The following is a 55,542-nucleotide window of genomic DNA, read 5'->3' on the forward strand; positions in this document are numbered from 1 at the left end:
GCAGGAAAAGGCCGAAATCAAGGCTATCGATTTGGAAGCGGCGCGCACCGCCGAGGCCAAGGCGCGTTACGAGGCCAAGCTGGCGCGTCTGGAGCGCGAGAAACTGGCGCGCGAAGAGCGGCACAAAAAGGCCGCCGTCAAACTGACCGACGACGATCAGGGGGCGGTACAGGCCGCACTGGCGCGCGTACGCAGCAAGAATGCCGAAGCGGCGGTTACGCCGGTCGACGGCCTGCAGCCGGACAACAGCGAGATGATCGCCGCCCGCGAAGCGCGTAAAGCGCAGGCGCGTGAACGGCGCGCCCAGTTGGCGGCCGAAGCGGAACAAGCCTCGCCGGCAACCTCAGGCGACGACGCGCGTAAGGCCGCCGTGGCCGCGGCGCTGGCCCGCGTGAAGGCGCGCAAAGAGGCACCGGCCGCAGACATCACCGCCCATGCCGCGACAGAGGACGATCCGCGTAAAGCGGCAGTCGCCGCCGCCCTGGCTCGCGTGAAGGCCAAGAAAACGGCGCAGCAGGCGGACGCTCCTGCCGAGACAGAACCGGCTCCGGCTGCCGCCGAAGAAGATCCGCGTAAAGCGGCAGTCGCCGCCGCCCTGGCTCGCGTGAAGGCCAAGAAAGCGGCGCAGCAGGCGGACGCTCCGGCCGAGACAGAACCGGCTCCGGCTACCGCCGAAGAAGATCCGCGCAAGGCGGCGGTCGCGGCGGCTATCGCCCGCGCCAAAGCCAAAAAAGCGGCGCAGCAGGCGGACGCTCCGGCTGAGACAGAACCGGCTCCGGCTGACGCCGAAGAAGATCCGCGCAAGGCGGCGGTCGCGGCGGCTATCGCCCGCGCCAAAGCCAAAAAAGCCGCCAGAGAATCGCTGGCGGCGGAAACGGAAGACAAATGATGACGGCGGCGCCTGGCCTACGCCGGGCGCCGTTTAATCGATAGAGATCAGATAGGTGTAGTCCACTTCAATCTGACGCAGTTTGGACTCCGGGTTCCACTCTTTGGTTTGAATGATCTCCATTTCCATACTGCCGCGCACCTTATCCTTCAGCCCCGGCATCACATGCGACACCAGATAACCGAAAAACTGCAGACACTCCTTCGCCGTGCCCTTATGGTTGATGGAGATAAACTCGCGGCTCGGCAGATGGATGGTGTCTATCTGATGATTGGAAAGAATGTCCTTTTTATGTTCAGGATCGACCGCCATCACCAGCGTGGACGACAGCTCGTCGCCTTTCCCGGCCTGCGGGCAATAAATGCTGTAAATTCGCCGGCAGTCGACGTGCAACCCCTTGAAGAAGTCATTGAAAATCTCGTCCTTCATCGCCATGCAGGACGCGTACTCCAGCTCTTGTTCGGAGGCGAAATCCAGCCGGCGCGAGAAGCCGACCAGCTGCATCTCGGGCAGCGTCAGCCGCTTCACTTCCGGATAATATCCCGCGCCGTAGCTGGCTTCGAAGTTAAAGCGCGGCATCAGGTTTTTCACGTCCCAGTGCTCCATCGAGCGGTAGCGATTGGGCGTGGTGCCGAAGCGCTGCTTGAACATGCGAGTAAAGGTCTGCTGCGAGTCGAAGCCCAGCTCATCGGAGATGTCGATGATGGAGCGACGGGTGATGCGCAGCGCCACCGCGGCGCGCGTCAGGATGCGCGAACGGATATAGGTGGCGAGTTGAATGCCGGTAATACGCTTGAATTTACGCTGCAGATGCCACTTGGAATAGCCCGAAATACGCGCAACTTCATCCAGGTTTGGCCGTTTCTCCAGATGTATCTCCACCCACTCAATTAGCTCTTCAATAAAAAAAATGTCTTCATTTGTCATTATTATGGATTCACTGACTCAATAATGTTCGCGATAGTAACCTACACGTATTATGTGAAAGTTGTTATTTTGTGCGGAAATCTGGACAAAAATGATATTTCATTCATACGGTTACCCCATTTCTCAGGGGCGATGGCGGCACAAGTTCCACAGACAATTCCTCACGTTAGCCCATTTTCCGGCCAAAAAAAAATCAAATCGCGCCACGCCGATCTCAACGGGTGCGAAAAGCCGAATACCCCTATCATTAAGGCGTATTACCCTCGCATCGAATCAGGTAGAATGCTCGGCTATTATTTTTGCCGCGCCCGCAATTCGGCGCATCGAAACTGCCGCAGGCGCGGCGCAGAAGGTATCGTTACTCTATGAAGTTCAGGCCGGTATCACCCACAGCCGCCAAAGGCTTACACATCGCCAGCTCGCCGTTCACCCACAACCAGCAAAGCACCAGCCGCATTATGCTGTGGGTGATGTTGGCCTGCATTCCCGGCATCGCAGCACAGATTTGGTTCTTCGGTTACGGCGTGCTGATTCAGGTGGCGCTGGCGGCGATCGTCGCGCTGGCCGCAGAAGGCGCGATCCTCAGGCTGCGCAAGCTGCCGGTGCGCAGCCGGCTGGCGGACAACTCCGCCCTGCTGACCGCGCTGCTGCTCGGCATCAGCCTGCCGCCGCTGGCCCCGTGGTGGATGATCGTCATCGGCACCTTCTTCGCCATCGTCATCGCCAAACAGCTGTACGGCGGCCTTGGGCAGAACCCGTTCAATCCGGCGATGGTCGGTTACGTGGTGCTGCTGATCTCCTTCCCGGTGCAGATGACCAGCTGGTTGCCGCCGGATGAGCTGCGCGCCACCGCGCTGTCGTTCCACGACACGCTGCTGGCCATTTTCAGCGGCCATACCGCTCAGGGCGCGACGCTGCACGAATTGCAGATGGGCGTTGACGGCATCAGCCAGGCTACACCGCTCGACGGCTTCAAAACCGGTTTGCGCAGCGGCCACAGCGTTGAACAGGTGTTGCAGCAGCCGCTGTTCGGCGGCGCGCTGGCGGGCATCGGCTGGCAGTGGGTCAACCTCGGCTTTCTGGCCGGCGGCCTGTTTATGCTGGCGCGCCGCCTGATCCACTGGCAGATCCCCTTCAGCATGTTGGCCGCTATCGCCTTCTGCTCCGGTCTGGCCTGGTGGCTCGATCCGGCGCATCAGGCTTCGCCGCTGATCCACCTGTTCTCCGGCGCCAGCATGCTGGGCGCGTTCTTTATCGCCACCGACCCGGTCAGCGCCTCCACCACGCCGAAGGGCCGTTTAATCTACGGCGCGCTGATCGGCGTGCTGGTCTGGCTGATCCGCGTTTATGGCGGCTACCCTGACGGCGTGGCCTTTGCCGTGCTGCTCGCCAACATCACCGTCCCGTTAATCGACCACTACACGCAGCCGCGCGTGTACGGCCATCGCTAAGGAGCCGCCATGCTGAATTCCATGAGAAAGCACGGCACCACGCTGGCGGTGTTTGCGGCGGTCACCACCGGCCTCACCGCCGTGGTCTACGCCCTGACGAAAACCACCATCGCGCATCAGGCGGCGCTGCAGCAAAAAGCCCTGCTCGATCAGGTGGTGCCGCCGGAAAATTACGACAACGTCATGCAGAACGAATGCTTCCTGGTCAGCGATCCGGCGCTGGGCGACGGCGCGCCACACCGTTTATACCTGGCGCGCAAAAACGGGCAACCGACCGCCGCCGCGCTGGAAACCACCGCGCCGGACGGTTACTCCGGCGCCATCAAGCTGCTGGTCGGTGCCGATTTCAACGGCACGGTACTCGGCACCCGGGTGATTGAACACCATGAAACCCCGGGGCTGGGCGACAAGATCGAACTGCGCATTTCCGACTGGATTTCCTTCTTCAGCGGCAAGAAAATCGAAGGCCCGGACGACAAACGCTGGGCGGTGAAGAAAGATGGCGGCATGTTCGACCAATTCACCGGCGCCACCATCACCCCGCGTGCGGTGGTCAATGCGGTGCGCCGCACTGCGTTGTATATGGAAACGCTGCCGCCTAAACTTGAAAGCTTACCTGCGTGTGGAGCCAGCGAATGAGTGAAGCCAAAGAATTGATCGTCCAGGGGTTGTGGAAGAACAACTCCGCCCTGGTGCAGCTGCTGGGCATGTGCCCGCTGCTGGCGGTGACCTCCACCGTCACCAACGCGCTGGGCCTGGGGCTGGCCACCACGCTGGTGCTGACGCTCACCAACGCCTCCATCTCCGCGGTGCGTCGCTGGGTGCCAAGCGAAGTGCGTATTCCAATCTACGTCATGATCATCGCCGCGGTGGTGAGCATCGTGCAGATGCTGATCAACGCCTATGCCTTCGGTCTGTATCAGTCGCTCGGCATTTTTATTCCGTTGATCGTGACCAACTGCATCGTCGTGGGCCGCGCCGAAGCGGTGGCCGCCAAGAAACCGGTCGGCCTCTCGGCGCTGGACGGCATGGCCATCGGCCTCGGCGCCACCGGCGTCATGGTGACGCTGGGTTCAATGCGCGAGCTGCTGGGCAACGGCACGCTGTTCGACGGCGCCGATCAACTGCTGGGCGGCTGGGCCAAATCGCTGCGCATCGAAGTGGTGCACTTCGACAGCCCGTTCCTGCTGGCCATGCTGCCGCCAGGCGCCTTTATCGGCCTGGGCCTGCTGTTGGCGGTCAAGTATCTGATCGACGAAAGAATGAAGGCGCGCAAAGCCCGCGCCGTGGCGGCTGAACCGCTGCTGGAACAAGGACGTGCTGAGAAGGCCTGATGAACAAGCAGAAGCGACTGGAAATTCTGACCCGGCTGCGCGACAACAATCCGCATCCGACCACCGAGCTGGTGTACACCACGCCGTTTGAGCTGCTGATCGCGGTATTGCTGTCTGCGCAGGCCACCGACGTGAGCGTTAACAAGGCGACCGCCAAACTCTATCCGGTCGCCAACACCCCCGCCGCCATGCTGGCGCTGGGGGTTGATGGCGTCAAGGAGTACATCAAGACCATCGGTCTGTTCAACAGCAAGGCCGAAAACGTGATCAAGACCTGCCGCATGCTGCTGGACCTGCACGGCGGCGAAGTGCCGGAAGATCGCGCCGCGCTGGAGGCGCTGCCGGGCGTTGGCCGCAAAACCGCCAACGTGGTGCTCAACACCGCCTTCGGCTGGGCGACCATCGCCGTGGACACCCATATCTTCCGGGTGTGCAACCGCACCCACTTTGCGCCGGGCAAGAACGTCGATCAGGTGGAGGAGAAACTGTTGAAGGTGGTGCCCGCCGAATTCAAGGTCGATTGCCATCACTGGTTGATCCTGCACGGACGCTACACCTGCATCGCGCGCAAACCGCGCTGCGGCTCCTGCATCATCGAAGACCTGTGCGAATATAAAGAAAAGGTTTATCCGGAATCCTGAGTCAGTTGGGTGCGGCAAACCGCACCCGCCGCGTCCTCTTCCCTCGCCAACGCCGCTTTTTTATCAAAAATGTGATATCGCGCAGCAGTAACCCCGGCGTTATCACGGTTTTCAGTAAGAAACCCATCGCTGCGTTATTTTCAAGCAAAAAATTAGTCGAAAATTGCGGTGAACGTCACGCTTTCAGGATCACAAGGCGTTCACAAATGCCAGCCCCGTTTTCCTAAATTTCTATAATTTTACAAATCGCGCCATATACACAACATTCCAACGGATTAATAACCTCACGTACACTGATGCGCTAAAAAATAGCAATTCAGCAGAATATATCCCTGTTTAAAATTCGTATAGCTTTTAATCAAAACAAAAAATCGATAAACCACTAAAAGCCGAAAGTTAATACTGCATAACATTTGCAACATCGCGGCATAATCCTGCCGGCGTTAAATGTAACAGAATATGACAAACTGCTTGCCACGTTGACAAAGATAGTGAACATTAACCGCCGTCCCCATCCTATAACAACGCAAAAGGATGCCGTTCCGCATCAACTTTTGTACTTTCCCGTCCCCTAAAGACGGGCTGCGAAAAAACAGAGGTACCCGTGTCAACAGCAAACAACCAACACCAGGAGAGCGTGAGCCTTAACGCGTTCAAACAACCGAAAGCATTCTATCTGATCTTCTCGATCGAACTGTGGGAGCGCTTCGGCTATTACGGCCTGCAAGGCATCATGGCGGTTTATCTGGTCAAGATGCTCGGTCTGAGCGAAGCCGACTCCATCACCCTGTTCTCTTCTTTCAGCGCCCTGGTATACGGCTTCGTCGCCATTGGTGGCTGGCTGGGCGACAAGGTGCTGGGCGCCAAACGCGTGATCGTGCTCGGCGCGCTGGTGCTGGCCGCCGGTTACGCCATGGTGGCCTACTCCGGCCACGACATCTTCTGGGTCTACCTGGGCATGGCGACCATCGCCGTGGGCAGCGGCCTGTTCAAGGCTAACCCGTCCTCCCTGCTCTCCACCTGCTATGAGAAAGACGACCCACGTATCGACGGCGCCTTCACCATGTACTACATGTCGGTGAACATCGGTTCCTTCTTCTCCATGCTGGCTACCCCGTGGCTGGCGGCGAAGTACGGCTGGAGCGTGGCGTTCTCCCTGAGCGTGGTCGGCATGCTGATCACCCTGGTCAACTTTATGATGTGCCACAAGTGGGTGAAGAAAAACGGCTCCAGGCCTGACTTCAAGCCGCTACATCTGCCGAAACTGCTGATGGTGCTGGTCGGCATCGTGGCGCTGGTCGCCGTGTCCAGCTGGCTGCTGCACAACCAGGTGATCGCGCGCTGGGCGCTGGCCTTCATCTCCGCCGGGATCGTGATCGTGTTCGCCAAGGAAGCCTTCGCCCTGCATGGCGCCGCACGCCGTAAAATGATCGTCGCCTTCCTGCTGATGCTGGAAGCGGTGGTGTTCTTCGTGCTGTACAGCCAGATGCCGACGTCGCTGAACTTCTTCGCCATCCACAACGTGGAGCACAGCATCTTCGGCGTCGCCTTCGAGCCGGAGCAGTACCAGGCGCTGAACCCGTTCTGGATCATGCTCGCCAGCCCGATTCTGGCCGCGTTGTATAACAAGATGGGCGATCGCCTGCCGATGCCGCACAAGTTCGCTTTCGGCATGATCCTGTGTTCCTGCGCCTTCCTGGTGCTGCCATGGGGCGCCAGCTTCGCCAACGAACAGGGCATCGTGTCGGTCAACTGGCTGATCCTGAGCTACGCGCTGCAGAGCATCGGCGAGCTGATGATTTCCGGTCTGGGTCTGGCGATGGTGGCGCAACTGGTGCCGCAGCGTCTGATGGGCTTCATCATGGGTTCCTGGTTCCTGACCACCGCCGCCGCGGCACTGATCGCCGGTAAAGTCGCCGGTCTGACCGCCGTCCCCAGCGACATCAACGACGCGCACGCTTCGCTGGCCATCTACAGCCATGTGTTTATGCAAATCGGCATCGCCACCGCCGTCATCGCCATCCTGATGATGCTGACCGCGCCGAAACTGTACCGCATGACGCTGGACACCAGCGAAGACCTGAATCAGAAAGCGCAGGAAGCCACGGCGGCTCACTGATCGCCTGCGGATTGAGCGTAAATAGAAACGCCGGGGTTAACCCCCGGCGTTTTTTTATGCCCGCAAGAAACGTGTTTACGCTGGCTTGCGCTTGCCGCTCAGGTTAGCCCACATGAATTCGCTCACCAGCGCGCTGTGGAACGCCGCCTGTTGCTTGTCGGCGGCGGCACTGTGCCCACCCTCGGTATTTTCGTAGAAGTAAGCCTGCTGATACCCCATCGCCTGCATGCGCGCCGCCATTTTGCGCGCGTGGGCCGGGTTGACCCGATCGTCGCTGGTGGCGGTATAGAACAGCACCGGCGGATAGGCCGTTTTCGCCTGAATATTGTGGTACGGCGAGAAGGTTTTGATATAGGCCCACTGCTCCGGCTTGCTCGGATCGCCATATTCCGCGATCCACGACGCGCCGGCGGAGAGTTGGGTATAGCGCTGCATGTCCAACAGCGGCACTTCGCAGACGATGCAGCCGAACAGCTGCGGATACAGCGTCAGCATATTGCCTACCAGCAGGCCGCCGTTGCTGCCGCCGCGCGCGCCGAGATGCGGCGCGGAAGTCACCTTGCGAGCGAACAGGTCTTCGGCCACGGCGGCGAAATCCTCATAGGCGCGATGACGATTCTGCTTGAGCGCCGCCTGATGCCAGGCCGGACCATATTCACCGCCGCCCCGAATGTTGGCCACCACGTATACCCCGCCGCGCTCCAGCCAGGCCGGCGCCTTGCCGCCCAGATAGCCCGGCAGCAGCGGCACTTCAAACCCGCCGTAGCCGTACAGCAGCGTCGGCGTGCTGCCGTCCAGCTTGAGATCTTTGGCGGCGATCTGGAAATACGGCACGCGGGTGCCGTCCTTGGAGCGCGCGTAATGCTGGCTGACCTGATAGCCGGCGGCGTCAAAGTCCTGCGGCGCCTGTTTCAGCAGCGTCGCTTCCCCGCCGTCGAGGTTGCCCATATACAGCGAGGTCGGCTGCAGGAACCCGCTGACCGTCAGGAAATAGGCGTTGCTCTCGTCGTCGATGCCGCCGGCGGAAAGGGTGCTGATGGCGCCGGGGTTGCCCAGCGGGCGACGTTGCCAGCTGCCGCCCTGCGGCGTCAGCACTTCCAGTCGGTTGACCACGTTATCCATGATGCTGAGGATCAGGTGATCGCGAGTGCCGCTGTAGCCGCTCAGCGCCTGCTCCGCCGTCGGGGTAAACAGCGGCTGCAGCTCGCGCTTGCCCGCCAGATAGTCGTCGAAATTGGCCGCCAACAGCGAGCCGGACGGATAGCGCTTGCCGCCCACGTCCCAATCGCTGCTCGGCTTTATCAGCAGCCATTCTCGATGCGTATCCAGCTCGGCGTCGGCGGGGATGTCGATTTTTTTCTGCCGGCCGTCCTGAGTCAGCAAGAAATAGTCGCGGCGGTAGAAGTCCAGGCTGCGGCCGACGAAATCGCGCTCAAAGCCCGGCGTGCGGTCGTGATAGGCGAAGACCGCCATGTCCTCGGGCTGCGCTTCGTACAGCGTTTCGGCGGCGCTCAGCGGCGTGCCGCGCCGCCAGCGTTTGGCGATGCGCGCGTAGCCGGACTGGGTCATCGAGCCGGGGCCGAAATCGGTGGCGATGAACAGCGTGTCCCGATCGACCCAGGAAACCCGGCTTTTCGCCACCGGTACGTTAAAGCCGTCTTTGACGAAGCGTTTGGCCACCAGATCGAATTCGCGGATTTCGGTGGCGTCACCGCCGTCCGGCGACAGCTGCATCAGGCAATAGCGGTATTCCGGCGCCAGCGGCTGCGAGCCCTGATAGACCCAATCTTTGCCCTCCGCCTTGCCCAGCGCATCGATATCCAGCACCGTCTCCCAGGCCGGTTTGGCCTTGCGGTACTCGTCCAGCGTGGCGCGTCGCAGCAGGCCACGCGGGTTGGCCTGATCCTGCCAGAAGTTGTAATAGTACTCGCCGCGTTTGCTCACCCACGGGATCTGGGTGTCTTTATTGAGGATATCCAGGACTTCGCGCTCAATGCGCTGAAAGTCTTCGCCCTGGCCGAAACGTGCCACGGTGCGCTGATTTTCCTGCTGCACCCATTGCAGCGCTTTTTTACCCTGCAGCTCTTCCAGCCACAGGAATTCATCGCCGGCGGCCGCGCCGCCCTCCGCCGCCATCGCCAGGCGGATACTGTTGGGTAATGAAGTCATCGCGAATACGGCTCCTGCGGTTTGCGCACTGAGTTTAATAAACTGACGTCGATTGGTGACCGGCAAAATCAAGCTCCTTTTGAGTCGGCTGCAACGCCGCCCCGTCATGGGCGACAGCCTGTGAAATAAGAGTCATTTTCAACAAGGTAGGCGTTTGGCGGCGCGGAGTCAAAGCCCGCGGCCGCCGCGTTGAGTCAGGATTGAGGATAGTGGATCAGATCGTGAATGCGCACCGTGTGTGAACCGGCGTTGCGGTAGGCATGCGGCCGATCGGCCTGAAAGCGCATCGCCTCGCCGGCTGCCAGGCTGTGCCACTCGCCGTCTATCGCCAATTCCAACCGGCCGCTGATCACGATCACATGCTCAATCACGCCCGGCTCATGCGGCGACGATTCGCTGAGCGCGCCCGGCGCGAGATCGATGACGAACATGTCGAAACCCAGCTGGCGATCGTAGGGAAACAGCGGCACCACGCGCATATCGGCGTTGTCCTGATCGTACACCGGCAGTTCGCCGTAGCGGTGCAGCGTCGCCTGCTGCTGCGCGGGCGACGCCTCAAGAAAGGCGGAGAACGCCACGTTGAAACCGGTGGCGATCTTCCACAGCGTCGCCACCGTCGGGCTGGATTCGCCGCGCTCAATCTGCCCAAGCATCGCTTTGCTGACGCCGGTGTATTCCGCCGCCTGCGTCAGGCTCCAGCCGCGCTGCGCGCGCAGCGTGCGAAGGGTGTGCGCCAAATGGCCGGCAAGTTCCTGCATCCTGTTCTCCTCTGCATATCGCGCTCGATTATACCCGCTTGTGCGCTATAGCGCACGGTGCTATGCTGATTTCTTACCGTGCGTTATAACGCACACTCACCGATTGGAGCTCCTCATGCGCCCAGCCCTCTCCTTGCGCCATCTGACCCTGCCCGCCGTCATGGCCGGCTTTGTCGCCGTTCTGGTCGGCTACACCAGCTCTGCCGCCATCATTTTCCAGGCCGCCGCCGCCGCAGGCGCCACGCCGGCGCAGATCGGCGGCTGGCTGAGCACGCTTGGGATCGCGATGGGCGTCACCTCGCTGGGGCTTTCGCTGTACTATCGCACCCCGATCCTCACCGCGTGGTCGACGCCAGGAGCGGCGCTGCTGGTCACCAGCCTGCCCGGCACGCCGATCAATGAGGCGATCGGGGTGTTCATCTTCGCGTCGGGCCTGATCCTGCTCTGCGGCGTCACCGGGCTGTTCGCCCGCCTGATGGATTATATTCCGCAGGCGATTTCTGCCGCGATGTTGGCGGGGATCCTGCTGCGTTTCGGGCTGGACGCCTTCGCTTCACTGCAGCTCAATTTCCTCCTCAGCGCCGGTATGGGGCTGGCCTATCTGCTCAGCCGCCGTTACCTGCCGCGCTACGCCATCGTACTGACGCTGGCGATTGGGCTGGCGATCGCCGCGCTACAGGGCGATATCCATCTGGCGCAACAGGCGCCGGCGGTCGCCGTGCCGGAATTTATCGCGCCGCATTTCAGCTGGCCGACGCTGCTCGGCATCGGCGTGCCCTTCTTCGTGGTCACCATGGCTTCACAGAATGCCCCCGGGATCGCTACGCTGCAGGCGGCGGGCTACCGTGTTCCCACCTCACCGCTGATCGCCTGGACGGCGCTGACCGCGCTGCTGCTGGCGCCATTCGGCGGTTTCTCGGTGTGCATCGCCGCCATTACCGCCGCCATTTGCATGGGGCCGGACGTGCATCCCGATCCACAGCGGCGCTATATGGGCGCGGTGGCCGCCGGCGGCTTCTATTTGTTGGCCGGGTTGTTCGGCGGCGCCATCGGCCTGCTGTTCAGCGCGTTGCCGGTCGCCTTGATCCACACCATCGCCGGGCTGGCGCTGCTCGGCACCATCGGCGGCAGCCTGCAACGCGCGCTGCATGATGAAAAACAGCGCGACGCGGCGCTGATCGCCTTCCTCATCACCGCCTCCGGCGTCACGTTGCTCGGCATCGGTTCGGCATTCTGGGGCATTGTCGGCGGCACCATCGCGCATCTGCTGCTGTCGCTGCCGCGGCGAAACACCGTGACGTAACGGGCGGTCTACATTGACAAGCGGCGCCGTGGCGCCTTCACTTTCTCTGTCGTCTGAATGTCAATTCACATAATAAGTGACGCCGTCACCAAGGAAGCTTATGACCGAAAAAGCCGCGTTGTTAGCCCAGCGCTTGATACGCAATGTCGAACAGGTAGAGATGAAGCATGACCGGCGGCCGCCGCTGTATGACAGCGTCGGCGCTCGTCTCGGCACCGGCACCGCCGCCGACAAGCTGGGCGCCTCCTTCGATTGTGTGGCGCCGGGCATGCGTTCCTGCCCCTATCATTTTCACTACGCTCAGGAGGAAATGTTCATCATTCTGGAAGGCAGCGGAACGCTGCGGGTAGCCGGAGAAATGCTGCCGATCGTCAGTGGGGATGTCATTTTCATTCCGCCTGGCCCGGAATACCCGCACCAGATCATCAACACCTCCGATGCGCCGCTGAAGTATCTGTCCGTCAGCACGCGCGAACAGCCGGAAGTGGTGATGTATCCGGACTCAGGTAAATACCAGGCGATGGCGCGCGGCAATGACGGCGAGCAGGTGCGTTATCTGCAGCGTCCTTCAGCCTCGCTCGATTACTGGCAGGATGAACCCTGAATCGCCGTCCGGCAACGTGAGATCCAGCGCGCGCGCCGCCAGTTCAGCGACGCGAAAATCGATGTCCGCCGCCTGCCCATCTTCCATGAACCAGGCGGCGGAAAGCCCCGACCAGGCCAGGATCCATTGCAGCAAACGCCGGCGATCCAGCCCGGCCAACCGGCACACCTGTTCCACGCGGCGATGGAAAATGGCCGGATCGGTGGCGACGCCGTAGTTAGGATTGCAGAAGATGTTGGCGTAATCGAAGCCTCGTTCACCGTACAAACGCTTGGGATCGATCGCCAGCCAACCGCGTGCGCCAAAGTCCAGCACATTGTCATGGTGGATATCCCCGTGCAACACGCTTTCTTCTCGCGGGCTGCTCAACAGCTCCGCCGCCGCCGTGGCGCTGAGACGCAGCATGCCGCCGTGCGCCTGGGCCGCCGGCCACAGCGAGCTGAACCACTCCTGCAACGGGATAAGCTCAGGCAACGGCGCCGCCCGCGGCGCATGCAAGGCGGCGATCGCCCGGCACAGGATCTGCGTGGCTTGTTCATCGTCGCCGTCACGCACCAGCTGCGCCAACGACCCTTCGCCCTGCGCGCGCTCCAGCAAAATGCCGTCGTCGTGCCACGCCAGCACCTGCGCGGCGCCTTCTCCACGCCACCAGCACATCAGCTGCCCGCCGAAGCGCTCCTCCTGCTCGCGGGCGATCTTCAGCATGGCCGCCGCGCCCCGGTAACGCACCGGCATCAATAGACTGCTGTGGGTTTCGAAGGCTTTGCCGTCCTGCTCCAGCCGCCAGCGCTGCAGGTAAGGCGTAAAAAGCGGGTTCATCGTCTCTGCGTCCTTGTTGCCGATCTGCGCCGCACTGTCACATTCGCGTGAGAGACGGCGTATAACATAAAGGGGGATGATTCTCTCAGATATCATCGGCGTGCGGCGCTTTGCCGCGTTTTCTCCAGTATCCTAACCAAGTTTGTCGATTTTATTAACCGGTCTTGCGCGGGGTTTGACCATGACATCATTAAAACGCATTAATTATCCGCAATTGCCTACGCCGGGTGGCCCTTATGTGCACGCCGTGCGCCACGGCGATCGCCTGTACGTATCTGGCTTGACGGCCTTCGCCACCGACGCGCAGGGCTTGAGCGCGCCGCAGCAAACGCAGGAGATCCTTGAGCAGTTGGCGACCATCGCCGCCAGCGAAGGCGTCAATCTCAAGGCATTGATTAAAATCAGCGTGTTCCTGACCGACATCGCCGATCTGGCGAGCGTGCGCCCGGTGCTATTTGACTATTTCGACGGCGCGCTGCCGGCCTGTTCTTTGATGGCGGTCAGCGCGTTGTTCTCACCCGCAGTGTGCGTAGAGATAGAGGCGGTGATGGCGTTGCAATAAGGCGCGGCTAGAGCACAATGCTGATTCAGTTAAGCGTTTTTCTGCAGGCGTTCGTGACATTTTCGGTCGATAAAAGTGAGATGCCCCATGTGGCTCACGCACCTCGACCGAGCCAGGGGCCGAAGGCGCGGCCCCTGGCAACCCGCGCCTTTGCCCTATCAGACGGTTGGCTTTGCCAACGTTACTCAGCCCATCCCTGGGCCTCGCCCCTTCGGGGCCGCTGCAAGCAGCGTTCAAATCTGCTCCAGGCAGATTTGTCCTCTCTCCGCCATAGCACATTGAGGCCGGTTGCGACAGGCGTCCCTGCCTGTCTCACCTGAAACCGCCGTCCATGGCGGTTTCTCCTAATGCGCTATGCCTGCGTTCGGCGTCTTCAAGGGCGTCCAATACCGTGCTCATCTCCGATTTCTCTTCTCTGTCATAACCTCATAAGGGACAGGTTGCCCGGTAGCTGCCAGCTCGGGTGTTGACCTTTAGCGCGCATCACCGGCTGCCGAGCAAGACGGCATTGTCAGGGGCAACCGGCCAGGGAAGGCCGGTTGAGGCGAGACTAACAGGGACGTTTGTCGCAGCCGACCCGCCCGACAATGCAGACGCGGCGAGGGCATCCGCAAAGCGGACAGACGGTGTTAAGCAAGGGCGCGGGTGTAGGAGCCGCGCCATCGGCCCCTACAATTGCCGTTCATGTTGGCCACAAAGAAATGCGGAACATTGACGGCAATTCCCCTGCACAGAACGCCCAGAGGCTGGATAAGAAAAATGCCACTCAGGCTTAAGTGAGCGGCATTGCGGCTAGAGCGCACCTTCGTCCGGCACGCAGGGGCCGATCTTGAACCAGGCTTTGGCGATCCGCCCCTGTTCCACTTCGTAAATGGCGATGACATCCATTTTGCCGCGCCCCTGCGGGAAGTTGCGCGTCACCACCTCCTGATCGACCACCATATTCCCCACCGCCATGCGTTTTATTCGTTCGCCGTACAGGCTCGGCTCGCGAAAGCGCACCAGATGCCGTTCGCGGATCGCCGCCTTGCCGCTGGCCAGCAGCGTGTCGGGGTGTTCGTAATACTGCGCGTCATCCGCCCAACAGGCCATAAAGGCCTCGATATCGCGGGCGTTATAGGCGTCAAGCTGTTGTTGAACCACATCCTCCGGGCGTGCCGTCTTATCGTTCATCATGTTCTCCTGCCGAAGTTAACCGCCGCATGCGTCGAACCCATCACGTTAACCGCCCAGTGCTACGGCTTGATGATACAGCGCTAATTGAATAAAAACACGAAAATATCGAATAAATAACCTATCACACCCGATAAACAATACCAGCGTCCGCGCATAAATTTTCCGCGTACTCCGGGGTACGCTGAAAACCGCCTGACGGCGTGCGTTAATCTTTGCGGCAGTTGGGAGGATTCTGCTAATTTAGCGTGAACAGCCTGATGATAACGAAACGCTATGCAGCAAAAACCGGTGTTGGACGAAGCCAGACAGTTAAAACGACTCAACGCCGCCACGCGGCGCCAATCCCATATGTACAAATGGATCGCGCTGATTGCTGCGCTGGATGCGCTGTTGGTGTTTTGGTATGACCGGGATATGCGCAACGTCACCTTCTCGGGAGCGGTTGCGCTGGTGTGCGGCTATTTGTGGATCCGCGATCGCAACAAGGCTCGGGGTTACCGGCGCGAGTTTGACCGCAAATTCGGCAAGCACAGCGGCGATTAAGGCTGCATCGCTTCCAGCACTTTAGCGCTGTCGACAATCTGCACGAACTTCACGATCTTGCCGGCGCGCACCGTATAAATATGCGCAAAGGAGGCGCTGAAGGCTTTGCCGGTGGTCCGGTAAGTGCCGTGATAAAAACCCTGAGCAATCACGTTGTCGCCGGCGTCGTAAAAGTGATCGACATCGGCGCGGTAACCTTGCCATTCGCTGCCCAAACGCTGATGCACGTTCTTGATGATATTCTCCGGGCCGATATAGGTACCGGCGTAAGGGAAACCGGCGGCTTCGGTCCACTCGGCATCGGGGGCCAGCGCCGCCAGCAGATTACGGCCGTTTTCTTCGGAACTGCCTTCGTAAGTCGCGCGCACTATCTCAAGAGGGGTTGGCATGTCTCTTCTCCCATGGCTGATAAGGATATTCCGACCATCTCCGCGGACACAGGCTCTCACCAGGCGGAGACGGCGGAATGCGGCTATTCTAGGTTGCTTGTTTCGCTGCAAAAACCGCAGTTGTGACAATAGTAGGTTGCACTTTAGTAAACAATAGTCGTCTTCTGTCATTCCCTCGACCTCCGACGCGACTATGCTGATTGCCCGATTTCCCCCAACAGGAGCTGAACGTGTCTTTACCCTCGCTGACGCAAGAGCTGTTACAACCGTTTTCCCCCTACCAGACGCTGGCGCAAACGCTGCTGCCGCTCACCCTCGAATCGGACGATGGTTCGCACGATGTGGCGCACCTACACCGAGTCTGGAAGAACTGCCGCCGCATCAGCAAGCTGGAAGGCGGCGACCGGCGCATTCTCTGCGCGGCGGTGCTGCTGCATGACGCCGTGGCGGTGGAAAAGAATTCGCCGCAGCGTCACCTGGCTTCGCGCATGGCGGCGCAGCAAGCCACGCTGACGCTGACCCGGCTTGAATGGTCGCCGGCGGACATCGCGGCGGTGGCCCACGCTATCGAAGCACACAGTTTTTCCGCCGGCATCCCTCCGCAAACGCTGGAAGCGAAGATCCTGCAGGACGCCGATCGTCTCGACGCCATTGGCCTGATTGGCGTAGCCCGCTGCTTCTATATCGGCGGCCGCATGCGCAGCGCGCTGTATGACGCTGCGGATCCGCGGGCCGAACATCGTCAATACGATGACAAGCGTTTCAGCCTGGATCACTTCGAAACCAAGCTCTTCAAGTTGCAAGACGGCTTCCAGACCGCCGCCGGGCGACAGATGGCCGAGCAGCGCACCGAACGCATGCGGCGCTTTGTCGACGATCTGCTGGAAGAGGTGTAACCTGGGCTTACGGGGCATTTTCGTTATGCCCATAACATTTTCGGTCACATAACGCCGTTAAACTGAAAACCAACTTCACCGAACGGGCGGCAAAGATGAAAAAGTTGACGTTGAAAGAGATGACGGAAAGCGAGCAACGAGAAGTCAAAACCGAGCTGGACAAAGCGCGTAAAAGCCACGGCCGGCCGCTGACCAACGCCGAACAGCACAAGGTCAAAGATGAAGTGGTGGCGCGCATCATGGCCGCCAGAGCGAAGCTCGCCAAGGCAGAGCGCGCGGAACGCAAAGCCAACCGCTACCGGCCAAGCGGCGACACCTTCAGTTGGTCCGCCACCATCGGTACCCGCCCGCCGCGCTGAATCAGCCAAACAATCCCCGCCGCCGCGGGGATTGTCGTTTATTAGCCAAACTCATCTGCCCTCACCCATCATGAATAACAATGTTATCAATCTGTTGTAAATTGACAGCCTGATGAAGAATATTCATTATCACCCCACATCCTCTTTTCACGAGACTGCCATGGCCTATCCGCGCAACGTTAATACACCGATTCTCCCGGCGTTGCCCGTTGGCGGTTTGGCGGCGGTTACATCAAAGAAACAGACGCTCATTTGACCGGGGCGAGCTGTCCCGTCAGATGAGCTGACTGGATGGCCTGCAACGCCCCGCCTTCAATTTTCTCATCTGGCTTCTCTGTCGGTCACACAGAAGGAATATTTTATGGCCTCATTTTCGGGTATTTGGGTGGCGATGGTTACCCCTTTCAATCAAGATGCCGTCGATCTGCCGGCGGTTAAACGCCTGGCGCGGCACCTGCTCGACGCCGGCATCGACGGCCTGGTGGTCTGCGGCTCTACCGGTGAAGCCGCCGCGCTGAGCAAGGAAGAACAGCTGGCGGTGCTCGACGCCGTTCTGGAGGTGGCGCCCGCCCATCAGGTGGTGATGGGCCTTTCCGGCAATAACATGGCCGCCACGCTGCAGATGCAGCAAGCCATTCAACTGCGCGACATCGCCGGCGTGCTGATCCCGGCGCCTTACTACATCCGCCCTTCGCAATGCGGCCTGATAGACTATTTCACCCAGTTGGCCGACGCCTCCACCGTGCCGGTGATCCTGTACAACATTCCGCAGCGCACCGGCATCGCCATGGAGCTGGCCACGCTGCGTCGGCTCGCACGTCACCCGCGCATCACCGCCATCAAGGATTGCGGCGGCAACCCTGACGCCACCATGGCGCTGATCGCCGACGGCGAAATCGATGTGATGACCGGGGAAGACAATCTGATCCTCACCACGCTGTGCCTCGGCGGCACCGGCGCCATCTCCGCCGCCGCGCATGTTCACCCTGAACGTTTCGTCCAGCTGGTGCAGCAAGTCGCCGCCGGTGATCTGGCCGCGGCGCGCAGCAACTTCTATGAGCTTTTGCCGATGATCCACCAGATGTTCAGCTTCCCGAATCCGGCGCCGGTCAAGACCGTGCTGGCCCAACAGGGGCTGATCGCCAACGAACTGCGCTCGCCGATGCAGGTGGCGCCGCAGGCGCTGCAGCAGCAGATCGCCGCGACGCTGGCGCAGCTGCAGCCCGCCGAGGCGATCGTCGGTTAAATTTGTTAGCTAAGCCGCTGTAATTTTGGCGCTATGGGACTACGATGAGAGGTTAAGCATGCCCGTCATTCGTCATCAACAAGGAGCTTCCGATGAAACTGTTCTATAAAGCCGGCGCCTGTTCGCTGTCCCCGCATATCGTGCTGCGTGAGGCAGGGCTGGATTTTACGGCGGAGAAGGTCGATCTGGCGCAGAAGAAAACCGAGAGCGGCGCCGATTACCTCGCCATCAACCCCAAGGGACAGGTACCGGCGCTGCTGCTGGATGACGGCAGCCTGCTGACCGAAGGCGTGGCGATCGTGCAATACCTGGCGGACCGCGTGCCGGACCGTAACCTGATCCCGGCGGCGGGCACCCTGTCGCGCTACCACGCGATCGAATGGCTGAACTACATCGCCACCGAGCTGCACAAAGGGTTCAGCCCGCTGTTCAACCCGAAGACGCCCGAGGAATATAAAGCCATCGCGCGCGCCAGGCTGGAGCAGCAGTTCAGCTATCTGGATTCGGTACTGGCGAAGCAGCACTTCCTGTTGGGAAGCCGTTTCAGCGTGGCCGACGCCTACCTGTTCACCGTGCTGCGCTGGGCATTCGCCCTGCAGTTCGATGTGCGCAAGCATGCCCATCTGGCGGCCTGGTTCGATCGCGTTGCGGCGCGCCCGGCGGTAGATGCGGCGCTGAACGCCGAAGGATTGAAGTAAGGTTCAGCCCCGGCGGCTCTCGCCGGGGCCCGATGCCGCTTACAGTTTTACCGCTCTGAACTCGCTGCGCGGCTGCACGATCCGATCCTGCGCCGCCACCACCTGCAATTCATACTCGCCCATCGCCTGCGTGGTCAGCATCACCTCATACACGGCGGCGGTCACGTGCTCCAGCGCTTTATCCAGCGCCTCGCCCTTCAGCAGATCCACCAGCAGCAGACCACTGGTCAAATCGCCGACGCCGACCGGCTGACGCGCCCCGAAGTCCACCAGCGGCCGGCTGATGTGCCAGGCTTCGTCCGCCGTCACCAGCAGCATTTCGAAACAGTCGGTGTGATAGCCGGCACGGGCCAGGTGCTTGACCAGCACCAATCGCGGCCCCTTGGCGATCAGCGATCGAGCGGCCTGCACCGCATCGTCCACGTTGGCGACGGCCATCTGGCTCAGCATTTCCAGCTCCAGCAGGTTCGGCGCCACCATGTCGCTGCACGGCAAAGCCTGACGGCAGTGAAACTCGGCCACCCCCGGCGCCACGATGCAGCCCTTTTCAGGATGTCCCATCACCGGATCGCAGAAATACCAGGCGTTCGGATTCGCCTGCTTAACCTGACGCACGATCGCCAGAATATGGTCACCCTGCTCCGGCGAACCGATATAACCGCTCAGCACCGCATCACAGCGTTTCAGCTGATCGATATTGGCGATGCCCTGCGCGATCTCGCTCAGGTGGCTGGCCGGCATGACGCAGCCGGTCCACTGACCGTATTGCGTATGGTTGGAGAACTGCACCGTGTTCAGCGGCCAGACGTTGACGCCCATGCGGCGCATCGGAAACTCCGCCGCACTGTTGCCGGCGTGACCAAACACCACGTGCGACTGGATAGAAAGAATGTTTTTCATCGACAGAACTCGTTGGGAATGCGGCAGCCAGCCTGGCGGCTGCCCAAAAAGAAAGGGGCCGCCTGGGCCCCTTACCATCATTATACGCTTACTGCCAGTCCACCAGGCAGTAGTGTTTCTTGCCGCGGCGCAGCAGCGTGTAACGGCCAAACAGACGGTCTACATCGCTGAAGCGGTATTCGGCATCCGACTGTTTCTCGCCGTTGATGGTCACCGCGTTGGAACCGATCATGGTGCGCGCCTGGCCACGTGACGGCACCAGTTCAGCATTCACCAGCGCCTGCTGCAGATCGGCGTCGCGCTCAAGTTTGATGGTCGGCATGCCGTCCTGCGCCAGCTGGGCGAAGTCCGCTTCGGTCATGTCATGCAGCGCGCCGGAGAACAGGCTCTGGGTGATGCGCTTGGCAGCCGCCAGGCCTTCCGCACCGTGCACCATGCCGGTCACTTCTTCCGCCAGCACGTACTGGGCGCGCGGCGCCTTGCCGCTGTTCTTGTCTTCTTCTTCCAGCGCGTTGATCTCTTCCAGGCTCATGAAGGTGAAGAACTTCAGGAAGCGGTAAACGTCGGCATCGGCGGTGTTGATCCAGAACTGGTAGAACTTGTACGGGCTGGTTTTTTCCGGCGCCAGCCAGACCGCGCCGCCTTCGGTTTTACCGAACTTGGTGCCGTCTGCCTTGGTGATCAATGGCACGGTCAGGCCGAACACCTGCTTCTGATGCTGACGACGCGTCAGATCGATGCCCGAGGTGATGTTGCCCCACTGATCGGAACCGCCGATCTGCAGCTCCACCTGGTGGCGGTTGTACAGCTCGGAGAAATCGAAGCCCTGCAGCAGGTTGTAGGAGAACTCGGTGAAGGAGATGCCGGAGTCGTCGCGATTCAGGCGCTGCTTGACCGCTTCCTTGTTGATCATCTGGTTGACGGAGAAGTGCTTGCCGATATCACGCAGGAAGGTCAGCACGTTCATGCCGCCGAACCAATCGTAGTTGTTGGCCGCGATAGCGCTGTTGCTGCCGCAGTCGAAATCGAGGAACGGGGAAACCTGTTTGCGGATCTTCTCAACCCACTCGTTCACCGTATCGGTGGTGTTCAGCTTGCGCTCCGCCGCTTTGAAGCTCGGATCGCCGATGAGGCCAGTGGCGCCGCCCACCAGCGCTACCGGTTTGTGGCCGGCCAGCTGGAAGCGCTTCAGGCACAACAGAGGAACCAGATGGCCCAAATGCAAGCTGTCAGCGGTCGGATCGAAACCGCAATACAGTGCAATTGGCCCTTGCGCCAGTCGCTCCGCTAACGCTTCCTCATCCGTAACCTGGGCAACGAGGCCCCGCTCTTGCAGTTGTTTAATCAAGTTGCTGCTTGCCATCAATGACTCCATGTATAAACGAATGCACCTTTGCCGGTACACGGCCTTTCGCCCAGTGGCGAAATAAAAATTCAGGGTAGCGCATAGAATAAAGCGCCGGCGGCGTCAGCACCAGCGCTTAGAGGGGGATTTTACGTCTTCAAGGTGCCAGTCGGTCAATTTTCCAGTCATTCCCGTCCCGCTGATACAGGAAACGGTCATGCAGGCGGTGGGCGCCGCCCTGCCAGAACTCGACGGAGTCAAATTTCACGCGGAATCCGCCCCAGAAACTCGGCAACGGCACCTCGCCCTGCTGGAACTTCTGCTTCAGCTCGAGGAATTTGCTTTCCAGCACGCCGCGCGCGGAAATGCGTGACGACTGCTGCGACACCCAGGCGCCGATTTGGCTGTCCTTCGGCCGGCTATGGAAATACTTCAGCACTTCGAGGGTCGACAGGCGCTCCGCCTGACCGAGGAAAATCACCTGACGATCGAGCATGTGCCAGGGGAACAGCAGGCTGATATGCGGGTTTTGCGCCAGCTGCTGCGCCTTGCGGCTGCCGAGGTTGGTGTAGAACACCAACCCCTGCTCATCGAAATGCTTGAGCAGCACGATGCGCTGATACGGCTGGCCGCGTTCGTCGACGGTAGCGACGCACATGGCGGTCGGATCGGCCAGGCGCGCGTCGCAGGCCTGTTTCAGCCAACGCTCGAACAGCTCGAGCGGATTGGCGGTCAGATCGTTGCGGCGCAGGCCGCCTCGGGTATATTCACGGCGCAGGTCCGCAACATCAAACTCATTCTTTTCAATCATCTGGGTTATCGACCAACTGAAAAATCCGTCGTTACATTCTGCGCCTGCGGCGCCAGGAACTCAATCGCTCCGACGCCACCGCTGACCGTCACTCCGTCAACACGCAGTCGCTCATGACTACCTTGCCGTTGCGCTCAAGATAGGCATTGCGGTCTTTCGACCAAAAAGTGTATTTGCCGTCGCTGTATTTAGCGCCGGTCAACGCCAGCACCTGCTTGAGATGCAGCTGTTCGCCATCCATCAGCAGGCTGACTTCGCTCGCCTTGCCGTCGAGCGCCACCGTCAACGGCGTGGTGCCGCACTGGTAGTGCATCGTCTGGCTGCTCTGCGGCAGGATGTAGCTGCAGCCGGACAGCGCCAGCGCGCCGGCGACGAAAATGACTTTTTTCATGCTGTTGCTCCTTAGAAAAATCCTTCACAGGCTATCCTAACAGAGCTAGCGCCCCCCGAATGGCAAAACCGGATAAATCCCACCCAGCACCGTTTCACGGCTGGCGCCGGTCACCGAAGGCAGGTTGCCGGCCTGGCCGGACAGCGTGCGAAACGCCAGCCAGGCAAAGGCCAAGGCCTCCATATCGTCGCCGCTGACGCCGAAATCGTCGGTCAGCCCAACTTCCGTCCCCGGCAGCAGCGCCGACAGGCGCGCCATCAGCAGCGTGTTGCGCGCCCCGCCGCCGCAGACCAGCAGGCGCTCACACCCGCCGGCCAACTGCACCTGTTCGCTGATGCTGACGGCGGTCAGCTCCGTCAGCGTGGCCTGCACGTCGACCGGCGCAATCGCCGGTAATCCGGCCAGCTGACGCTCCAGCCAGGCGATGTTGAAATACTCGCGGCCGGTGCTTTTCGGCGCAGGCAGCGCGAAGTAAGGGTCCGCCAGCATCTGCTGCAACAGCGGCAAACAGACGCGCCCCTGCATAGCCCAGCCGCCGTCCTGATCGTAAGGTTGCGCGCGGTGGCGCCAGATCCAGGCGTCCATCAGCATGTTGCCTGGCCCGGTGTCAAAACCGCGCACCGGCGCACCGGGCAACAGCAGAGAGAGGTTGGCGATGCCGCCGATGTTCAGCACCATACGCCGCTCGACGGGATGCCCCAGCAGCGCCTGATGAAACGCCGGCACCAGCGGCGCGCCCTGCCCGCCGTAAGCCATGTCGCGCCGGCGGAAATCGCCGACGGTGGTGATATTGGTCAGTGCGGCGATGCGGTTGTTGTCGCCGAGCTGCATGGAGAAACGCGCGTCGCCTTCCGGTTCGTGCCATACCGTCTGGCCGTGGCAGCCGATGGCGGTGATATGATCCGCGTCGATACCGGTTTGCTTCAGCAGGCCGAGCACCGCCTCGCCAAACAGCGTGCCCAGCTGTGCGTCCAACCGGCCGACCGCGGCCAGCGTGGTTTGCTGCCCCTGGCACATCCCCAGGATCTCTTTTTTCAGCGCGATCGGCATCGGATGGCTATAGCTGGCCTGCTGCGCCACCATGCGATCGTCAATCGCGGCCAATACCACATCGATTCCGTCCAGACTGGTGCCGGACATGACGCCTATATAGCGGCCTGACTTCATAGCAACATCCTCTAACCCGCACGGTAAGCAAATTTTATCCTGACAAATAAACCAGAATTGACGAATTAACGCCATGAATTATGATGCTTTTTTTACGCGCCGTGAGCCAGGTGCGTCGCTGTGGCACATTTTATGTGTTAAACCGTGCGTTAACCGGCAACGGAATGTCGGTGAGGCTGTCATAAAGGTAAACCGCGGTTTATTATTGGTTGAACAGAGAAAAGTTAAGCTGCGTGCAGCGATGAGGCATGGCGCTGTATCAACTTTCAGCCATACTTTGTCTATCATTTTCACTGAATCTTGCCTGGTGAGCATTGCCAGGTTATGGACTACTACCATCAGGAGTTTTATATGATCAAGCGTCTTCTCGTCGTTGCCGTCGCCGCCGTTACGTTGGCTGGGTGTGCCAATGAATCCATGTCCGGCGATGTCTACTCGTCCTCGCAGGCCAAGCAGGTGCAGAACGTCACTTACGGGACGCTGGTTTCCGTGCGTCCGGTTAAAATTCAGGGCGGCGAAGGCTCCAACGCCTTGGGGATGATCGGCGGCGCGGTAATTGGTGGGCTGTTGGGCAACACCGTTGGCGGCGGCACCGGCCGTACGCTGGCTACCGCGGCGGGCGCTATCGCCGGCGGCGCGGCGGGCAACAGCATCGGTGAAGTGGCCGGTCGTACCTCAGGCTACGAGCTGGAAATCAAAACCGACCAGAAAGAGAACATCGTCGTGGTGCAGAAAGCAGGCGACACCAAGTTCAGCCCGGGTCAGCGCGTGCGCATGGCGCGCATGGGCGACACCATCACCGTCTCTCCGCTGTAAGTCAGCAGGCGGCACACGGCAAACCGGAGGCAATCGCCTCCGGTTTTATTTCTGATGCTGTGAAACTGTAATCGTAGAAAAATAAGAATATTATTATTTGTTCTGCAGTTCGGTGATATTTTGTTCTAACTTGCCAATCAGCCCTACCAACAGATGCACTTCGTCGGCGGTAATGCCGCTTAAAATCTCACTGCGCGTAGACGTGATCACACTGTCGACTTCCCTGATGATCGGATCGGCCGCTTCGGTCAGCTTGATGCGCTTCGCGCGGCGATCGTTGGCACAGGTGTGACGCGTGATAAGCCCCTTCTCCTCCAGTTGGTCCAGCGTGCGAACCAGTGACGGTTGCTCGATACCGATCGCCTTGGCCAGCTGGATTTGCGACTGCTCCGGCGGCAAGCGATTGATATTGTGCAACGTAACCCAATGCGTTTGGGTCAGCTCCAACGGCTTGAGCCGATGATCGATGAGCGCTCGCCAAACACGAACCAATCGTGCTAAATCTGAACCTAATGTTGACTCCACTTACCCCTCCTTATAATTAGCATGCTAACATTACCTCCCAGAGCTTAGACTATTTTGGGTAACTCACATTAAAAACACAAATGTATATAATGTATATTGTGGAAATAACCACTATTTTTAGCCGCTATTGTTTAATCGTTATGCAAATATTCAACATATTCACCCGTAGGGATTGTTAATGTGAATACATCATGGTTACACGCCTCATCGCCCTTACCCGATTTGGTCCTGGGGGCATCGCTTTATTTTCCACCCATATTTAAAGCTTTTTTGCTAGGACTGGTCTTATGGTTGCTGATTCATCAGCTGCTCAGGGACTGGATGTATTCCGGTGAAATCTGGCACCCCATGTTGATGGACCTGTCCATTTTCGTCCTGACCGTCAGCGGTTCCTTATGGATTTTAGCGAGTTGGTAACCCATGCAGCATAAAACATTAAAATACTTTTCTACGGTGATCGTCTGCGCCATTGCCGTCTGCGCCGGTTGGTGGCTCTGGAATTATTATATGCAATCCCCATGGACCCGTGACGGAAAAGTGCGCGCAGAACTCGTCAATATCACCCCTGAGGTTTCTGGAAGATTAGAGAAAATAAGTGCGAATGACAATCAATTCGTACCTGCGGGAAGTCTGATTTTTACCCTCGACCCGGTGCCTTATCAAATCGCGCTGGACAATGCCGAGGCCGCGGTGGCAAAAGCGCAATCGGATCTGGCCAAGGCGGACCACGAAGCCGCCCGACGCCGCGGGTTGCCGCGCAACGTTATTTCCGCTGAAGATTTGGATGAGTCCAATTTAGCCGCTCAGGCAATGAAGGCCGCCTATAAAGCCGCCCTGGCCAACCTGGAACAGGCCAAATGGAATTTGAGCAAAACTAAAATTTACGCGCCGACCGACGGTTATATCACCAATCTGCAGGCGCGGGTCGGGAACTACGCCAACGCCGGCACGCCTTTGGTCGCACTGGTGGATGTCCATTCGTTTTATGTACTCGGTTATTTCGAAGAAACCAAGCTGAAACATATAAAAGAAGGCAATAAAGCCGATATTGTCTTATATAACGGCAACACCCCGTTGCAGGGGGAAGTAGAGAGTATCGGCCGCGCCATTTACGATCAGAGCGTTGACAGCAACAACGATCTATTAATGGATGTTAAGCCCAATGTTCCCTGGGTGCGTTTGGCTCAGCGCGTGCCGGTGCGGATAAAATTGCTCAACGTGCCCGCCGATTTGACGCTGGTTGCCGGCACCACCTGCACCATTTCGATTCATCAGCGGAACTAAAGTGTGAACCTGCCCTTTCTGGAGTGGAGCCGTACCCCCTGGGGTAAGGCGACCGGCGGCCAATGGCGCTATGCGCTGCGCAACTCGCTGGCGATGTGTCTGGCACTGTGGGTGGCGTTCGTGCTCGAGCTCGACGAACCCTATTGGGCGCTCACCTCCGCTGCGGTGGTCAGCTTCCCCACCATCGGCGGCGTGATCAGCAAAAGCATCGGCCGCATCTTCGGCAGCCTGGTGGGCGCCGCCGCCTCGGTGGCGATCGCCGGCCACTGCCTGAACGATCCCTGGCTGTTCACGCTGTTCATCGCCGCCTGGATCGGGCTATGCACCTATATCTCCAACCATTATCAAAACAACGTTTCCTACGCGTTCGCGCTGGCAGGCTATACCGCCGCCATCATCGCCTTCGGTACGGTCAACGTCACCGATACCCAGCAGATCTTCGATATCGCCCAGGCGCGGGTTTGCGAAGTGATCACCGGCATTCTGTGCGGCGGGCTGATGATGATGATCCTGCCCAGCACCTCCGACGGCGAAGCCTTGCTGACTTCGCTGCGGCGCATGCAGCAGCGGCTGCTGGAGCACGCCGCCATGCTGTGGCAGCCGGAGGTCACCGCGCAGATGCGCACCTCGCACGAAGGGGTCATCGGCCAGATCCTGACCATGAACCTGCTGCGCATTCAGGCGTTTTGGAGCCACTACCGCCTGCGGCGGCAAAATAACCTGCTCAACTATCTGCTGCACCAGCAGCTGCGCATTACCAGCGTCATTTCCAGCCTGCGCCGCATGCTGCTGAACTGGCCGGATCGTCCCGCCAATCTGATGCCGGTGCTGACGCAACTGCTGGATGAATTGCGCGATCCCGCCACCGATAAATATCGCTTGGCGCGCCTGCTCCAGCAGATCGCCCCGCAAGATGCAGCGGACTACCGCCATCGCGCCTTCTGGCTGCGTTTGCGTGATTTCTGCTGGCTTTACCTGCGCTGCAACCGCTGGCTGCAGCGATTGGAAAGCGCCACGGCGGTCAGCGATCTCCAGCCGCCGCGCGTCACCTCGCTGGCGCGCCATACCGACAGCTACGAAGCCGCCTATAACGGCCTGCGCACCTTTTTATGCATCGTGATCGGCTGCGCCTACTGGATCAACACGCAGTGGGACGCCGGCAGCGCGGCGCTAACGCTCACCGCCATCAGCTGCGTGCTCTACTCCTCCACGCCTTCGCCGATCAACAGCGTCAGCACCTTGCTCAAGGCGGTGCTGCTGCTCTCGGTCGCCTGCTTCGTGGTGAAATTCGGTTTGATGATCCAGATTGACGATTTCTGGGTGTTCTGCGCCTTCCTGTTCCCGATCCTGGTGACCATGCAGATGCTCAAGCTGCAGAATCCGCCTTATGCCGCGCTTTGGGGGCAGTTGATCGTCTTTATGGGCTCATTTCTGACCGTCAGCAATCCGCCGAGCTATGACTACCAGTCCTTTATCAATGACAACATCGGTAAAATTGTCGGTGTGCTGCTGGCCGGGCTGGCGTTTCAGATCCTGCGCCCCAGCTCGGACAAGCGAAAGAGCCGCCGTATTATCCGCGCGCTGCGCCGCGACTTTATCGATCAGTTGAGCAAAAAGCCGCAGCAGAGCGAAAGCCAGTTTGAATCGCTGATCTACCATCGCATCAGCCAGCTCAATCAAAGTCAGGATCAGGAGGCGCGCACCTGGTTGCTGCGCTGGGGCGTGGTGCTGCTCAACTGCAGCCATATCGTCTGGCAGCTGCGCGACTGGCAAACCCGCTCAGATCCGCTGTCGGCGGTGCGCAACGTCTGTATCCACTGCCTGCGCGGCATCATGACGGAGAAAGGCGTACAGCACAGTTCGCTGGACGCCACGCTGCAAGAACTGCTGCGCATGAGCAACGCCCTGGCGCACCACCCGGAACAGGCGGCGCGCGATCTGGCCGGCCTGATTTGGCGGCTCTACTGCTCGCTGCAGCAATTGCAACAGGCCATTGGCCAGCCCGCCGCCACAGCGGCCGTCAGCGGCGGATGATCACTTGATCACGCCGCAGGCGAAGCGCTCACCACCCCCGCCGAGCGGCAGCGGATGATCCGAGTGATTATCGCCGCCGGCATGCACCATCAGCGCCTTGCCCTCAATTTCACTGATTTTTTTCAGCCGCGGCGCCAACACCGGATCGTTCGCCATGCCGTCGGCGGTCACATAGATGGCCGGCAAATCGCCCAGATGCCCGTCGGCATACGGCCCGAGGTGTTTCCCGGTTTTTTGCGGATCAAAATGCCCGCCGGCCGCCAGCGCCGCCACCGCCTTGCCGTCCTTCATGCCCGGCTCGCAGCTGCCTTTCTCATGCACATGGAAACCGTGCACCCCGGCCGGCAAGGCTTTCAGGCTCGGCGTGAACAGTAAGCCGTAAGGCGTTTCGCTGATGGCCACTTTGCCGATATCCTGACCGATGCCCTGCCCGGTCACCAAGTTCATCTCAACGTCGACCGTCGCCGCCTGAGCGGCCCCGCAGGCCATCAGGCCAAGCGCCGCATACCAATAACGTTTCATCAATCAGTCTCCTTAATGACTATATCGAGTTATCAGTATAGGAGAGCCAGCGCCAGCACTGTTAACCAACGCACAATCTCGCCAATTTGATTCGCGGGCCTAATATTTAGCACCAATAATAATTCTACCGATGTTGGTCCTCTGACCAGCTGTCGTTCGGCTAACGTTGTTTCCCTGTTTCCACCGCCGACGCGCGAGAGTTCACTTCCCGGCCAGGCGGCATACTTCATAAGGAACTGATATGGGCATCTTTAGCTATAAGGATCTGGACGAAAACGCGTCAAAGGCGCTGTTTTCCGACGCCTTGGCCATCTCTACCTACGCTTACCACAATATCGATAACGGCTTCGATGAAGGCTATCACCAGACCGGTTTCGGCCTCGGTCTGCCGCTGACGCTGATCACGGCGCTCATCGGCAGCACCCAGTCGCAGGGCGGCCTGCCCGGTCTTCCCTGGAACCCCGACTCCGAACAGGCCGCGCAGGACGCGGTGAACAATGCCGGCTGGTCAGTGATCGACGCCGCGCAATTGGGATACGCCGGCAAAACCGATGCGCGCGGCACCTACTACGGCGAAACCGCCGGTTACACCACCGCTCAGGCCGAGGTGCTGGGCAAATATGACAGCGAAGGCAATCTCACCGCCATTGGCATCTCATTTCGCGGTACCAGCGGCCCGCGCGAGTCGCTGATCGGCGATACCATCGGCGATGTGATTAACGATCTGTTGGCCGGGTTCGGGCCGAAAGGCTATGCCGACGGCTATACGCTGAAGGCCTTCGGCAATTTGCTGGGGGACGTGGCGAAATTCGCGCAGGCCCACGGGCTGAGCGGCGAAGACGTGGTGATCAGCGGCCACAGCCTCGGCGGGCTGGCGGTCAACAGCATGGCGGCGCAGAGCGACGCCAACTGGGGCGGCTTCTACGCGCAGTCCAACTATGTCGCCTTCGCCTCGCCGACCCAGTACGAAGCCGGCGGCAAGGTGATCAACATCGGCTATGAGAACGATCCGGTGTTTCGCGCGCTCGACGGCACCTCGCTGACCCTGCCGTCATTGGGCGTTCACGATGCGCCGCATACCTCCGCCACCAACAATATCGTCAACTTCAACGACCACTACGCGTCGGACGCCTGGAATCTGTTGCCGTTCTCCATTCTCAACATTCCGACCTGGCTATCCCACCTGCCGTTCTTCTATCAGGATGGCCTGATGCGGGTGCTGAACTCCGAGTTTTATTCGCTGACCGACAAAGACTCGACCATCATCGTCTCCAACTTGTCGAACGTCACGCGCGGCAGTACCTGGGTGGAAGATCTGAACCGCAACGCGGAAACGCACAGCGGGCCGACGTTTATCATCGGCAGCGACGGCAATGATTTGATCAGGGGCGGCAAAGGCAACGACTATCTCGAGGGCCGCGACGGTGACGATATCTTCCGCGACGCCGGCGGCTATAACCTGATCGCCGGCGGCAAAGGCCACAATATCTTCGATACCCAGCAGGCGTTGAAAAACACCGAGGTCGCCTACGACGGCAATACGCTTTACCTGCGCGACGCCAAGGGCGGCATTACGCTGGCGGACGACATCAGCACCCTGCGCAGCAAAGAAACCTCCTGGCTGATTTTCAGCAAAGAGGTGGATCATCAGGTGACCGCCGCCGGATTGAAATCGGATTCGGGCCTCAAAGCCTATGCGGCCGCCACCACCGGCGGCGACGGCGATGACGTCCTGCAGGCTCGCAGCCACGACGCCTGGCTGTTCGGCAACGCCGGCAACGACACGCTTATCGGCCATGCCGGCGGCAACCTGACCTTCGTCGGCGGCAGCGGCGATGACATCCTGAAGGGGGTCGGCAACGGCAATACCTTCCTGTTCAGCGGCGATTTCGGCCGCGACCAGCTGTATGGCTTCAACGCCACCGACAAACTGGTATTTATCGGCACCGAGGGCGCCAGCGGGAATATCCGCGACTATGCCACGCAGCAAAACGACGATCTGGTGCTGGCCTTCGGCCACAGCCAGGTCACGCTGATCGGCGTCTCGCTCGATCATTTCAACCCCGATCAGGTGGTGTTGGCCTAAAGACCGACGTAAAAAAAGCCGGGCGCTTTCGCCGCCCGGCTTTCCTCTTTCTACCCCGTCTCAGGGCACGTCATACCCCAACGCCGCCTTGCGAATGCGGAACCACTGCTGGCGGTTCAGCGCCAGTTTCTGCGCCTTCAACGCCGAACGCACCCGCTCGATCTTGCCGGAGCCGATAATCGGCAACGGCGAAGACGGCAGGCGCATCACCCAGGCGTAAACCACCTGTTCAATGGTCTCGGCGCCGATCTCTTGCGCCACCCGCAGCAGCTCGTCGCGCAGCGGCTGGAACTCGGCGTCGTTGAACAAGCGGCCGCCACCCAGGCAGGACCAGGCCATCGGTTTGATGCGCAGCTGCTGGCACTGGTCGAGCGTGCCGTCCAGGATCGCCGGTTGGTGAATCGGCGAAATTTCCACCTGATTGGTGACCAGAGAGAACGGCAGACGCGACTGCAGCAGTTGGAACTGCGCGGGCGTAAAGTTAGAGACGCCGAAATGGCGCACCTTGCCGCTTTTGTGCAGCGCGACAAAGGCTTCGGCCACGTCGTCAGCGTCCATCAACGGATCCGGGCGGTGGATCAGCAACAGGTCGAGGTAGTCGGTATGCAGATAGCGCAGCGAGTGTTCCGCGCTCTGTACGATATGATCGCGATCGGTGATGTAGTGGCCGATCGGGTTGCCGGGCTTGGCGGTGGTGGCGATGCCGCACTTGCTCACCAGCTCCAGCGACTGCCGCAACGCGGGCTTCAGGCGCAGCGCGTCGCCGAATGCCTGCTCGCAGGCATAACCACCGTAGATATCTGCGTGATCGACGGTGGTGACGCCCAGTTCGACATGCTGTTCGATAAACGTCAGCAGCTGCTGCGGCGACATGCCCCACTCCATCAACCGCCAGTAACCGCAAATCATGCGGGAAAATTCAGGCCCCTGCGGCGCGAGACGAATGCGTTCTACCATTGCGAAAACCTCATGATATTAGTTGTCAGCCAGCATACACAAGCCGGTGAGGCGCAGGGAAGCGCAAAGGCGCATGAACGTGCGGCAGATCAGGAAAGGGTCAAAACAGCGAAGGCTGTTCCGGCAGCGGCTCGTCGGGGGCTTTGTTGGCGCGCTGCAGGCGCAGGAAACGTTGGCGACACAGACGCAGCACTTCGCGCTTTTGCGCGTCGCTCATGCTCATCCAGCCGAACCGCTCCTCGCGGCTGCGCAGGCAGCCACGGCAGAAACCGCGATCGTCGGCCTGGCAAATGCCGCGACACGGGCTGGGGATGTCGAAAAATTCAAGCTGCTGTGCCACGGGCCCTCCTGCATTCTCCTGCTAATTGAAGACGTCATCGCCGCCGCTGGCAAGTCCCTTTTCGCCATTGCGGCGAAAATAGTCGCGCAAATAGCGCAGCGCCTGGCGGCTTTTCTCCGGCATAGTGCGTTCCAGCGTCAGCGCGTGCAGCCGCAGCGGCGCCGGCCGCCACTCCGGCAACAGCAGCAACAGCTCGCCGCGCTGCAGCTCGTCGCCAATTTCATACAGCGGCTGAACGGAAATGCCCAGGCCGGCGCGGGTAAAGGCGCGCATCACGTTCATGCTCTCGCTGACGATCTGCCCCTCCGCCAGCCGCAGCTTGACCTGCTGGCCGGATTGATGCAGCAAATCCAGATGGGCCCCGCTGTAGCCGCTGGAGATCCAGCGGTGCTGCACCAAATCCTGCGGCTTTTCCGGCACCCCATGCTGGCTGAGGTAACGCGGCGCCGCGCACAGCACCATCGGCCACGCCGTCAGCGGGTGAGCGATCATATTGGCGTCCGCCAGTTGACGATTGGCGCGCAGCGCAATGTCGACCCGCTGTTCTATCATGTCGACGATGCGATCGTCTGCCAGCACCCGCAGCGTCAGCTTGGGATGCGCCTGCAACAGCGGCGCCAGCGCCTCCGCCAACGAGCGGCCGCCGATGCCAACCGGAGTGGCGATGCGCAGCTCGCCCACCAGCGTGTCCCGCAGTTCCGCCAGCCGCTGCTCCGCCTGCTGCGCCTGTTGCAACATCGCCTCGCAGCCGGGATAAAACGCCGCCCCCGCCTCGGTCAACGCCAGACGGCGGGTGGAGCGGTGCAACAGCGGCACCCCGAGCGCCTTCTCCAGCGAGCGCATATGCTGACTGACCGCCGACGGCGTCATGCCCAGCCGCCGCGCCGCACCGGCCAACGATCCCTCCGCCACTACGGTGGCGAACACCGCCATTCGATTGAGTTTATCCACGATTATGAAGTTTTACTTAATCAAGAAAGCATGAATATGGCACTAATCACGGCTATTGTTAAGGACTAGAGTAGATCCCACGCAGCAGGCACATCGGCCTGCCTTACGATACTGACCCATCCCTGAAGGAGCATACAGATGAAAGTAGCCATTATTGGAGCAACCGGTTTTGTTGGCCGCCGTGTGGTGGATGAAGCGCTGGCTCGCGGCATTCAGGTAACGGCGATCGCCCGTCAGAAAAAAGATTTGCCGGACCACGCCAATCTGACCGTCGCGCTGGGCGACGTCGCCGATACCGCCTGGCTGGCGGGGCAATTGCACGGTCAGGATGCGGTGATCAGCGCCTACAATCCCGGCTGGGGCGAAGACAACCTGTATGAGAAGACTACGCGCGGCGCCCAGCAGATCCTTACCGCGGTCGAGCAGGCAGGCGTCAAGCGCCTGTTGGTGGTGGGCGGCGCAGGCAGCCTGGAAGTGGCGCCGGGCGTTGAACTGGTGGATACGCCGCAATTCCCGGAAAATATCCGCCCCGGCGCGCAGGCGGTGCGCGATCTGCGCAATAAACTGCGCAACGAATCAGCGCTCGACTGGACCTATCTCTCTCCGGCCGCCCTGCTGGAACCGGGCAAACGCACCGGCCAGTTCCGCCTCGGCACCACGCAGCTGCTGATGAACGGCGACGCGCCGGCCAGCATTTCGGTGGAAGATCTGGCGGTGGCTATCGTCGATGAGATTGAAAAACCTCAGTTTATTCGCGCCCAATTCACCGCCGCCTACTAATTCCCCTCACCGCCAGGCCACCGGCCTGGCGTTTTCCCGCGTTCGCCGCCGCCAGTATTCTGAATTTCTAAGGTTTTCTTAAGTTTCATCCGGTAGATTTCAAGGCATTATCTACTCTCAGGATCCAGATTTGGCAATGTGGTTACGTCAACGCTTACAGTGCAACAGCCTCGGTTTTATCCTCGCCACCGCCCTGTTCTTCACTCTGTTCCAAAACGCGTTATTCCTGCATCGCGCCTGGTCGTATATCACCTTCGATAGCGTCCACAGCGTGATATTCGCCGCCAGCATGCCGGTGGTGATCTTCTGTGCGCTGAATATTATCTTCAGCGTGTTGACCGTGCCCTACCTGCGCAAACCACTGATCGTCTTTTTCTTGCTCGGCAGCGCCGCAGCCAACTATTTCATGTACAGCTATGGCGTGGTGATCGACGGCAACATGATGCAAAACGCCTTTGAAACCAACACCCACGAAGCGACGGCGTTGCTGACGCCGCGCATGGGGCTGTGGCTGGCGCTGCTCGGCGTCCTGCCGGCGGCGGCGGTTTGCTTCACCCATATTCGCCAGACCCGCCCCTGGTGGTACATGGTTGGGCTGCGCGCCGCCAACGTCATGCTGTCATTGGTGGTGATCCTGATCATCGCCGCGCTGTTCTACAAAGACTACGCTTCGCTGATCCGCAACAATAAAAGCGTGGTGAAGATGTTGACGCCTTCCAACTTCGTCGCCGGCACCATCAAGTTTACCGAGCAGCGCTACTTCACGCGCAATCTGCCGCTGGTGAAGATCGGTGAAGACGCGCGCAAAGGGCCGCTGATCGCCGGACAGGCCAAGAAAACGCTGGTGATCCTGGTGGTGGGCGAAACCGCCCGCGCCGAAAACTTCTCTCTCGGGGGCTACGATCGCGAGACCAACCCGCGCCTCAAGCAGGACAACGTGGTCTATTTCAAGAACGCCAGCTCTTGCGGCACCGAAACGGCGATCTCCGTCCCCTGTATGTTCTCCAACATGCCGCGCAAAGCGTACGACGCAACTCAGGCGACGCACCAGGAAGGCATGCTCGACGTGCTGGCGCATGCCGGCGTCAACGTGCTGTGGCGCGATAACGACGGCGGCTGCAAAGGCGCCTGCGATCGGGTGCCGCACATCGACATGACCAAACTGAAACTGCCGCAGGACTGTGACGGCGAAGTTTGCATGGACAATGTGCTGTTGTACAAACTGAACGACTACATCAATAGCCTGAAAGACGACGGCGTGATCGTGTTGCACCAGATGGGCAGTCACGGCCCGGCTTATTACCGCCGCAGCACGCCGCAGTTCCAGACGTTTTCGCCGACCTGCAACAGCAATCAGATCCAGGATTGCAGCCATGAACAGCTGGTGAACACCTACGACAACTCGATCCTGTATACCGACGCGATGCTCGATGCCACCATCAAGCTGCTGCAGCAGTATGACGACCGGTTCAATACCGCGTTGGTCTACCTGTCCGATCACGGCGAATCGCTGGGAGAAAACGGCATGTATCTGCACGGCACGCCTTATGTCTTCGCGCCGAGCCAGCAAACTCACGTGCCATTCCTGATGTGGATGTCGGCCGACTATCAGCGCAATTTCGGCATCGATCGCCAGTGCCTGAGCGCGCTGGCGGAAAAGGACGACGTGTCGCAGGACAATCTGTTCCACACCCTGCTGGGCATGCTGAATGTGCAGACGCGTGAATATCAATCCCAGTTGGATATTCTGCAACGCTGCCGCAACGCGGCGTAAGCGCTTAACTTCCGCGTGCCGCTGAGGCACAATGCTTGAGACCAACCGGCGTTTTGTGCGCCGGTTTTTTTATTCCCATTGACCTAGACCAATCGGTCTATTATGCTCGGCGCCATGATGACCAAATCAACGCATTGCAACGTGGATACACGTGAACATCTGCTCGCCACCGGCGAAACCCTCAGCCTGCGCCTGGGCTTTACCGGCATGGGGCTGAGCGAACTGCTGGCCACGGCGGGCGTGCCGAAAGGATCGTTCTACCACTATTTCCGCTCGAAGGAAGCCTTCGGCGAAGCGATGCTGCAACGCTATTTCGCGCACTATGATGCGCAAATGCAAAAGCTGTTTGCCGACGAGCATACCGATGCCCGCCACCAGCTCTTGGGGTATTACGCCCAGGCCATCAGTTACCACTGCCGCAGCGAATGTCATAACGCCTGTCTGGCGGTGAAACTCTCCGCCGAGGTGAGCGACCTGTCGGAGCCGATGCGCCATGCGCTGGAAACCGGGACCGCCCGGGTGATCGGCCACCTGCAGGCGGCCATTGAGCGCGGCATCGCCGAGGGATCGCTGTCGGTAGCCATGAGCCCGGCGGCAACCGCAGAGACGCTGTATGCCCTGTGGCTCGGCGCCTCGCTGCGCGCCAAGATCCGGCGATCGTTGGCCCCGTTGACCAGCGCGCTGGAAAGCATCGAGTTGTTGCTGCGCCCGCCGCAGCCGTAACGCCACCGTCTTTTTTCGTGAAAATGCAGTTCGTGTTTTTTATCGCCCATAACTAGACGACCGGTCTATTAAATACAGGATGCACTATGAAGACTGAAAAATTGCTCTCTCCGCTGAAAGTTGGCGCAGTCACCCTGCCCAACCGCGTGTTTATGGCTCCGCTGACGCGTCTGCGCAGCATCGAACCGGGCGACATTCCCACGCCGCTGATGGCGGAGTATTATGCGCAGCGCGCCGGCGCCGGTCTGATCGTGACCGAAGCGACGCAGATTTCCTTCCAGGCGAAAGGCTACGCCGGTGCGCCGGGCCTGCATACCCCGGAGCAGATCGCCGCTTGGAAACACATCACGCAGGCGGTACACGACAAAAACGGCCACATCGCCGTGCAGCTGTGGCACGTAGGCCGCATCTCCCACACCAGCCTCCAGCCGGGCGGACAAGCGCCGGTCGCCCCTTCGGCGATCAACGCAGACACCCGCACCACCGTGCGTGACGAAACCGGCGCCTGGGTGCGCGTACCGACCTCTACGCCGCGCGCGCTGGAAACCAGCGAGATCCCGGGCATCGTCAACGATTTCCGCCAGGCGACCGCCAACGCGCGTGAAGCCGGCTTCGACTTTATCGAGCTGCATGCGGCTCACGGCTATCTGCTGCACCAGTTCATGTCTCCGGCGTCTAACCAGCGTACCGATCAATACGGCGGCAGCATCGAGAATCGCACCCGCCTGACGCTGGAAGTGGTCGACGCCGCCATCGCAGAATGGGGCTCCGAGCACATCGGCATCCGCATCTCGCCGCTGGGGCCGTTCAACGGCCTGGACAACGGTGAAGATCAGGAAGAAGCGGCGCTGTACCTGGTGGAAGAGCTGAACAAACGCAACATCGCCTATCTGCACATCTCCGAACCGGACTGGGCCGGCGGCAAACCGTATTCCGACGCCTTCCGTGACTCGGTGCGCGCCCACTTTAAAGGGGTGATCGTCGGCGCCGGCGCCTACACCGCTGAAAAAGCCGAAGCGTTGATCGAAAAAGGCTTCATCGACGCGGTGGCCTTTGGCCGTAGCTACATCGCCAATCCGGATTTGGTCGAGCGTTTCCGTCAACACGCCCCGCTCAACGAACCTAAGCCGGAAACCTTCTACGGCGGTGGCGCCGAAGGTTATACCGACTATCCGTTTCTGACGAAGTAACCCGTCCTGACCCTAAACGGCCACGCAACCGCCTGGCCGTTTTTTTATGCACGCAAAAAGGCCCGCACAAGGCGGGCCGACGTTCCCTGGTGTTGTTATCTGCTACAGGTCAATTTCTACACGGTTACGCGCGGAATTGATAATTGATTGTGCAGATCAATTACTTCGTATCGATCGGTACACTCGATCAATATTTAAACACCCATGGCGAGGGGGCAAAAAGTGACATCGTCACTAACTCGTCACGTTGAATTCCCTTGCGGGACAAGGCTATACTCGCTTGTGCTTCAATCCACCCGCCGTCTGCCACGGCACAGTCAATTCAGAGGAATTATGCGCTTACTCCATACCATGATCCGCGTCGGTGATCTGCAACGCTCCATCGACTTCTACACCAAGGTATTAGGCATGCGCCTGCTGCGCACCAGCGAAAACCCGGAGTACAAATACTCGCTGGCTTTTGTCGGCTATACGGAAGAGAGCGAAGGCGCGGTTATCGAACTGACCTATAACTGGGGCACCGACAGCTACGACATGGGCACCGCCTTCGGCCACCTGGCGCTGGGCGTGGACGACGTCGCCGCCACCTGCGACAACATCCGCCGCGCCGGCGGCAACGTCACCCGTGAGGCCGGCCCGGTGAAAGGCGGCACCACGGTGATCGCGTTCGTTGAAGATCCGGACGGTTATAAAATCGAGCTGATCGAAAACAAACACGCCGGCCAAGGCCTCGGCCACTAAGCCTCTCTCGGGGCGCGCCTGCGCCCCGCTGATTCTCCGCGCGATAGCGCCTGCAACCGGGCGCAAAATTTGCCATAATGCGCGCTGCATTCGATGAAGATAAGAAACTGATGGCCGAAAAAAGTGATCTTAACGCCCTGAGTGGTCGTTTTCGTGGGTTTTATCCCGTAGTAATAGATGTTGAAACCGCCGGCTTCAACGCCAATACCGATGCGCTGCTGGAAATCGCCGCCGTGACGCTGAAAATGGATGAAGACGGCTGGCTGCAGCGCGACGAAACCCTGCACTTCCACGTGGAGCCTTTCGAGGGCGCCAACCTGCAACCGGAAGCGCTGGCGTTTAACGGCATCGATCCGCACAACCCGCTGCGCGGTGCGGTCAGCGAATACGACGCGCTGCACGCCATTTTCAAAGCGGTGCGCAAAGGGCTCAAGGATCGCGGTTGCAACCGGGCCATTATCGTCGCGCACAACGCCAACTTCGATCACAGCTTCCTGATGGCCGCGGCCGAACGCGCCGGTTTGAAGCGTAATCCGTTCCATCCGTTCGCCACCTTCGACACCGCTGCGCTGAGCGGCCTGGTGCTGGGGCAAACGGTGCTGGCCAAAGCCTGCATCGCCGCCGGCATGCCGTTCGACAGCAGCCAGGCGCACTCCGCGCTGTACGACACCGAACAAACCGCCCTGCTGTTTTGTGAGCTGGTTAACCGCTGGAAGCGTCTCGGCGGCTGGCCGCTGCCCGCCGGCGATCTCGCCGAATAGGCCCAATAAAAAAGGCGGCCCAGTTTGCACTGGCGCCGCCCGTTACGCGATAACCGCAAGTCTGTCGATTAAGACTGCTGGTCTTCCTGCGCTTTATACTTTTCTGCCGTTTCTTTGATCAGCTGCTGCAATTCGCCGCGCTGATACATTTCGATGATGATATCGCAACCGCCGACCAGCTCACCGTCTACCCACAGCTGCGGGAAAGTCGGCCAGTTGGCGTATTTTGGCAACTCGGCGCGGATGTCCGGGTTTTGCAGAATATCCACATAGGCGAAACGCTCACCGCAGGCGGACAGCGCTTGCACAGCCTGCGCGGAGAAGCCGCAGCTCGGCAGCTTTGGCGAACCCTTCATGTACAGCAGAATCGGGTTTTCAGCGATCTGGTGCTGAATTTTTTCAAGTGTCGTCGTCATTTATTGCTTCCTCAAGCCACATTTCATGGCTACAACATGCATCACGCGGGCTATTGTAGCGGCTGGAACAGTCGCAAGAAAACGCCATCTTTTGCAAGGATATTCGCCCGCCGCCGATCGCGTTTCACCGGCCACGTCATTCCGGTCAAAACATACGTTGAGAATAACATTTTTAATCCGACCATTTCACTAATATATTGCGCCGCGATGACGGCGCGGCTTAATTATATCCGCTACCGCCGCCTGGCGCTTTTTTATACATCAACAGGCTGATTTTAAACCAAAAAAAATGTCATTAACGTTTTCTCACAATATGGATTATTATTTATGAGTTCTTCGCTGTTTTATATGGCGAAATTCGGGAATACTGTAACTCTTTCGATATCCGTTTCGGGGCCAAGGTTGGTGACGTCGACATGCGTTTAATTCTTACGCTCTTTGCGCTGCTGTTTACGCAGCTCTTCTTCAATTTGGCGCACGCTGCGCCACAGGCGCGTGTTGCCGCCGAGCAGCGTAAAAGCCATGCCAATGAAGCGCGGCCCGATGACCGCAGAAAAAAGAAAGCGGATAAAGCCGCCAAAAAAGCCAAAGTGACGGCCCCCGAGAAAAAAACCAAGACCGCCAAGGTCAAAAGCGAGAAAAGCGCGAAAAAGATCGTCAGCGCCAAACCCAAGGTCAAAGCGCAGAAAACCGCCAAAATTAAAGTCACCCCGCCGAAAAAGGGCTACAAAAAAGGCTATGGCCGCCACCGCGAAGCCGGTATGGCCACCGCCAAGCTGGCGCGTGATGAAAAACCATTGAAACTCAGCCCAGCGCACAAAAAGCGTTACCAGCACGCCAAGCAGACCGCGATGGCCAAGCTGATGGATCAGATGGGCAAGCCTTACCGCTGGGGCGGCAGCTCGCCGCGCACCGGCTTTGACTGCAGCGGCCTCATCTATTACGCCTATAAAGACGTGGTGAAAATCAAGATGCCGCGCACCGCCAACGAAATGTATCACCTGCGCGACGCGGCGCCGATCAAGAAAAGCGAACTGGAAAGCGGCGATCTGGTGTTCTTCCGCATTAACAACCGCGGCGTGGCGGATCATGTCGGCGTCTACCTCGGCAACGGCAAATTCATCCAGTCGCCGCGCACCGGCGAAGAGATCCGCATCAGCCAGCTTGATAACGACTATTGGCAGAACCACTACATCGGCGCTCGCCGCGTAGTGACGCCGAAAACCATCCGTTAATTCCCTGCTCTGCGCGGTTGCGGCCTCGGTCGCAACCGCCTGTTCAAGCTATCGCCTATCGCACCTCCCCACGCGCATTTCTGGCTTTTCTTCCTGTTTTTTATGATGAAAATTGTTAAGATTGAATGACCACAATAAAAAACGGCCCATATGACTCTCGCCCCGGCGGGAAGCGAATGGCGCTGTAAAGGAGGAAGCAATGTCGTTTGAATTACCTGCATTACCGTATGAGAAAAACGCGCTCGAGCCGCACATCTCCGCCGAGACCCTGGAATACCACTACGGCAAGCACCACAACACCTACGTGGTTAACCTGAACAACCTGGTGAAAGGCAGCGAGTTCGAGGGCAAATCGCTCGAAGAGATCATCAAGACCTCTAACGGCGGCGTGTTCAACAACGCCGCGCAGGTGTGGAACCACACCTTCTACTGGCACTGCCTGTCACCACAGGGCGGCGGTGAACCGCAGGGCGAACTGGCGGCGGCGATCGTCAAATCCTTCGGCTCTTTCGCTGCGTTCAAAGAGCAGTTCACCGATGCCGCCGTGAAAAACTTCGGCGCCGGCTGGACCTGGCTGGTGAAAAAACCGGACGGCGCGCTGGCGATCGTCAACACCTCCAACGCGGCCACCCCGCTGACCGGTGAAGACAAACCGCTGCTGACCGTTGACGTGTGGGAACACGCGTATTACATCGATTACCGCAATGCGCGTCCAAAATACCTGGAAAACTTCTGGGCGTTGGTCAATTGGACCTTCGCAGCGGAAAACCTGGCGTAAGCGCAGGCCTTGCCTAAGTGATGAGGCGCAGCTTGGCTGCGCCTTTTTTAAAACTGGCGGGAAATCAGTTCAACGCGGCGACAAAGCTGAAAGCGATGATCATCGCCAATGCGCAAACGGTGGTGAACAGCGACATCTTCAGATCGGTATCCATGACAACTCCTTTAAAATGGGCTTTCCTAAGGATAAAAGGCGCACAATTAGTACGTCAAATCATTTTCCCACAGTTCGCCGATAAAATCTTGTTATCATTTCCCGGTTTATAATCTCGATTACCTCTTCCACTTTTGTTCAATATGCGACAAAATTCGCAGTTCACAACTGCGTACCGGCATTCATGCCCCTCCTGATTAAGCGCTGACGACTTCAACACTAAAAACTCAGTTTTCGCTTCTCTGGAGAAGGATCTACGTAGGCAAACGATTAACATCACACTTACATGCTGTAAACATGTGAGTTCAGGAGTCATTCCTTACATGGCAACGATTAAAGATGTGGCCAAACGCGCGGGCGTTTCCACCACCACCGTTTCGCACGTCATCAATAAGACTCGTTTCGTCGCCGAAGAGACCAAAGCGGCCGTGTGGGCCGCCATCAAAGAGCTGCACTACTCGCCGAGCGCCGTGGCGCGCAGCCTGAAAGTCAATCACACCAAGTCTATCGGTCTGCTGGCCACCTCGAGCGAAGCGCCCTACTTTGCCGAAGTGATCGAGGCGGTGGAAAACAGCTGCTACAGCAAAGGCTATACCCTGATCCTGTGCAACTCGCACAACAATCTGGACAAACAGCGCGCCTACCTGGCGATGCTGGCGCAAAAGCGCGTCGACGGCCTGCTGGTCATGTGTTCCGAATACCCGGATCAGCTGCTGGGCATGCTGGAAGACTACCGCAACATCCCGATGGTGGTAATGGACTGGGGCGCCGCGCGCGGCGACTTCACCGACACCATCATCGATAACGCGTTCGAGGGCGGCTATCTGGCCGGGCGTTACCTGATCGAGCGCGGCCACCGCGATATCGGTGCTATCCCTGGCCAACTGTCGCGCAACACCGGCGGCGGTCGGCATCAGGGCTTCATGAAGGCGCTGCAGGAAGCGCATATCGATATTCGCGAAGAGTGGATAGTCCAGGGTGACTTCGAGCCGGAGTCCGGTTACAAGGCGATGCATCAAATTCTGTCGCAGAAACAGCGACCGACCGCGGTATTCTGCGGCGGCGACATCATGGCGATGGGCGCCATCTGCGCCGCCGACGAACTGGGGCTGCGGGTGCCGCAAGATATTTCCGTGATCGGCTACGACAACGTGCGCAACGCCCGCTACTTCACCCCGGCGCTGACCACCATTCATCAGCCGAAAGAGCGTCTGGGCGAAATGGCCTTCACCATGCTGCTGGATCGCATCATCAGCAAGCGCGAAGAATCGCAGGTGATCGAAGTGCATCCGAAGCTGGTCGAACGCCGTTCGGTCGCCGACGGTCCGTTCATCGACTACCGCCGCTGATCGTCCTCCCTACCGGAAGCCGGCACGGCTTCCGGTGCCGCCTCACTCAGCCACTCCTGATTCAGCGTCTCGCCATCGCCCAAATACGCCAGCAGCCAGCTCATCGCCGGTGACGGTTTATCCTGTTGCCAGGTCAGGCAGCAGGGGCTGGCGGGAAACGGCTGCTGCAACTGCAACGCCTTCAGCTCACCGCGCTGCACCCGCGGAAGCGCCAGATGCGCCGGCATCATGCCGACGCACAATCCGGCGCACAAACAGTCGAGCGCCGAGGTCCAGTCCGGCACCACCAGCCGCCGCTGGTTATCCAGCGTCCAGGTGACGCGCTTGGGCAGATTGCGCGAGGTGTCTTCCAGACAAAGCGCAGGGTACGGCCTCAACCGATCGTCATTCAACGGCCCTGCCAGCTGCGCCAGCGGATGCTGTGGGCTGACTACGCACAGCCAGTTCATATCCCCCATGTCGCGGAAAGCGAAGCCGCCGCCGACCGGCACCGCGCGGGTGGCGCCGATCGCCATGTCCACCCTGCCGTCCACCAACGCATCCCACACGCCGTTAAACACCTCGGGTTGCAGCATCAACTCGACGTCGGGGAAATGGCGGTAGAAATCCAGCACCAGCTGGCGGCTGCGCTGCGGTTTGACGATGATGTCCACCGCGATATTCAGCTGACCGCGCCAGCCGTTGGCCACCTGTTGACAGTGGCGGCGGGTGTCGAGCATTTTTTTGATAACAGCTCGCGCATCCTTGATAAACAGCGCGCCGGCCGGCGTCAGTTCCACATCTCGGTGACGCCGCTCAAACAGCGGCACCGCCAGCCATTGCTCCAGCTGCCGCACGGTATAACTTACCGCCGACGGCACCCGGTGCAGCTCCTGCGCCGCCGCGCTGAAACTGCCGGTGCGCGCCACCGCATCAACGACCTCGAGAGAATATTCAGACCACATCGCTTTGCCTTCAATTTTTTTAACAGCACTTTGCAAATATTACCGTTTCACAAGCAGAGATCCAGCCGGATACACTGGCCGGCGCTAAAAACCTGCGACACTAAAATATTAACGAGAAATACCATGCGAAATTCCTTTGGTTTTATGTTCTACCTCGCCGGCCTGAGCATGCTGGGTTATCTGGCGACCGATATGTACCTGCCCGCCTTCGGCGCCATGCGGGAGGAACTGCAAATTTCCGCCGGCGCGGTCAGCGCCAGCCTGAGCATCTTTTTGGCCGGCTTCGCCTTCGCGCAGCTGCTGTGGGGGCCGCTCTCCGACCGTCTGGGACGCAAACCGGTATTGTTGATTGGCCTGACTCTGTTCGCGCTCGGCTGCCTGGGCATGCTGTGGGTGGAAAATGCCGCGCAGCTCTGGATACTGCGCTTTATTCAGGCCGTAGGTGTCTGTTCCGCCGCCGCCATCTGGCAAGCGCTGGTGGTCGACCGCTATCGTGAAGGCCAGGCCAACCGCGTATTCGCCACCATCATGCCGCTGGTGGCGCTATCGCCGGCGCTGGCGCCGCTGCTGGGCGCCTGGCTGCTGAACCACGCCAGCTGGCGCGCGATCTTCGCCGTGCTGCTGGCCATCACCGCCTTGTTGCTGTTGCCGACGCTGCTGCTCAAAGAGAACGCCAGGCCAAAACCCGCCGTCGACGCGCCAAAAAGCAGCGTCAGTTTTTGGCAATTATTGAAATCCCCGGTATTCAGTGGCAATGTCGCCATGTACGCCGCCTGTTCGGCCGGTTTCTTCGCCTGGCTGACCGGCTCGCCGTTTATCCTCGGTGATATGGGCTACGGCCCGAGCGACATCGGCCTGAGCTATGTGCCGCAGACGCTGGCCTTCCTGCTGGGCGGTTACGGGTGCCGCGCCGCGCTCAAGCGCATCAATGGCAAAACCCTGCTGCCGTGGCTGCTGGTAGCTTATGCTGTCAGCATGGTGGCCCTGTATCTGGTGGCAACCCTGACCAATCCGACGCTCACCACGCTCCTGATCCCGTTCTGCGTGATGGCGCTGGTCAACGGCGCCGGCTATCCGATCATGGTGGCCAACGCGCTGATGCCGTTCCCGGACAGCAGCGGCAAAGCCGCCGCGCTGCAAAATACGCTGCAGCTGGGGCTGTGTTTCGTGGCGAGCATGCTGGTATCGACGTTTATTGCGCAGCCGCTGTTGGCGACGGTGACGGTGATGGTGTCCACGGTGATACTGGCCGCGCTGGGGTATTTCCTGCAGCGGGGAAAAGCGGCCAAGGCGCCGCAAGAAACGCCGCGCGAACATGCTAACTCAGCGTCATAATTGCCAAGCTAAATAATCACTTAAAGAATATGCGTGCCGAGTGCGATTTACAGTTGAGTCAATGCCTCGGCGCGCCTATACTCAAAAACAACCTTGTAAAGTAACACCTTATAATCTCTATATCTCAATTAGCTGTTGTGTACGCGTCTTGCGTCACACTCTTTTTTTGAAGAGGCGTTTATCCTGCGCCGTTTGCGTCGGGTCGCTTCTTTAAATTTCCTCTGTTCATAGTCGGATATCAGACGCCGCGGGCTTATTTCCCGTCGGTATACGTATGCACCCGCAGAAATTGTCTAAGCTGTTTCCTAACGGGTCATCAGTCAGAAGAAGGTGATGGAGAAGCTATGAGTTCATCGTGTATAGAAGATCTGAGCATCCAGGATAACCAGTGGTACCGTATCGCGCACGAAATGCTCGGTCTGGCCGGTATCGAAATTAACGGATCGCGCCCTTTCGATATTCAGGTTAAAAACCCCGAATTCTTTAAACGCGTTTTGCAGCAAGGCTCCCTGGGTCTCGGCGAGAGCTATATGGATGGTTGGTGGGAGTGCGAACGGCTGGATATATTCTTCCAGCGCGTGGTCAGCGCCGGGCTGGAGAAGAAGCTCCCCCACCACCTGAAAGATACCCTGCGTATCGCCGCGGCGCGCCTGACCAATCTGCAATCGAAAAAGCGCGCCTGGATCGTCGGCAAAGAGCATTACGATCTTGGCAACGATCTGTTTACGCTGATGCTCGATCCTTACATGCAGTACTCCTGCGGCTACTGGAAAGACGCCGCCACGCTGGAGGAAGCGCAAGAAGCGAAACTGCGGATGATCTGCGAAAAACTGCAGCTGCAGCCGGGCATGCGCTTGCTGGACATCGGCTGCGGCTGGGGCGGCCTCTCCGCCTACGCGGCGAAAAATTACGGCGTGTCGGTGGTCGGCGTGACCATTTCCGCCGAGCAGCAGAAGCTGGCTCAGGCACGCTGCGCCGGGCTGGACGTGCAGATCCTGCTGCAGGACTATCGCGATCTGCATCAGCAGTTCGATCGCATCGTCTCGGTCGGCATGTTCGAGCACGTCGGGCCGAAAAACTATCGCACCTATTTCAACGTGGTAGAGCGCAATCTGGCGCCGCACGGCCTGTTCCTGCTGCACACCATCGGTTCCAACAAGACCGACATGAACGTCGATCCGTGGATCAACAAATATATCTTCCCGAACGGCTGCCTGCCCTCGGTGAGGCATATCGCCGAGGCCAGCGAAGGCCATTTCGTGATGGAAGACTGGCACAACATCGGCGCCGACTACGATCGCACGCTGATGGCCTGGTTCGAGCGCTTCAAGCAGGCGTGGCCGCAGCTTGCTCCACGTTATTCCGAGCGCTTCGAGCGGATGTTCAGCTATTACCTGAACGCCTGCGCCGGCGCGTTTCGGGCGCGCGATCTGCAGCTGTGGCAGGTGGTGTTCAGCCCGAAAGGCGTTGAAGGCGGCATCCGCGTCGCACGCTGAACGCTCCCCTAATAAAAAAAGCCCCGGCAACCTCATCGCCGGGGCTTTTTTTGCTCTTTCGAACCAGGCGGCTTAGCCGCAGTAAACGCGGATGATTTTATCGTTGCTATCGCCGAGGAAGTTCAGACGGCGCAGGTTGAAATCCATGGTGACGGCAGAGTTGTACGGAATGGCGCGCACCTTGGATTCGATCCGCACGCCTTCCAGCGACGTCATCGGCTTGCCGACGTAGTTTTGATACTGCGAAGCGCCGCAGGTATCGTCCGCATCGGCCACTTGCGCGCCGCCGCCCTGCTCAGGTGAACTGCTGCAGGCGCTCAGCGCCAGCAACGCGGTTAACAACAACGTTTTCCCATAAAACTTCACGCGTTTCTCCTCTCTGCTTATGATTCGATTCCGGCGGCAACGCCCGAATCGCTGTCAGTCTTTGTGCGCCGGCGCCACCGCCGCCGCCAGCGTCGCTTCCCGATTGGCCAGCACGCGTTCGACGGTGTCCACTACCGCCTGCGTCTGCGGATCGATCTCGATGTTCACCTTATCGCCCAGGCGTTTTTTACCCAGCGTAGTGCGCTCCAGGGTTTCCGGGATCAGATGCACGCAGAAACGGTTATTCACCACTTCGCCGATGGTCAGGCTAATGCCGTCGATGCCGATGAAACCTTTGTGCAGCACATATTTCATCAATTCCGCATTCGGCATGCGCAGCCATACCTGACGGTTATTTTCCGAGGTATAAATTTTGGCCACTTCCGCCGTGCAGATAATATGGCCGGACATCAAATGACCGCCAATTTCATCATTGAATTTCGCCGCGCGCTCGATATTGACGATGTCGCCCAACGCCAGATCACCGAGGTTGGTCAGGCGCAACGTTTCCTTGATCAAATCGAAGCTGACGCGGTTGCCTTCCACCGCGGTGACGGTCAGGCAGCAGCCGTTATGGGCCACCGACGCGCCCAGCTCCAGCCCCGGCAGCAGTTCTGCAGGCATCTCGATCACATGGGTGCGGAAATTGGGTTTCTCATCAATGGCGACCAGCGGCGCGGTGCCTTGTACGATACCGGTGAACATATGTGCCTCTTCTTACTCAATAGATTAAAACGCTTCCGGCAGTTTGCCCCAGTTGGCGCTGAAAACCAAATCCGCGACGGCAAAAAACGCGTGCCTACGCATTTAATAACTATTTATCTGCGGCGTTTGCTTAACGACGCCGAGCAGGTACAATATTTTTGACAAAATTCCGCTATTTTAATTGTTGTCCTCTCGCGGCAGCCCTCCCTCCCACATATATAAAATAGAAAGGTGTATGCGTGCAGAAGTACTTAATTGAAGCGCGTAGTTTATTGGCTCTCGCTATCCCGGTGATCATCGCGCAAATCTCGCAAACCGCCATGGGCGTGGTGGATACCATCATGGCCGGCGCTTACAGCGCCACCGATATGGCGGCGGTTGCGGTCGGCACCTCTATCTGGCTGCCGGCCATCCTGTTCGGTCACGGCCTGCTGCTGGCGCTGACCCCAGTGATCGCCCAGTTAAACGGCGCCGGCCGTCGCGATCGCATCGCCCATCAGGTGCGTCAGGGCTTCTGGCTGGCCTCCGGCGTTTCCGTACTGTTGATCGTCGTGCTGTATAACTGCAAATTCGTCATCGACATGATGCACAACATCGATCCGCAGCTGGCGGATAAAGCCGTCGGTTATCTGCACGCCATCATGTGGGGCGCGCCGGGCTATCTGTTCTTCCAGGTGATGCGCAACCAGTGCGAAGGGCTGTCCAAAACCAAGCCCGGCATGGTGATCGGCTTCCTCGGCCTGCTGGTGAATATCCCGATCAACTACATCTTTATCTACGGCAAGTTCGGCATGCCGGAACTGGGCGGCGTGGGCTGCGGCGTCGCCACCGGCAGCGTCTACTGGATCATGTTCCTGATGATGCGCTGGTACGTGAAGCGCGCGCCGTCGCAGCGCGACATCAAGCGCCAGACAGGCGATCTCGGCGGCCCGGACTGGGCGGCGCTGAAGCGCCTGATCGGCATCGGTATGCCGGTGGCGCTGGCGCTGTTCTTCGAAGTCACCCTGTTCGCCGTGGTGGCGTTGCTGGTGTCGCCGCTCGGGATCGTCGCGGTCGCCGGCCACCAGATCGCGCTTAACTTCAGCGCGCTGATGTTCGTGTTGCCGCTGTCGCTGGGCGTCGGCGCCACCATTCGCGTCGGTTATCGTCTGGGAGAAGGGTCGGTAGAAGGCGCGCGCGTCGCCGCATACTCCGCCATCGGCGTCGGCATCACCATGGCCGTCTGCACTGCGCTGTTTACCGCCACCTTCCGCGAACCGATCGCCCTGCTGTACAACGACAGCCCGGCGGTGGTGGCGATGGCCTCGCAGCTGATGCTGCTGGCGGCGCTGTATCAAATCTCGGATTCAATCCAGGTGATCGGCAGCGGCGTGCTGCGCGGTTATAAAGATACTCGCGCGATCTTCTTCATCACCTTCATCGCTTACTGGGTGTTGGGCCTGCCGAGCGGCTATCTGCTGGCGCTGACCGATGCGGTGGTGCCGGCGATGGGGCCGAGCGGTTTCTGGATCGGCTTTATCATCGGCCTGACCTTCGCCGCCATCATGATGGCGCTGCGCATGCGCTGGCTGCAGAAACAGCCGACCACCGTCATCCTGCAGCGTTCTACCCGCTGAGTCCGTTCCCGGCCGGTTTTCTCCCCGGCCGGGCAGCGGGTTGCGGAAAAAAACGCCTGTCTGCGCACAACCTCAGCAATCGCGTGAAATACCGAATAAAATTGCGTTTTTCCCCTTGCCAGCACGCGGGTAGCTCGTTAATATTCGTCCCCGCTGTCAGCCATGACAGACAGGAAAAGATGCGTCCGTAGCTCAGTTGGTTAGAGCACCACCTTGACATGGTGGGGGTCGGTGGTTCGAGTCCACTCGGACGCACCAAATTCCAGAAGCAGTACAGTGCGTCCGTAGCTCAGTTGGTTAGAGCACCACCTTGACATGGTGGGGGTCGGTGGTTCGAGTCCACTCGGACGCACCAAATTTCAGAAGCAGTGCAGTGCGTCCGTAGCTCAGTTGGTTAGAGCACCACCTTGACATGGTGGGGGTCGGTGGTTCGAGTCCACTCGGACGCACCATATTGCTGATTCACCTCTCCCCCTATCGCGTTATAATTCTCGCTGTTTCGTCTCTGCCCGACCGCTCGATTTTTCATGTCGATTGCGCCGAACTACCGCCATCAGCCATCAGGAACGCCACATGACCACCTTCACCGCCAACACCCCCTTTTTACCGCTCGACAATGGCCTTGCCCGTCGTGAAGGCGTGATGAGCGACGGTTCGCCGGCAGCGGAAGTGCGTTTCGAGACCGGGGCCTTCGGCCAGCTGCAAAAGCCCGCGCACGCGCTGCAAACCCGGGTGATATCGGGTGAATTCGAGTTCACCCTCGGCGGCGACACGCGGATAGTGCGGACCGGCGAGAGCCTGACCCTGCCGGCCAACGTCGCCAGCGGCTGCTTCTGCCTGAGCGCCGGTGTGCTGCTGGAAATCCCGCAAACGCGCTAAGCCGTATTTACAGCAAGGTTATTTGCGCAACAAGCCGTACGCAACGCGTTGCATTTGCGCCACATTTGCCCTCGTTTTGACATATCCGCCGCACCGCCGCGGTTTTTTATTTTGTTTCCCGCCGCTTAGCCTTTATAATGCGCAACGTCTATCAGTTGAATGGTTTCAGCCCTTGATCTGCGAAAACGCAATAACAACACGATTTAATCTCACCCCGTTGCGCAGCATCCCCGCGCCCCCGCGCGGGCTGAATTTTTCCGCCCCACATCAACTGTCGTCACCTATCCTTAACTATGTTTTTCACCACCAGGCACGGCTCAAATTCCCTATCGGCGTAAACAACGCCGGTCAAATTCGTTTTTTTATCCATCACAACTTGTAGAAAACTCCGCCATGAAAAAGACCAAAATTGTTTGTACCATCGGTCCAAAAACCGAATCGGAAGAAATGCTGACCAACCTGCTCAATGCGGGCATGAACGTGATGCGTCTCAACTTCTCTCACGGCGACTATGAAGAGCACGGCAACCGCATCAAGAACATGCGCGCCGTGATGGCGAAAACCGGTATCAACGCCGGCATCCTGCTGGATACCAAAGGCCCGGAAATTCGCACCATGAAACTGGAAGGCGGCAAAGACGCCTCTCTGGTCGCCGGCCAAACCTTCACCTTCACCACCGACCAGAGCGTGATCGGCAACAGCGAACGCGTGGCGGTGACCTACGCCGGCTTCGCCGCCGACCTGAAGATCGGCAACACCGTGCTGGTTGACGACGGCCTGATCGGCATGGAAGTCACCAACGTGACCGAGAACGAAGTCGTTTGCAAGGTGCTGAACAACGGCGACCTGGGCGAGAACAAAGGCGTCAACCTGCCGGGCGTGTCCATCCAGCTGCCTGCGCTGGCCGAGAAAGACAAACGCGACCTGATCTTCGGCTGCGAGCAAGGCGTCGACTTCGTGGCGGCGTCCTTCATCCGTAAACGCTCCGACGTGCTGGAGATCCGCGAGCACCTGAAAGCGCACGGCGGCGAGCAGATCCAGATCATCTCCAAGATCGAGAACCAGGAAGGCCTGAACAACTTCGACGAAATTCTCGAAGCGTCCGACGGCATCATGGTTGCCCGCGGCGATCTGGGCGTTGAAATCCCGGTAGAAGAAGTGATCTTCGCCCAGAAGATGATGATCGAAAAATGCAACCGTGCGCGTAAAGTGGTGATCACCGCCACCCAGATGCTCGATTCCATGATCAAGAACCCGCGCCCTACCCGTGCGGAAGCCGGTGACGTCGCCAACGCCATTCTGGACGGCACCGACGCCGTCATGCTGTCCGGCGAAAGCGCCAAGGGCAAATACCCGCTGGAAGCGGTCAACATCATGGCGACCATCTGCGAACGCACCGATCGCGTGATGCCAAGCCGCATCGATACCCTGAACGATCGCCGCAAGCTGCGCATCACCGAAGCGGTATGCCGCGGCGCGGTTGAAACCGCCGAAAAACTGGACGCGCCACTGATCGTCGTCGCCACCAGCGGCGGCAAGTCAGCGAAATCCGTGCGTAAATACTTCCCGAACGCCGTGATCCTGGCGCTGACCACCAACCAGACCACCGCGCATCAGCTGGTGCTGAGCAAGGGCGTTATCCCGCAGATGGTCAAAGAAATCGCCTCCACCGATGACTTCTACCGCATTGGTAAAGAAGCCGCGCTGGCCAGCGGCCTGGCGCAAAAAGGCGACGTCGTGGTGATGGTTTCCGGCGCGCTGGTGCCGAGCGGCACCACCAACACCGCCTCGGTACACGTGCTGTAATATAAAACGTGACATAATTATCTTGATCAAAACGCCGCTTTGCGGCGTTTTTTTTATCGGCAGTAAACTATTTTTCTCAAAACGCAACCGCGATCTGCTCATTATTTAGCTAATAACAAATCGGAGTAGTCCCATGGAAGCCGGCTGTTTTCCCTCGTTTTTTTAACTAATTTGTAAAACCAGATGCAAGTTTGAGCGAACGATCAAAATAAAGCACCTCAACACTAAAAAATTATTCTCTTTCGAAAAAAGTTTGTGTAATACTTGTAACGCTACATGGAGATTAACTCAATCTAGAGGGTGTTATAATGAATCGTACTAAACTGGTACTGGGCGCGGTAATCCTGGGTTCCACTCTGCTGGCTGGCTGCTCTAGCAACGCTAAAATCGATCAACTGTCTTCTGACGTTCAGACTCTGAACGCTAAAGTTGATCAGCTGAGCAACGACGTGAACGCAATGCGTTCTGACGTTCAAGCGGCTAAAGACGACGCAGCACGCGCTAACCAGCGTCTGGACAACCAAGCTCACGCTTACAAAAAGTAAGATAGCTTTGGTTATTGAAAACGGCGCACATTGTGCGCCGTTTTTTTTGTCTGTTTGTCGGCCTGGGCTTTCCAGCGCGGCGGGCAAAAAAAAGAGGTTCAGCACGCTGAACCCCTCTTCGACCGCTCAATCCGGCAAACTTAGTTCACCGAGCTGATTGGCGCTGCCTTGAATGGGCTCTTATTCGCCGCAGGAGCCGCTGCAGGCGTTAAACTCACCTCAGACGGGCTCTCCCCTACGTTGACCAGCACCGGCATGCCAGAGCGGCGTACAACCGCGCTATCGAACACGGCGCGATCGGTTTGCCCATCGGCAGCAAAGGCTTTCTCCGCTTTAGACAACGCGATCGGCATGGTCTGCGGATCGTCGCTTTCCACCCGCGACAGCGGCTGGTGCACTTCCACATAGCGTTTGCCGTCCGGCTCGACCGAAATCTTCACCGGATCGTTGATCACTTGCACCCGCGTACCGCGCGGCACCATGTTGAACAGCGCCTCGATATCCGTCGGACGCAGGCGAATACAGCCGGAGCTGACGCGCATGCCGATACCGAAGTTGGCGTTGGTGCCGTGGATCAGGTATTCACCGCGCCCCATCGCCAGACGCAGGGCGAACAGCCCCATCGGGTTCTCAGGGCCGGCCGGCACCACCGCAGGCAGCGTCACGCCCTGGGATTGATAGCGCTTGCGGATGTTGGCGGTGGGCGTCCAGGTCGGGTTAGGGATCTTTTGGCTGATGGAAGTCACCTCCAGCGGCGTGTGCATCCCGGTCTGGCCGATACCGATCGGATAGACGATCACTTTATTCTCGCCTTTCGGATAGTAGTAAAGGCGCAGCTCGGCCAGGTTGACGATGATCCCTTCACGCTTGGTGTCAGGCAGCAGCATTTGGGTCGGAATGGTCAGCACCGTACCCGGCTTAGGCAGGAACGGATCGGTGCCGGGGTTGGCTTCCAGCATGCCCAGCAGGCCAATCTTGTAGTCGGCGGCGATCGCCTCCAGCGGACGGCCGTCGTTTGGCACGGTATAAGTGGTGTTTTCGCCGATCAGACGGCTGTCCGGCGGCGGCAGCGGGTATTCGGTCGCACTGGCGGCCTGCGTGCCGGCCAGTACGGTGGCGAAGACCATGCCCATTAAACTCAACGCACGTTTCATTATCATCCCTATATTTTTTATGACGGTTCGCCCCCAAGGCTAACGAGCGCCTGGCGGTGGGTAAATCAGACAATACCTGATTAATACTAGCAACGCTGGCATCAAAGGCAATAAGTTCTCTAAAAATCAACACGTTATAACGTAATCGCCGTCGTTGATTGTCAACGAAACGTCAATGGGTAAGCTGCTGAAATATCACTGAATTGGGGGATAATCCCTAGGGGAAACGGTGTATTGTAAAGACTCATTGACAAAGCGAATATATCAATGAGCCTTTAAAGAGCAGTGGCGTTAAGGATCAGGCCAGCTGAGCGGCTTTACTGCGAATGGCGCGGATCATCGCCTCCAGCCCCTGTGAGCGCGAAGGCGTCAGATGTTGGCTGAGCGCCAGCTCGGTGAAAAACGGCCGCACGTCGAGCTCGACGATTTGCTGTGGCGTCAATTGACGATAAAGAATAAACACCACCGCCAGCAGCCCTTTGACGATCGCCGCGTCGCTATCGCCATGGAATTCGACCTGCCCTTGCTCATCGCAGCGCATCACGATCCACACCTGGCTCTGGCAGCCGGAAATCAGGTTCTCGGCCTGCCGCTCGGCCTCGTCCAGCGGCGGCAATTTGGCGCCGAGTTCAATCACGTACAGGTATTTCTCCTCCCAGTTCAAACAGCGGGAGAAATTACGCACCAATTTGTCTTTGTCCGGCAAATTCGCCATGGGGATCCTTTTGTACCGCCGAGGACGCGCCCCGGCTAGCCTAACAGCTGATGAATGCGTTGCAGCCCGGCCACCAGCCGGTCCACCTCTTCGCGGGTATTATATAACGCCAGCGACGCGCGGCACATGCTCGGCACCTGATAAAACGCCATCAGCGGCATGGCGCAATGGTGGCCGGTGCGAATGGCGATGCCGTACTGATCGAGGAAGCTGCCGACGTCATAGGCATGGTGTTCCCCCAAATTGAAGGCGATCACCCCGGCCCGATGCGCTGGACCATAGATTTTCAGCGTCGGCACCTGCTTGAGCGCCTCAAGCGCGTAATGCATCAGCGACTGTTCGTAATCGCGGATCGCATTCAGCCCCAGGGCTTCGACGTAATCGAACGCCGCGCCCAGCCCCATGATGCCGGCGGTATTCGGCGAACCGGCCTCGAAGCGCCAGGGTGGATCGGCGAAGGTGGTGCCCGCCGTCAGGCTGACCTGACGGATCATCGAACCGCCCCCTTCCCACGGCGGCATCTGCTGCAGGAGCGCCTGGCGTCCATACAGCATGCCGATGCCGGAAGGGCCATACAGCTTATGCCCGGAAAATACGTAGAAATCGCAGTCCAGCGCCTGAACATCGACGCGCTGGTGCATCACCGCCTGCGCGCCGTCCACCAGCACGGTCAGATCCGGCGCCAGGGCTCTGGCGCGGGCGATGATGTCGCGCACCGGGTTGACGGTGCCCAGCACGTTGGAGACCTCGGTCAGCGCCAGCAGTTTACAGGACGCGTCGATCAGTTCCGGCAACTGCGCCAGATCCAGCGTGCCGTCGGGCTGCAGCGGCCAAACCCGCAGCTGCAGACCGCGCTCCTGCGCCAGCATCTGCCAGGGCACGATGTTGGCGTGGTGCTCCATCTCGGTGATGAGAATCGCGTCGCCCGGCTGCAGCCGGTGGCGGCCAAAACTGTTGGCCACCAGGTTGATGCCTTCGGTGGTGCCCTTGACGAACACCATCTCTTCCGCCGAGGCGGCGTTGATAAAGCGCGCCGCCTGTTCCCGCACCGCTTCCATCTGCTGAGTCG

58 protein-coding genes and 3 tRNA genes (2 of these 61 running past the window's edge) are annotated in these 55,542 nt (G+C 59.3%); 37 read left to right on the top strand and 24 right to left on the bottom strand.

Annotation, left to right across the window (positions count from 1 at the left end; translation table 11 throughout):
- Positions 1–889, top strand: the 3' end of a protein-coding gene (gene rsxC / locus ACUTQY_RS16685) for an electron transport complex subunit RsxC (protein ID WP_046686977.1). 1,310 nt of this gene lie to the left of the window's left edge; the window shows 889 of its 2,199 coding nt (coding positions 1,311–2,199); its start codon lies off the left edge, out of view; it ends in the stop codon at positions 887–889.
- A gap of 33 nt (positions 890–922) precedes the next feature.
- On the opposite strand, the gene ACUTQY_RS16690 is transcribed toward rsxC, so the two are convergent.
- Complete coding sequence (locus tag ACUTQY_RS16690; protein WP_046686976.1) at positions 923–1,816, bottom strand: helix-turn-helix domain-containing protein; 894 nt, start codon at positions 1,814–1,816, stop codon at positions 923–925.
- A gap of 365 nt (positions 1,817–2,181) precedes the next feature.
- On the opposite strand from ACUTQY_RS16690, the gene rsxD reads away from it, so the two are divergent.
- The 5 genes from rsxD (at position 2,182) to dtpA (ending at position 7,361) form a co-directional block, all read left to right on the top strand.
- Positions 2,182–3,267, top strand: coding sequence for an electron transport complex subunit RsxD (gene rsxD / locus ACUTQY_RS16695; protein WP_033652582.1), 1,086 nt, complete (start codon positions 2,182–2,184; stop codon positions 3,265–3,267).
- A gap of 9 nt (positions 3,268–3,276) precedes the next feature.
- On the top strand, positions 3,277–3,906 hold the full coding sequence (gene rsxG / locus ACUTQY_RS16700; RefSeq protein ID WP_033652583.1) for an electron transport complex subunit RsxG: 630 nt from the start codon (positions 3,277–3,279) through the stop codon (positions 3,904–3,906).
- Positions 3,903–4,601 (top strand): electron transport complex subunit E, encoded by a 699-nt coding sequence (locus ACUTQY_RS16705; protein ID WP_033642947.1) that lies wholly within the window; start codon positions 3,903–3,905, stop codon positions 4,599–4,601. The genes rsxG and ACUTQY_RS16705 overlap by 4 nt, the downstream gene beginning before the upstream one ends.
- A complete protein-coding gene (nth, locus tag ACUTQY_RS16710) occupies positions 4,601–5,242 on the top strand; it encodes an endonuclease III (RefSeq protein WP_046686975.1) in 642 nt (213 codons plus the stop codon). The genes ACUTQY_RS16705 and nth overlap by 1 nt, the downstream gene beginning before the upstream one ends.
- Before the next feature lie 604 nt (positions 5,243–5,846).
- The gene (dtpA, locus tag ACUTQY_RS16715; RefSeq protein ID WP_033642946.1) at positions 5,847–7,361 is read left to right on the top strand and encodes a dipeptide/tripeptide permease DtpA; all 1,515 of its coding nucleotides are present in this window, start codon (positions 5,847–5,849) and stop codon (positions 7,359–7,361) included.
- 75 nt (positions 7,362–7,436) lie between these two features.
- Here the strand turns inward: dtpA and ACUTQY_RS16720 are convergent, their stop codons facing one another.
- Complete coding sequence (locus ACUTQY_RS16720) at positions 7,437–9,530, bottom strand: prolyl oligopeptidase family serine peptidase (RefSeq protein ID WP_046686974.1); 2,094 nt, start codon at positions 9,528–9,530, stop codon at positions 7,437–7,439.
- 194 nt (positions 9,531–9,724) lie between these two features.
- Positions 9,725–10,288: a helix-turn-helix domain-containing protein gene (locus ACUTQY_RS16725; protein WP_033642943.1), complete on the bottom strand. Its 564-nt coding sequence runs from the start codon at positions 10,286–10,288 to the stop codon at positions 9,725–9,727.
- 115 nt (positions 10,289–10,403) lie between these two features.
- Between ACUTQY_RS16725 and ACUTQY_RS16730 the strand changes: the two genes are divergently transcribed.
- Entirely contained in the window at positions 10,404–11,591 is a 1,188-nt protein-coding gene (locus tag ACUTQY_RS16730; RefSeq protein ID WP_046686972.1) for a benzoate/H(+) symporter BenE family transporter, read from the top strand.
- Between the two features lie 100 nt (positions 11,592–11,691).
- Entirely contained in the window at positions 11,692–12,195 is a 504-nt protein-coding gene (locus ACUTQY_RS16735) for a cupin domain-containing protein (protein ID WP_033652588.1), read from the top strand.
- Here ACUTQY_RS16735 and ACUTQY_RS16740 read toward each other — a convergent pair.
- A complete protein-coding gene (locus ACUTQY_RS16740) occupies positions 12,160–13,014 on the bottom strand; it encodes an aminoglycoside phosphotransferase family protein (protein ID WP_033642940.1) in 855 nt (284 codons plus the stop codon). The genes ACUTQY_RS16735 and ACUTQY_RS16740 overlap by 36 nt on opposite strands.
- A gap of 181 nt (positions 13,015–13,195) precedes the next feature.
- On the opposite strand from ACUTQY_RS16740, the gene ACUTQY_RS16745 reads away from it, so the two are divergent.
- Positions 13,196–13,576, top strand: coding sequence for a RidA family protein (locus tag ACUTQY_RS16745; RefSeq protein ID WP_033644265.1), 381 nt, complete (start codon positions 13,196–13,198; stop codon positions 13,574–13,576).
- Positions 13,577–14,368: 792 nt separating this feature from the next.
- On the opposite strand, the gene ACUTQY_RS16750 is transcribed toward ACUTQY_RS16745, so the two are convergent.
- Positions 14,369–14,749, bottom strand: coding sequence for a nuclear transport factor 2 family protein (locus tag ACUTQY_RS16750; protein WP_046686971.1), 381 nt, complete (start codon positions 14,747–14,749; stop codon positions 14,369–14,371).
- A 276-nt stretch (positions 14,750–15,025) separates the two neighbouring features.
- Between ACUTQY_RS16750 and ACUTQY_RS16755 the strand changes: the two genes are divergently transcribed.
- Entirely contained in the window at positions 15,026–15,295 is a 270-nt protein-coding gene (locus ACUTQY_RS16755) for a hypothetical protein (RefSeq protein ID WP_033642938.1), read from the top strand.
- Here the strand turns inward: ACUTQY_RS16755 and ACUTQY_RS16760 are convergent.
- On the bottom strand, positions 15,292–15,684 hold the full coding sequence (locus ACUTQY_RS16760; protein WP_046686970.1) for a nuclear transport factor 2 family protein: 393 nt from the start codon (positions 15,682–15,684) through the stop codon (positions 15,292–15,294). The two genes, ACUTQY_RS16755 and ACUTQY_RS16760, sit on opposite strands and share 4 nt — an antisense overlap.
- A gap of 200 nt (positions 15,685–15,884) precedes the next feature.
- Between ACUTQY_RS16760 and ACUTQY_RS16765 the strand changes: the two genes are divergently transcribed.
- The 4 genes from ACUTQY_RS16765 to gstA all read left to right on the top strand — a co-directional run bounded on the left by ACUTQY_RS16765 (position 15,885) and on the right by gstA (position 18,883).
- Positions 15,885–16,580 (top strand): HD domain-containing protein, encoded by a 696-nt coding sequence (locus ACUTQY_RS16765; RefSeq protein ID WP_080376477.1) that lies wholly within the window; start codon positions 15,885–15,887, stop codon positions 16,578–16,580.
- A gap of 95 nt (positions 16,581–16,675) precedes the next feature.
- Positions 16,676–16,939, top strand: coding sequence for a DUF3811 domain-containing protein (locus ACUTQY_RS16770; RefSeq protein WP_033642935.1), 264 nt, complete (start codon positions 16,676–16,678; stop codon positions 16,937–16,939).
- A gap of 361 nt (positions 16,940–17,300) precedes the next feature.
- Positions 17,301–18,185, top strand: a complete 885-nt coding sequence (gene dapA / locus ACUTQY_RS16775; protein ID WP_042784387.1) for a 4-hydroxy-tetrahydrodipicolinate synthase — start codon at positions 17,301–17,303, stop codon at positions 18,183–18,185.
- 92 nt (positions 18,186–18,277) lie between these two features.
- Positions 18,278–18,883: a glutathione transferase GstA gene (gene gstA, locus ACUTQY_RS16780; RefSeq protein WP_033642933.1), complete on the top strand. Its 606-nt coding sequence runs from the start codon at positions 18,278–18,280 to the stop codon at positions 18,881–18,883.
- Positions 18,884–18,922: 39 nt separating this feature from the next.
- On the opposite strand, the gene pdxY is transcribed toward gstA, so the two are convergent.
- The 5 genes from pdxY to anmK all read right to left on the bottom strand — a co-directional run bounded on the left by pdxY (position 18,923) and on the right by anmK (position 23,497).
- Positions 18,923–19,783: a pyridoxal kinase PdxY gene (pdxY, locus tag ACUTQY_RS16785; protein WP_033642932.1), complete on the bottom strand. Its 861-nt coding sequence runs from the start codon at positions 19,781–19,783 to the stop codon at positions 18,923–18,925.
- An 88-nt stretch (positions 19,784–19,871) separates the two neighbouring features.
- Positions 19,872–21,146 (bottom strand): tyrosine--tRNA ligase, encoded by a 1,275-nt coding sequence (gene tyrS, locus ACUTQY_RS16790; protein WP_046686969.1) that lies wholly within the window; start codon positions 21,144–21,146, stop codon positions 19,872–19,874.
- Positions 21,147–21,285: 139 nt separating this feature from the next.
- Entirely contained in the window at positions 21,286–21,939 is a 654-nt protein-coding gene (pdxH, locus tag ACUTQY_RS16795) for a pyridoxamine 5'-phosphate oxidase (RefSeq protein WP_033642930.1), read from the bottom strand.
- Between the two features lie 88 nt (positions 21,940–22,027).
- Positions 22,028–22,330: an MliC family protein gene (locus tag ACUTQY_RS16800; protein ID WP_004931294.1), complete on the bottom strand. Its 303-nt coding sequence runs from the start codon at positions 22,328–22,330 to the stop codon at positions 22,028–22,030.
- Between the two features lie 45 nt (positions 22,331–22,375).
- Positions 22,376–23,497 (bottom strand): anhydro-N-acetylmuramic acid kinase, encoded by a 1,122-nt coding sequence (gene anmK / locus ACUTQY_RS16805; protein WP_046686968.1) that lies wholly within the window; start codon positions 23,495–23,497, stop codon positions 22,376–22,378.
- A 351-nt stretch (positions 23,498–23,848) separates the two neighbouring features.
- On the opposite strand from anmK, the gene ACUTQY_RS16810 reads away from it, so the two are divergent.
- A complete protein-coding gene (locus tag ACUTQY_RS16810) occupies positions 23,849–24,313 on the top strand; it encodes an outer membrane lipoprotein (RefSeq protein WP_025159710.1) in 465 nt (154 codons plus the stop codon).
- Between the two features lie 93 nt (positions 24,314–24,406).
- Here ACUTQY_RS16810 and slyA read toward each other — a convergent pair whose 3' ends face one another.
- Positions 24,407–24,838: a transcriptional regulator SlyA gene (gene slyA / locus ACUTQY_RS16815; RefSeq protein ID WP_004931301.1), complete on the bottom strand. Its 432-nt coding sequence runs from the start codon at positions 24,836–24,838 to the stop codon at positions 24,407–24,409.
- 180 nt (positions 24,839–25,018) lie between these two features.
- On the opposite strand from slyA, the gene ACUTQY_RS16820 reads away from it, so the two are divergent.
- The 3 genes from ACUTQY_RS16820 to ACUTQY_RS16830 are packed head-to-tail and all read left to right on the top strand — an operon-like array spanning position 25,019 to position 28,156.
- On the top strand, positions 25,019–25,255 hold the full coding sequence (locus tag ACUTQY_RS16820; protein ID WP_025159708.1) for a DUF1656 domain-containing protein: 237 nt from the start codon (positions 25,019–25,021) through the stop codon (positions 25,253–25,255).
- Positions 25,256–25,258: 3 nt separating this feature from the next.
- Complete coding sequence (locus ACUTQY_RS16825) at positions 25,259–26,122, top strand: efflux RND transporter periplasmic adaptor subunit (protein ID WP_015377735.1); 864 nt, start codon at positions 25,259–25,261, stop codon at positions 26,120–26,122.
- A gap of 3 nt (positions 26,123–26,125) precedes the next feature.
- Positions 26,126–28,156, top strand: a complete 2,031-nt coding sequence (locus ACUTQY_RS16830; RefSeq protein ID WP_033642928.1) for an FUSC family protein — start codon at positions 26,126–26,128, stop codon at positions 28,154–28,156.
- On the opposite strand, the gene sodC is transcribed toward ACUTQY_RS16830, so the two are convergent.
- Complete coding sequence (gene sodC, locus ACUTQY_RS16835; RefSeq protein WP_033642927.1) at positions 28,157–28,678, bottom strand: superoxide dismutase family protein; 522 nt, start codon at positions 28,676–28,678, stop codon at positions 28,157–28,159.
- 241 nt (positions 28,679–28,919) lie between these two features.
- Here sodC and ACUTQY_RS16840 point away from each other — a divergent pair, with 241 nt between their 5' ends.
- The gene (locus tag ACUTQY_RS16840) at positions 28,920–30,764 is read left to right on the top strand and encodes a polyurethane esterase (RefSeq protein ID WP_033642926.1); all 1,845 of its coding nucleotides are present in this window, start codon (positions 28,920–28,922) and stop codon (positions 30,762–30,764) included.
- Between the two features lie 60 nt (positions 30,765–30,824).
- Here the strand turns inward: ACUTQY_RS16840 and ACUTQY_RS16845 are convergent, their stop codons facing one another.
- The 3 genes from ACUTQY_RS16845 to ACUTQY_RS16855 form a co-directional block, all read right to left on the bottom strand.
- The gene (locus ACUTQY_RS16845; RefSeq protein WP_046686967.1) at positions 30,825–31,721 is read right to left on the bottom strand and encodes an aldo/keto reductase; all 897 of its coding nucleotides are present in this window, start codon (positions 31,719–31,721) and stop codon (positions 30,825–30,827) included.
- 100 nt (positions 31,722–31,821) lie between these two features.
- Positions 31,822–32,061, bottom strand: coding sequence for a DUF1289 domain-containing protein (locus ACUTQY_RS16850; protein ID WP_019455980.1), 240 nt, complete (start codon positions 32,059–32,061; stop codon positions 31,822–31,824).
- 21 nt (positions 32,062–32,082) lie between these two features.
- On the bottom strand, positions 32,083–33,012 hold the full coding sequence (locus tag ACUTQY_RS16855; protein WP_187174031.1) for a LysR substrate-binding domain-containing protein: 930 nt from the start codon (positions 33,010–33,012) through the stop codon (positions 32,083–32,085).
- A gap of 138 nt (positions 33,013–33,150) precedes the next feature.
- Between ACUTQY_RS16855 and ACUTQY_RS16860 the strand changes: the two genes are divergently transcribed.
- The 6 genes from ACUTQY_RS16860 to rnt all read left to right on the top strand — a co-directional run bounded on the left by ACUTQY_RS16860 (position 33,151) and on the right by rnt (position 38,981).
- A complete protein-coding gene (locus ACUTQY_RS16860; protein ID WP_046686966.1) occupies positions 33,151–33,792 on the top strand; it encodes an NAD(P)-dependent oxidoreductase in 642 nt (213 codons plus the stop codon).
- A gap of 136 nt (positions 33,793–33,928) precedes the next feature.
- Positions 33,929–35,566 (top strand): phosphoethanolamine transferase EptA, encoded by a 1,638-nt coding sequence (eptA, locus tag ACUTQY_RS16865; protein ID WP_046898485.1) that lies wholly within the window; start codon positions 33,929–33,931, stop codon positions 35,564–35,566.
- A gap of 102 nt (positions 35,567–35,668) precedes the next feature.
- Positions 35,669–36,289 carry a TetR/AcrR family transcriptional regulator gene (locus ACUTQY_RS16870; RefSeq protein ID WP_033642921.1) on the top strand — a complete coding sequence of 207 codons (621 nt, stop codon included), beginning with the start codon at positions 35,669–35,671 and terminating at the stop codon, positions 36,287–36,289.
- Between the two features lie 86 nt (positions 36,290–36,375).
- Positions 36,376–37,479, top strand: coding sequence for an alkene reductase (locus ACUTQY_RS16875; RefSeq protein WP_033642920.1), 1,104 nt, complete (start codon positions 36,376–36,378; stop codon positions 37,477–37,479).
- 333 nt (positions 37,480–37,812) lie between these two features.
- Positions 37,813–38,220, top strand: coding sequence for a lactoylglutathione lyase (gene gloA / locus ACUTQY_RS16880; protein WP_033652600.1), 408 nt, complete (start codon positions 37,813–37,815; stop codon positions 38,218–38,220).
- A 77-nt stretch (positions 38,221–38,297) separates the two neighbouring features.
- Positions 38,298–38,981: a ribonuclease T gene (gene rnt / locus ACUTQY_RS16885; protein ID WP_016927925.1), complete on the top strand. Its 684-nt coding sequence runs from the start codon at positions 38,298–38,300 to the stop codon at positions 38,979–38,981.
- 68 nt (positions 38,982–39,049) lie between these two features.
- On the opposite strand, the gene ACUTQY_RS16890 is transcribed toward rnt, so the two are convergent.
- On the bottom strand, positions 39,050–39,397 hold the full coding sequence (locus ACUTQY_RS16890) for a Grx4 family monothiol glutaredoxin (protein ID WP_004931329.1): 348 nt from the start codon (positions 39,395–39,397) through the stop codon (positions 39,050–39,052).
- A gap of 416 nt (positions 39,398–39,813) precedes the next feature.
- Here ACUTQY_RS16890 and ACUTQY_RS16895 point away from each other — a divergent pair, with 416 nt between their 5' ends.
- Positions 39,814–40,632: a C40 family peptidase gene (locus tag ACUTQY_RS16895; RefSeq protein ID WP_046686964.1), complete on the top strand. Its 819-nt coding sequence runs from the start codon at positions 39,814–39,816 to the stop codon at positions 40,630–40,632.
- A 199-nt stretch (positions 40,633–40,831) separates the two neighbouring features.
- The gene (gene sodB, locus ACUTQY_RS16900) at positions 40,832–41,410 is read left to right on the top strand and encodes a superoxide dismutase [Fe] (RefSeq protein WP_004931333.1); all 579 of its coding nucleotides are present in this window, start codon (positions 40,832–40,834) and stop codon (positions 41,408–41,410) included.
- 64 nt (positions 41,411–41,474) lie between these two features.
- Here sodB and cydH read toward each other — a convergent pair whose 3' ends face one another.
- Positions 41,475–41,564: a cytochrome bd-I oxidase subunit CydH gene (cydH, locus tag ACUTQY_RS16905; RefSeq protein WP_094143265.1), complete on the bottom strand. Its 90-nt coding sequence runs from the start codon at positions 41,562–41,564 to the stop codon at positions 41,475–41,477.
- A 322-nt stretch (positions 41,565–41,886) separates the two neighbouring features.
- Between cydH and purR the strand changes: the two genes are divergently transcribed.
- Positions 41,887–42,912, top strand: coding sequence for an HTH-type transcriptional repressor PurR (purR, locus tag ACUTQY_RS16910; protein ID WP_004931336.1), 1,026 nt, complete (start codon positions 41,887–41,889; stop codon positions 42,910–42,912).
- On the opposite strand, the gene punR is transcribed toward purR, so the two are convergent.
- Positions 42,900–43,856, bottom strand: coding sequence for a DNA-binding transcriptional activator PunR (gene punR, locus ACUTQY_RS16915; RefSeq protein ID WP_046686963.1), 957 nt, complete (start codon positions 43,854–43,856; stop codon positions 42,900–42,902). The genes purR and punR overlap by 13 nt on opposite strands.
- A gap of 123 nt (positions 43,857–43,979) precedes the next feature.
- Here punR and punC point away from each other — a divergent pair, with 123 nt between their 5' ends.
- Positions 43,980–45,191 (top strand): purine nucleoside transporter PunC, encoded by a 1,212-nt coding sequence (punC, locus tag ACUTQY_RS16920; RefSeq protein WP_042784368.1) that lies wholly within the window; start codon positions 43,980–43,982, stop codon positions 45,189–45,191.
- 344 nt (positions 45,192–45,535) lie between these two features.
- Positions 45,536–46,687: a cyclopropane fatty acyl phospholipid synthase gene (cfa, locus tag ACUTQY_RS16925; RefSeq protein WP_033642914.1), complete on the top strand. Its 1,152-nt coding sequence runs from the start codon at positions 45,536–45,538 to the stop codon at positions 46,685–46,687.
- A 72-nt stretch (positions 46,688–46,759) separates the two neighbouring features.
- On the opposite strand, the gene ACUTQY_RS16930 is transcribed toward cfa, so the two are convergent.
- Together ACUTQY_RS16930 and ACUTQY_RS16935 are read right to left on the bottom strand one after the other, a co-directional pair.
- A complete protein-coding gene (locus tag ACUTQY_RS16930; protein ID WP_033642913.1) occupies positions 46,760–47,053 on the bottom strand; it encodes an I78 family peptidase inhibitor in 294 nt (97 codons plus the stop codon).
- A gap of 54 nt (positions 47,054–47,107) precedes the next feature.
- Positions 47,108–47,758, bottom strand: coding sequence for a riboflavin synthase (locus ACUTQY_RS16935; protein WP_033642912.1), 651 nt, complete (start codon positions 47,756–47,758; stop codon positions 47,108–47,110).
- A 239-nt stretch (positions 47,759–47,997) separates the two neighbouring features.
- Between ACUTQY_RS16935 and ACUTQY_RS16940 the strand changes: the two genes are divergently transcribed.
- The 7 genes from ACUTQY_RS16940 to ACUTQY_RS16970 all read left to right on the top strand — a co-directional run bounded on the left by ACUTQY_RS16940 (position 47,998) and on the right by ACUTQY_RS16970 (position 52,604).
- On the top strand, positions 47,998–49,374 hold the full coding sequence (locus ACUTQY_RS16940) for an MATE family efflux transporter (RefSeq protein ID WP_033642911.1): 1,377 nt from the start codon (positions 47,998–48,000) through the stop codon (positions 49,372–49,374).
- Positions 49,375–49,555: 181 nt separating this feature from the next.
- Positions 49,556–49,632: transfer RNA gene (locus ACUTQY_RS16945), tRNA-Val, on the top strand.
- A gap of 20 nt (positions 49,633–49,652) precedes the next feature.
- Positions 49,653–49,729 (top strand) — tRNA-Val (locus ACUTQY_RS16950).
- Positions 49,730–49,749: 20 nt separating this feature from the next.
- A tRNA-Val gene (locus tag ACUTQY_RS16955) sits at positions 49,750–49,826 on the top strand.
- Between the two features lie 121 nt (positions 49,827–49,947).
- Positions 49,948–50,253: a cupin gene (locus ACUTQY_RS16960; RefSeq protein ID WP_046686960.1), complete on the top strand. Its 306-nt coding sequence runs from the start codon at positions 49,948–49,950 to the stop codon at positions 50,251–50,253.
- Positions 50,254–50,646: 393 nt separating this feature from the next.
- Positions 50,647–52,059: a pyruvate kinase PykF gene (gene pykF / locus ACUTQY_RS16965; protein WP_033642909.1), complete on the top strand. Its 1,413-nt coding sequence runs from the start codon at positions 50,647–50,649 to the stop codon at positions 52,057–52,059.
- Positions 52,060–52,367: 308 nt separating this feature from the next.
- Positions 52,368–52,604, top strand: a complete 237-nt coding sequence (locus tag ACUTQY_RS16970) for a major outer membrane lipoprotein (protein ID WP_004931354.1) — start codon at positions 52,368–52,370, stop codon at positions 52,602–52,604.
- Positions 52,605–52,744: 140 nt separating this feature from the next.
- Here the strand turns inward: ACUTQY_RS16970 and ACUTQY_RS16975 are convergent, their stop codons facing one another.
- The 3 genes from ACUTQY_RS16975 to sufS form a co-directional block, all read right to left on the bottom strand.
- The gene (locus ACUTQY_RS16975) at positions 52,745–53,758 is read right to left on the bottom strand and encodes a L,D-transpeptidase family protein (RefSeq protein ID WP_033652724.1); all 1,014 of its coding nucleotides are present in this window, start codon (positions 53,756–53,758) and stop codon (positions 52,745–52,747) included.
- 298 nt (positions 53,759–54,056) lie between these two features.
- On the bottom strand, positions 54,057–54,473 hold the full coding sequence (gene sufE, locus ACUTQY_RS16980; protein ID WP_033642907.1) for a cysteine desulfuration protein SufE: 417 nt from the start codon (positions 54,471–54,473) through the stop codon (positions 54,057–54,059).
- Between the two features lie 35 nt (positions 54,474–54,508).
- On the bottom strand, positions 54,509–55,542 hold the 3' portion of the coding sequence (gene sufS / locus ACUTQY_RS16985; protein ID WP_046686959.1) for a cysteine desulfurase SufS. Its footprint extends 193 nt past the window's final position; the window shows 1,034 of its 1,227 coding nt (coding positions 194–1,227); its start codon lies beyond the right edge, outside the window — the gene reads right to left on this strand; the stop codon is at positions 54,509–54,511.

This window comes from Serratia sp. TSA_130.1, assembly GCF_052691795.1.

What these genes read in the sequence shown, in the direction of transcription:
- ACUTQY_RS16860 (WP_046686966.1), top strand. Translation starts at nt 33,151, where the DNA reads ATGAAAGTAGCCATTATTGGAGCAACCGGTTTTGTTGGCCGCCGTGTG.
- ACUTQY_RS16735 (WP_033652588.1), top strand. Translation starts at nt 11,692, where the DNA reads ATGACCGAAAAAGCCGCGTTGTTAGCCCAGCGCTTGATACGCAATGTC.
- punC (WP_042784368.1), top strand. Translation starts at nt 43,980, where the DNA reads ATGCGAAATTCCTTTGGTTTTATGTTCTACCTCGCCGGCCTGAGCATG.
- ACUTQY_RS16840 (WP_033642926.1), top strand. Translation starts at nt 28,920, where the DNA reads ATGGGCATCTTTAGCTATAAGGATCTGGACGAAAACGCGTCAAAGGCG.
- ACUTQY_RS16825 (WP_015377735.1), top strand. Translation starts at nt 25,259, where the DNA reads ATGCAGCATAAAACATTAAAATACTTTTCTACGGTGATCGTCTGCGCC.
- pdxY (WP_033642932.1), bottom strand. Translation starts at nt 19,783, where the DNA reads ATGAAAAACATTCTTTCTATCCAGTCGCACGTGGTGTTTGGTCACGCC.
- ACUTQY_RS16720 (WP_046686974.1), bottom strand. Translation starts at nt 9,530, where the DNA reads ATGACTTCATTACCCAACAGTATCCGCCTGGCGATGGCGGCGGAGGGC.
- ACUTQY_RS16845 (WP_046686967.1), bottom strand. Translation starts at nt 31,721, where the DNA reads ATGGTAGAACGCATTCGTCTCGCGCCGCAGGGGCCTGAATTTTCCCGC.
- rsxD (WP_033652582.1), top strand. Translation starts at nt 2,182, where the DNA reads ATGAAGTTCAGGCCGGTATCACCCACAGCCGCCAAAGGCTTACACATC.
- ACUTQY_RS16970 (WP_004931354.1), top strand. Translation starts at nt 52,368, where the DNA reads ATGAATCGTACTAAACTGGTACTGGGCGCGGTAATCCTGGGTTCCACT.
- ACUTQY_RS16960 (WP_046686960.1), top strand. Translation starts at nt 49,948, where the DNA reads ATGACCACCTTCACCGCCAACACCCCCTTTTTACCGCTCGACAATGGC.
- tyrS (WP_046686969.1), bottom strand. Translation starts at nt 21,146, where the DNA reads ATGGCAAGCAGCAACTTGATTAAACAACTGCAAGAGCGGGGCCTCGTT.
- ACUTQY_RS16800 (WP_004931294.1), bottom strand. Translation starts at nt 22,330, where the DNA reads ATGAAAAAAGTCATTTTCGTCGCCGGCGCGCTGGCGCTGTCCGGCTGC.
- gloA (WP_033652600.1), top strand. Translation starts at nt 37,813, where the DNA reads ATGCGCTTACTCCATACCATGATCCGCGTCGGTGATCTGCAACGCTCC.
- pdxH (WP_033642930.1), bottom strand. Translation starts at nt 21,939, where the DNA reads ATGATTGAAAAGAATGAGTTTGATGTTGCGGACCTGCGCCGTGAATAT.
- anmK (WP_046686968.1), bottom strand. Translation starts at nt 23,497, where the DNA reads ATGAAGTCAGGCCGCTATATAGGCGTCATGTCCGGCACCAGTCTGGAC.
- sufE (WP_033642907.1), bottom strand. Translation starts at nt 54,473, where the DNA reads ATGGCGAATTTGCCGGACAAAGACAAATTGGTGCGTAATTTCTCCCGC.
- ACUTQY_RS16755 (WP_033642938.1), top strand. Translation starts at nt 15,026, where the DNA reads ATGCAGCAAAAACCGGTGTTGGACGAAGCCAGACAGTTAAAACGACTC.
- purR (WP_004931336.1), top strand. Translation starts at nt 41,887, where the DNA reads ATGGCAACGATTAAAGATGTGGCCAAACGCGCGGGCGTTTCCACCACC.
- pykF (WP_033642909.1), top strand. Translation starts at nt 50,647, where the DNA reads ATGAAAAAGACCAAAATTGTTTGTACCATCGGTCCAAAAACCGAATCG.
- ACUTQY_RS16725 (WP_033642943.1), bottom strand. Translation starts at nt 10,288, where the DNA reads ATGCAGGAACTTGCCGGCCATTTGGCGCACACCCTTCGCACGCTGCGC.
- punR (WP_046686963.1), bottom strand. Translation starts at nt 43,856, where the DNA reads ATGTGGTCTGAATATTCTCTCGAGGTCGTTGATGCGGTGGCGCGCACC.
- ACUTQY_RS16770 (WP_033642935.1), top strand. Translation starts at nt 16,676, where the DNA reads ATGAAAAAGTTGACGTTGAAAGAGATGACGGAAAGCGAGCAACGAGAA.
- rsxG (WP_033652583.1), top strand. Translation starts at nt 3,277, where the DNA reads ATGCTGAATTCCATGAGAAAGCACGGCACCACGCTGGCGGTGTTTGCG.
- nth (WP_046686975.1), top strand. Translation starts at nt 4,601, where the DNA reads ATGAACAAGCAGAAGCGACTGGAAATTCTGACCCGGCTGCGCGACAAC.
- cfa (WP_033642914.1), top strand. Translation starts at nt 45,536, where the DNA reads ATGAGTTCATCGTGTATAGAAGATCTGAGCATCCAGGATAACCAGTGG.
- dapA (WP_042784387.1), top strand. Translation starts at nt 17,301, where the DNA reads ATGGCCTCATTTTCGGGTATTTGGGTGGCGATGGTTACCCCTTTCAAT.
- ACUTQY_RS16690 (WP_046686976.1), bottom strand. Translation starts at nt 1,816, where the DNA reads ATGACAAATGAAGACATTTTTTTTATTGAAGAGCTAATTGAGTGGGTG.
- ACUTQY_RS16875 (WP_033642920.1), top strand. Translation starts at nt 36,376, where the DNA reads ATGAAGACTGAAAAATTGCTCTCTCCGCTGAAAGTTGGCGCAGTCACC.
- ACUTQY_RS16760 (WP_046686970.1), bottom strand. Translation starts at nt 15,684, where the DNA reads ATGCCAACCCCTCTTGAGATAGTGCGCGCGACTTACGAAGGCAGTTCC.
- ACUTQY_RS16745 (WP_033644265.1), top strand. Translation starts at nt 13,196, where the DNA reads ATGACATCATTAAAACGCATTAATTATCCGCAATTGCCTACGCCGGGT.
- rnt (WP_016927925.1), top strand. Translation starts at nt 38,298, where the DNA reads ATGCGCGCTGCATTCGATGAAGATAAGAAACTGATGGCCGAAAAAAGT.
- ACUTQY_RS16890 (WP_004931329.1), bottom strand. Translation starts at nt 39,397, where the DNA reads ATGACGACGACACTTGAAAAAATTCAGCACCAGATCGCTGAAAACCCG.
- ACUTQY_RS16975 (WP_033652724.1), bottom strand. Translation starts at nt 53,758, where the DNA reads ATGAAACGTGCGTTGAGTTTAATGGGCATGGTCTTCGCCACCGTACTG.
- ACUTQY_RS16870 (WP_033642921.1), top strand. Translation starts at nt 35,669, where the DNA reads ATGCTCGGCGCCATGATGACCAAATCAACGCATTGCAACGTGGATACA.
- ACUTQY_RS16740 (WP_033642940.1), bottom strand. Translation starts at nt 13,014, where the DNA reads ATGAACCCGCTTTTTACGCCTTACCTGCAGCGCTGGCGGCTGGAGCAG.
- eptA (WP_046898485.1), top strand. Translation starts at nt 33,929, where the DNA reads ATGTGGTTACGTCAACGCTTACAGTGCAACAGCCTCGGTTTTATCCTC.
- sodB (WP_004931333.1), top strand. Translation starts at nt 40,832, where the DNA reads ATGTCGTTTGAATTACCTGCATTACCGTATGAGAAAAACGCGCTCGAG.
- ACUTQY_RS16705 (WP_033642947.1), top strand. Translation starts at nt 3,903, where the DNA reads ATGAGTGAAGCCAAAGAATTGATCGTCCAGGGGTTGTGGAAGAACAAC.
- ACUTQY_RS16810 (WP_025159710.1), top strand. Translation starts at nt 23,849, where the DNA reads ATGATCAAGCGTCTTCTCGTCGTTGCCGTCGCCGCCGTTACGTTGGCT.
- ACUTQY_RS16895 (WP_046686964.1), top strand. Translation starts at nt 39,814, where the DNA reads ATGCGTTTAATTCTTACGCTCTTTGCGCTGCTGTTTACGCAGCTCTTC.
- sodC (WP_033642927.1), bottom strand. Translation starts at nt 28,678, where the DNA reads ATGAAACGTTATTGGTATGCGGCGCTTGGCCTGATGGCCTGCGGGGCC.
- ACUTQY_RS16730 (WP_046686972.1), top strand. Translation starts at nt 10,404, where the DNA reads ATGCGCCCAGCCCTCTCCTTGCGCCATCTGACCCTGCCCGCCGTCATG.
- gstA (WP_033642933.1), top strand. Translation starts at nt 18,278, where the DNA reads ATGAAACTGTTCTATAAAGCCGGCGCCTGTTCGCTGTCCCCGCATATC.
- ACUTQY_RS16935 (WP_033642912.1), bottom strand. Translation starts at nt 47,758, where the DNA reads ATGTTCACCGGTATCGTACAAGGCACCGCGCCGCTGGTCGCCATTGAT.
- ACUTQY_RS16750 (WP_046686971.1), bottom strand. Translation starts at nt 14,749, where the DNA reads ATGAACGATAAGACGGCACGCCCGGAGGATGTGGTTCAACAACAGCTT.
- cydH (WP_094143265.1), bottom strand. Translation starts at nt 41,564, where the DNA reads ATGGATACCGATCTGAAGATGTCGCTGTTCACCACCGTTTGCGCATTG.